The sequence below is a fragment of the Serratia plymuthica NBRC 102599 genome, assembly GCF_001590925.1.
GTDB lineage: Bacteria > Pseudomonadota > Gammaproteobacteria > Enterobacterales > Enterobacteriaceae > Serratia > Serratia plymuthica.
This window is the reverse complement of sequence record NZ_BCTU01000013.1, coordinates 55,903-111,381: the sequence shown is the minus strand read 5'-3', so window position 1 is coordinate 111,381 and position 55,479 is coordinate 55,903. Positions and strand designations below refer to the sequence as shown.

At 54.9% G+C, this 55,479-nt stretch carries 56 protein-coding genes and 4 tRNA genes (2 of these 60 cut by a window edge); 25 read left to right on the top strand and 35 right to left on the bottom strand.

Going from position 1 to position 55,479, the window contains the following annotated elements:
• On the bottom strand, positions 1-1,136 hold the 5' portion of the coding sequence (gene pigA / locus SPL01S_RS10030) for a prodigiosin MBC biosynthesis dehydrogenase PigA (protein WP_013812356.1). It extends 25 nt beyond the left edge of the window; the window shows 1,136 of its 1,161 coding nt (coding positions 1-1,136); it begins with the start codon at positions 1,134-1,136; its stop codon lies off the left edge, out of view.
• A gap of 827 nt (positions 1,137-1,963) precedes the next feature.
• Here pigA and SPL01S_RS10025 point away from each other — a divergent pair.
• Entirely contained in the window at positions 1,964-2,179 is a 216-nt protein-coding gene (locus SPL01S_RS10025) for a hypothetical protein (protein WP_004942827.1), read from the top strand.
• A gap of 65 nt (positions 2,180-2,244) precedes the next feature.
• On the opposite strand, the gene SPL01S_RS10020 is transcribed toward SPL01S_RS10025, so the two are convergent.
• From SPL01S_RS10020 to SPL01S_RS10000, 5 genes are all read right to left on the bottom strand, one after another.
• Positions 2,245-3,042, bottom strand: a complete 798-nt coding sequence (locus SPL01S_RS10020; protein ID WP_004942831.1) for a DNA/RNA non-specific endonuclease — start codon at positions 3,040-3,042, stop codon at positions 2,245-2,247.
• Positions 3,043-3,205: 163 nt separating this feature from the next.
• Complete coding sequence (locus SPL01S_RS10015) at positions 3,206-4,666, bottom strand: TrkH family potassium uptake protein (RefSeq protein WP_063199323.1); 1,461 nt, start codon at positions 4,664-4,666, stop codon at positions 3,206-3,208.
• A gap of 134 nt (positions 4,667-4,800) precedes the next feature.
• On the bottom strand, positions 4,801-5,145 hold the full coding sequence (locus SPL01S_RS10010; RefSeq protein WP_006324592.1) for a hypothetical protein: 345 nt from the start codon (positions 5,143-5,145) through the stop codon (positions 4,801-4,803).
• A gap of 206 nt (positions 5,146-5,351) precedes the next feature.
• Positions 5,352-5,951, bottom strand: coding sequence for an NAD(P)H:quinone oxidoreductase (gene wrbA / locus SPL01S_RS10005; RefSeq protein WP_013812359.1), 600 nt, complete (start codon positions 5,949-5,951; stop codon positions 5,352-5,354).
• A 75-nt stretch (positions 5,952-6,026) separates the two neighbouring features.
• Complete coding sequence (locus SPL01S_RS10000; RefSeq protein ID WP_063199320.1) at positions 6,027-6,647, bottom strand: LysE family transporter; 621 nt, start codon at positions 6,645-6,647, stop codon at positions 6,027-6,029.
• Between the two features lie 68 nt (positions 6,648-6,715).
• Here SPL01S_RS10000 and SPL01S_RS09995 point away from each other — a divergent pair, with 68 nt between their 5' ends.
• Positions 6,716-7,639: a LysR family transcriptional regulator gene (locus tag SPL01S_RS09995; protein WP_063199317.1), complete on the top strand. Its 924-nt coding sequence runs from the start codon at positions 6,716-6,718 to the stop codon at positions 7,637-7,639.
• Here the strand turns inward: SPL01S_RS09995 and SPL01S_RS09990 are convergent.
• Positions 7,623-8,087 carry a helix-turn-helix domain-containing protein gene (locus SPL01S_RS09990; RefSeq protein ID WP_063199314.1) on the bottom strand — a complete coding sequence of 155 codons (465 nt, stop codon included), beginning with the start codon at positions 8,085-8,087 and terminating at the stop codon, positions 7,623-7,625. The two genes, SPL01S_RS09995 and SPL01S_RS09990, sit on opposite strands and share 17 nt — an antisense overlap.
• Before the next feature lie 162 nt (positions 8,088-8,249).
• Here SPL01S_RS09990 and SPL01S_RS25465 point away from each other — a divergent pair, with 162 nt between their 5' ends.
• Complete coding sequence (locus SPL01S_RS25465) at positions 8,250-8,423, top strand: hypothetical protein (protein WP_004942853.1); 174 nt, start codon at positions 8,250-8,252, stop codon at positions 8,421-8,423.
• Here the strand turns inward: SPL01S_RS25465 and SPL01S_RS09985 are convergent.
• Positions 8,420-8,995 carry a helix-turn-helix domain-containing protein gene (locus SPL01S_RS09985; RefSeq protein ID WP_041416864.1) on the bottom strand — a complete coding sequence of 192 codons (576 nt, stop codon included), beginning with the start codon at positions 8,993-8,995 and terminating at the stop codon, positions 8,420-8,422. The two genes, SPL01S_RS25465 and SPL01S_RS09985, sit on opposite strands and share 4 nt — an antisense overlap.
• 67 nt (positions 8,996-9,062) lie before the next feature.
• Between SPL01S_RS09985 and SPL01S_RS09980 the strand changes: the two genes are divergently transcribed.
• Positions 9,063-9,980, top strand: a complete 918-nt coding sequence (locus tag SPL01S_RS09980; RefSeq protein WP_063199439.1) for a DMT family transporter — start codon at positions 9,063-9,065, stop codon at positions 9,978-9,980.
• A gap of 25 nt (positions 9,981-10,005) precedes the next feature.
• On the opposite strand, the gene rutG is transcribed toward SPL01S_RS09980, so the two are convergent.
• The 6 genes from rutG to rutA all read right to left on the bottom strand — a co-directional run bounded on the left by rutG (position 10,006) and on the right by rutA (position 15,112).
• Complete coding sequence (gene rutG / locus SPL01S_RS09975) at positions 10,006-11,325, bottom strand: pyrimidine utilization transport protein G (protein ID WP_063199311.1); 1,320 nt, start codon at positions 11,323-11,325, stop codon at positions 10,006-10,008.
• Between the two features lie 69 nt (positions 11,326-11,394).
• Positions 11,395-11,922 carry an NADH-dependent FMN reductase RutF gene (gene rutF, locus SPL01S_RS09970; protein ID WP_013812366.1) on the bottom strand — a complete coding sequence of 176 codons (528 nt, stop codon included), beginning with the start codon at positions 11,920-11,922 and terminating at the stop codon, positions 11,395-11,397.
• A gap of 48 nt (positions 11,923-11,970) precedes the next feature.
• The gene (rutD, locus tag SPL01S_RS09965; RefSeq protein WP_063199309.1) at positions 11,971-12,810 is read right to left on the bottom strand and encodes a pyrimidine utilization protein D; all 840 of its coding nucleotides are present in this window, start codon (positions 12,808-12,810) and stop codon (positions 11,971-11,973) included.
• A 24-nt stretch (positions 12,811-12,834) separates the two neighbouring features.
• Entirely contained in the window at positions 12,835-13,221 is a 387-nt protein-coding gene (gene rutC / locus SPL01S_RS09960; protein WP_063199305.1) for a pyrimidine utilization protein C, read from the bottom strand.
• A gap of 44 nt (positions 13,222-13,265) precedes the next feature.
• On the bottom strand, positions 13,266-14,012 hold the full coding sequence (gene rutB / locus SPL01S_RS09955; RefSeq protein WP_063199302.1) for a pyrimidine utilization protein B: 747 nt from the start codon (positions 14,010-14,012) through the stop codon (positions 13,266-13,268).
• Positions 14,012-15,112: a pyrimidine utilization protein A gene (gene rutA / locus SPL01S_RS09950; protein ID WP_004942872.1), complete on the bottom strand. Its 1,101-nt coding sequence runs from the start codon at positions 15,110-15,112 to the stop codon at positions 14,012-14,014. The genes rutB and rutA overlap by 1 nt, the downstream gene beginning before the upstream one ends.
• Before the next feature lie 333 nt (positions 15,113-15,445).
• On the opposite strand from rutA, the gene rutR reads away from it, so the two are divergent.
• Entirely contained in the window at positions 15,446-16,084 is a 639-nt protein-coding gene (gene rutR / locus SPL01S_RS09945; protein ID WP_004942877.1) for an HTH-type transcriptional regulator RutR, read from the top strand.
• A 52-nt stretch (positions 16,085-16,136) separates the two neighbouring features.
• Here rutR and cycA read toward each other — a convergent pair whose 3' ends face one another.
• A complete protein-coding gene (gene cycA, locus SPL01S_RS09940) occupies positions 16,137-17,537 on the bottom strand; it encodes a D-serine/D-alanine/glycine transporter (RefSeq protein WP_063199298.1) in 1,401 nt (466 codons plus the stop codon).
• A 349-nt stretch (positions 17,538-17,886) separates the two neighbouring features.
• On the opposite strand from cycA, the gene SPL01S_RS09935 reads away from it, so the two are divergent.
• Positions 17,887-17,962 (top strand) — tRNA-Lys (locus SPL01S_RS09935).
• A gap of 301 nt (positions 17,963-18,263) precedes the next feature.
• Here the strand turns inward: SPL01S_RS09935 and SPL01S_RS09930 are convergent.
• Both SPL01S_RS09930 and SPL01S_RS09925 read right to left on the bottom strand, forming a co-directional pair.
• Positions 18,264-18,629, bottom strand: coding sequence for a cell envelope integrity TolA C-terminal domain-containing protein (locus tag SPL01S_RS09930; RefSeq protein ID WP_063199295.1), 366 nt, complete (start codon positions 18,627-18,629; stop codon positions 18,264-18,266).
• Between the two features lie 140 nt (positions 18,630-18,769).
• Positions 18,770-19,264, bottom strand: coding sequence for a DedA family protein (locus SPL01S_RS09925; RefSeq protein ID WP_062870425.1), 495 nt, complete (start codon positions 19,262-19,264; stop codon positions 18,770-18,772).
• Positions 19,265-19,465: 201 nt separating this feature from the next.
• Here SPL01S_RS09925 and SPL01S_RS09920 point away from each other — a divergent pair, with 201 nt between their 5' ends.
• A complete protein-coding gene (locus SPL01S_RS09920) occupies positions 19,466-19,765 on the top strand; it encodes a putative quinol monooxygenase (protein ID WP_062870426.1) in 300 nt (99 codons plus the stop codon).
• Positions 19,766-19,870: 105 nt separating this feature from the next.
• Here the strand turns inward: SPL01S_RS09920 and SPL01S_RS09915 are convergent, their stop codons facing one another.
• The 5 genes from SPL01S_RS09915 to SPL01S_RS09895 are packed head-to-tail and all read right to left on the bottom strand — an operon-like array spanning position 19,871 to position 25,735.
• Complete coding sequence (locus tag SPL01S_RS09915; protein ID WP_063199292.1) at positions 19,871-20,596, bottom strand: enoyl-CoA hydratase-related protein; 726 nt, start codon at positions 20,594-20,596, stop codon at positions 19,871-19,873.
• Positions 20,589-21,761: an MFS transporter gene (locus SPL01S_RS09910; RefSeq protein ID WP_063199288.1), complete on the bottom strand. Its 1,173-nt coding sequence runs from the start codon at positions 21,759-21,761 to the stop codon at positions 20,589-20,591. Before SPL01S_RS09910 ends, SPL01S_RS09915 begins: the two co-directional genes overlap by 8 nt.
• Positions 21,758-22,969, bottom strand: coding sequence for a 5-aminolevulinate synthase (hemA, locus tag SPL01S_RS09905; protein ID WP_063199284.1), 1,212 nt, complete (start codon positions 22,967-22,969; stop codon positions 21,758-21,760). Before hemA ends, SPL01S_RS09910 begins: the two co-directional genes overlap by 4 nt.
• A 15-nt stretch (positions 22,970-22,984) precedes the next feature.
• A complete protein-coding gene (locus SPL01S_RS09900) occupies positions 22,985-24,196 on the bottom strand; it encodes an acetyl-CoA C-acyltransferase (RefSeq protein ID WP_063199281.1) in 1,212 nt (403 codons plus the stop codon).
• A gap of 9 nt (positions 24,197-24,205) precedes the next feature.
• On the bottom strand, positions 24,206-25,735 hold the full coding sequence (locus SPL01S_RS09895) for a 3-hydroxyacyl-CoA dehydrogenase NAD-binding domain-containing protein (RefSeq protein ID WP_063199278.1): 1,530 nt from the start codon (positions 25,733-25,735) through the stop codon (positions 24,206-24,208).
• Between the two features lie 348 nt (positions 25,736-26,083).
• Here SPL01S_RS09895 and SPL01S_RS09890 point away from each other — a divergent pair, with 348 nt between their 5' ends.
• Both SPL01S_RS09890 and SPL01S_RS09885 read left to right on the top strand, forming a co-directional pair.
• On the top strand, positions 26,084-26,800 hold the full coding sequence (locus SPL01S_RS09890; protein ID WP_062870432.1) for an autoinducer binding domain-containing protein: 717 nt from the start codon (positions 26,084-26,086) through the stop codon (positions 26,798-26,800).
• Between the two features lie 178 nt (positions 26,801-26,978).
• A complete protein-coding gene (locus SPL01S_RS09885; RefSeq protein ID WP_004942906.1) occupies positions 26,979-27,407 on the top strand; it encodes a universal stress protein in 429 nt (142 codons plus the stop codon).
• Positions 27,408-27,451: 44 nt separating this feature from the next.
• Here the strand turns inward: SPL01S_RS09885 and SPL01S_RS09880 are convergent, their stop codons facing one another.
• The 5 genes from SPL01S_RS09880 to SPL01S_RS09860 all read right to left on the bottom strand — a co-directional run bounded on the left by SPL01S_RS09880 (position 27,452) and on the right by SPL01S_RS09860 (position 33,735).
• Positions 27,452-28,465 carry an Ldh family oxidoreductase gene (locus SPL01S_RS09880; RefSeq protein ID WP_063199274.1) on the bottom strand — a complete coding sequence of 338 codons (1,014 nt, stop codon included), beginning with the start codon at positions 28,463-28,465 and terminating at the stop codon, positions 27,452-27,454.
• Between the two features lie 18 nt (positions 28,466-28,483).
• Complete coding sequence (locus SPL01S_RS09875; protein WP_063199271.1) at positions 28,484-30,049, bottom strand: APC family permease; 1,566 nt, start codon at positions 30,047-30,049, stop codon at positions 28,484-28,486.
• A 44-nt stretch (positions 30,050-30,093) separates the two neighbouring features.
• Positions 30,094-31,704: an aldehyde dehydrogenase (NADP(+)) gene (locus SPL01S_RS09870; RefSeq protein ID WP_063199268.1), complete on the bottom strand. Its 1,611-nt coding sequence runs from the start codon at positions 31,702-31,704 to the stop codon at positions 30,094-30,096.
• A gap of 56 nt (positions 31,705-31,760) precedes the next feature.
• Positions 31,761-32,681 carry a dihydrodipicolinate synthase family protein gene (locus SPL01S_RS09865; protein ID WP_063199264.1) on the bottom strand — a complete coding sequence of 307 codons (921 nt, stop codon included), beginning with the start codon at positions 32,679-32,681 and terminating at the stop codon, positions 31,761-31,763.
• A gap of 208 nt (positions 32,682-32,889) precedes the next feature.
• Entirely contained in the window at positions 32,890-33,735 is an 846-nt protein-coding gene (locus SPL01S_RS09860; protein WP_062870436.1) for an AraC family transcriptional regulator, read from the bottom strand.
• Positions 33,736-34,125: 390 nt separating this feature from the next.
• Here SPL01S_RS09860 and SPL01S_RS09855 point away from each other — a divergent pair, with 390 nt between their 5' ends.
• From SPL01S_RS09855 to SPL01S_RS25460, 5 genes are read left to right on the top strand one after another with little or no spacing between them, the layout of a single operon-like run.
• Complete coding sequence (locus tag SPL01S_RS09855; RefSeq protein WP_063199260.1) at positions 34,126-35,073, top strand: 4-hydroxyproline epimerase; 948 nt, start codon at positions 34,126-34,128, stop codon at positions 35,071-35,073.
• Positions 35,070-36,194, top strand: a complete 1,125-nt coding sequence (locus SPL01S_RS09850; protein WP_063199257.1) for an NAD(P)/FAD-dependent oxidoreductase — start codon at positions 35,070-35,072, stop codon at positions 36,192-36,194. Before SPL01S_RS09855 ends, SPL01S_RS09850 begins: the two co-directional genes overlap by 4 nt.
• Positions 36,191-36,451 (top strand): (2Fe-2S)-binding protein, encoded by a 261-nt coding sequence (locus tag SPL01S_RS24555; protein ID WP_004942928.1) that lies wholly within the window; start codon positions 36,191-36,193, stop codon positions 36,449-36,451. The genes SPL01S_RS09850 and SPL01S_RS24555 overlap by 4 nt, the downstream gene beginning before the upstream one ends.
• The gene (locus SPL01S_RS09845; RefSeq protein ID WP_063199254.1) at positions 36,444-37,706 is read left to right on the top strand and encodes an NAD(P)/FAD-dependent oxidoreductase; all 1,263 of its coding nucleotides are present in this window, start codon (positions 36,444-36,446) and stop codon (positions 37,704-37,706) included. The genes SPL01S_RS24555 and SPL01S_RS09845 overlap by 8 nt, the downstream gene beginning before the upstream one ends.
• Before the next feature lie 48 nt (positions 37,707-37,754).
• Complete coding sequence (locus SPL01S_RS25460; RefSeq protein ID WP_166728492.1) at positions 37,755-37,910, top strand: hypothetical protein; 156 nt, start codon at positions 37,755-37,757, stop codon at positions 37,908-37,910.
• Positions 37,911-37,967: 57 nt separating this feature from the next.
• Here the strand turns inward: SPL01S_RS25460 and SPL01S_RS09840 are convergent, their stop codons facing one another.
• Positions 37,968-38,327 (bottom strand): hypothetical protein, encoded by a 360-nt coding sequence (locus tag SPL01S_RS09840; protein ID WP_004942932.1) that lies wholly within the window; start codon positions 38,325-38,327, stop codon positions 37,968-37,970.
• A gap of 224 nt (positions 38,328-38,551) precedes the next feature.
• Between SPL01S_RS09840 and SPL01S_RS09835 the strand changes: the two genes are divergently transcribed.
• The 3 genes from SPL01S_RS09835 (at position 38,552) to SPL01S_RS09830 (ending at position 40,528) form a co-directional block, all read left to right on the top strand.
• Positions 38,552-39,250 carry an extensin-like domain-containing protein gene (locus SPL01S_RS09835; protein ID WP_063199251.1) on the top strand — a complete coding sequence of 233 codons (699 nt, stop codon included), beginning with the start codon at positions 38,552-38,554 and terminating at the stop codon, positions 39,248-39,250.
• A gap of 318 nt (positions 39,251-39,568) precedes the next feature.
• Complete coding sequence (locus SPL01S_RS24550) at positions 39,569-39,880, top strand: hypothetical protein (protein WP_174523955.1); 312 nt, start codon at positions 39,569-39,571, stop codon at positions 39,878-39,880.
• Positions 39,881-40,096: 216 nt separating this feature from the next.
• Positions 40,097-40,528 (top strand): hypothetical protein, encoded by a 432-nt coding sequence (locus tag SPL01S_RS09830; RefSeq protein ID WP_006324620.1) that lies wholly within the window; start codon positions 40,097-40,099, stop codon positions 40,526-40,528.
• Positions 40,529-40,543: 15 nt separating this feature from the next.
• Here SPL01S_RS09830 and SPL01S_RS09825 read toward each other — a convergent pair whose 3' ends face one another.
• Positions 40,544-40,885 carry a GlpM family protein gene (locus SPL01S_RS09825; protein ID WP_062870441.1) on the bottom strand — a complete coding sequence of 114 codons (342 nt, stop codon included), beginning with the start codon at positions 40,883-40,885 and terminating at the stop codon, positions 40,544-40,546.
• Between the two features lie 116 nt (positions 40,886-41,001).
• Positions 41,002-41,226: a DUF2594 family protein gene (locus SPL01S_RS09820; protein ID WP_004942939.1), complete on the bottom strand. Its 225-nt coding sequence runs from the start codon at positions 41,224-41,226 to the stop codon at positions 41,002-41,004.
• A 780-nt stretch (positions 41,227-42,006) separates the two neighbouring features.
• Between SPL01S_RS09820 and uvrY the strand changes: the two genes are divergently transcribed.
• The 6 genes from uvrY (at position 42,007) to SPL01S_RS09790 (ending at position 45,542) form a co-directional block, all read left to right on the top strand.
• Positions 42,007-42,663: a UvrY/SirA/GacA family response regulator transcription factor gene (gene uvrY, locus SPL01S_RS09815; RefSeq protein WP_004942941.1), complete on the top strand. Its 657-nt coding sequence runs from the start codon at positions 42,007-42,009 to the stop codon at positions 42,661-42,663.
• Positions 42,656-44,488, top strand: coding sequence for an excinuclease ABC subunit UvrC (gene uvrC / locus SPL01S_RS09810; protein ID WP_062870442.1), 1,833 nt, complete (start codon positions 42,656-42,658; stop codon positions 44,486-44,488). Before uvrY ends, uvrC begins: the two co-directional genes overlap by 8 nt.
• A gap of 58 nt (positions 44,489-44,546) precedes the next feature.
• Entirely contained in the window at positions 44,547-45,095 is a 549-nt protein-coding gene (pgsA, locus tag SPL01S_RS09805) for a CDP-diacylglycerol--glycerol-3-phosphate 3-phosphatidyltransferase (RefSeq protein WP_004942945.1), read from the top strand.
• Positions 45,096-45,240: 145 nt separating this feature from the next.
• A tRNA-Gly gene (locus SPL01S_RS09800) sits at positions 45,241-45,316 on the top strand.
• Positions 45,317-45,372: 56 nt separating this feature from the next.
• Positions 45,373-45,446, top strand: a tRNA-Cys gene (locus SPL01S_RS09795).
• Between the two features lie 10 nt (positions 45,447-45,456).
• A tRNA-Leu gene (locus tag SPL01S_RS09790) sits at positions 45,457-45,542 on the top strand.
• A gap of 899 nt (positions 45,543-46,441) precedes the next feature.
• Here the strand turns inward: SPL01S_RS09790 and SPL01S_RS09785 are convergent.
• Entirely contained in the window at positions 46,442-46,756 is a 315-nt protein-coding gene (locus SPL01S_RS09785; protein ID WP_232246018.1) for a hypothetical protein, read from the bottom strand.
• A gap of 459 nt (positions 46,757-47,215) precedes the next feature.
• On the opposite strand from SPL01S_RS09785, the gene eptB reads away from it, so the two are divergent.
• Positions 47,216-48,868, top strand: coding sequence for a kdo(2)-lipid A phosphoethanolamine 7''-transferase (gene eptB / locus SPL01S_RS09780; RefSeq protein ID WP_063199248.1), 1,653 nt, complete (start codon positions 47,216-47,218; stop codon positions 48,866-48,868).
• 326 nt (positions 48,869-49,194) lie between these two features.
• Complete coding sequence (locus tag SPL01S_RS09775; protein WP_063199244.1) at positions 49,195-49,752, top strand: GNAT family N-acetyltransferase; 558 nt, start codon at positions 49,195-49,197, stop codon at positions 49,750-49,752.
• A gap of 225 nt (positions 49,753-49,977) precedes the next feature.
• On the opposite strand, the gene proP is transcribed toward SPL01S_RS09775, so the two are convergent.
• The 4 genes from proP to etsA all read right to left on the bottom strand — a co-directional run.
• Positions 49,978-51,480, bottom strand: coding sequence for a glycine betaine/L-proline transporter ProP (proP, locus tag SPL01S_RS09770; RefSeq protein ID WP_004942953.1), 1,503 nt, complete (start codon positions 51,478-51,480; stop codon positions 49,978-49,980).
• Between the two features lie 416 nt (positions 51,481-51,896).
• Entirely contained in the window at positions 51,897-53,261 is a 1,365-nt protein-coding gene (etsC, locus tag SPL01S_RS09765) for a macrolide efflux RND transporter outer membrane subunit EtsC (protein ID WP_063199240.1), read from the bottom strand.
• A gap of 3 nt (positions 53,262-53,264) precedes the next feature.
• On the bottom strand, positions 53,265-55,205 hold the full coding sequence (locus SPL01S_RS09760) for a MacB family efflux pump subunit (protein WP_062870453.1): 1,941 nt from the start codon (positions 55,203-55,205) through the stop codon (positions 53,265-53,267).
• Positions 55,202-55,479, bottom strand: the end of a protein-coding gene (gene etsA, locus SPL01S_RS09755; protein ID WP_063199237.1) for a macrolide efflux RND transporter periplasmic adaptor subunit EtsA. 907 nt of this gene lie beyond the right edge of the window; the window shows 278 of its 1,185 coding nt (coding positions 908-1,185); its start codon lies beyond the right edge, outside the window; it ends in the stop codon at positions 55,202-55,204. Before etsA ends, SPL01S_RS09760 begins: the two co-directional genes overlap by 4 nt.

The window sequence follows — 55,479 nt, the reverse complement described above, 5'->3', positions numbered from 1 at the left end:
AACTTACGGGCCACAATTTCTCTTTGGATATCATTGGTGCCGGAGAAGGTCCGACTGGGGATCATATTCAACAGATGGCGAACCAGACCAAGCTCTTGATCCATGGCGGCTCCACCAAAGGTTTGGATGGCATCGAGGCCGGATTGGACCGCGTATTCAGAGATTAACAGCTTGCTCATGGCGATATCGGCTTCAGCCTCAAGACCTTGATCGTGTCGCCAGCAGGCGCGATAGAGCATTAACCGGCACTGTTCCAAGCGTAACTTCATATCAATAATGCGATTGGAAACTGACTGGAATTGGCCTATCGCCTTGCCAAATTGCCGACGTTGCTTGGCGTAGGCCAGGGTGGTTTCGAGCAGGCGCTCCATCGCGCCGATAAACAGGGCGGACAGACAACCTTTCTCCCATATCATCGAGTCATGGAAGATCGCGCCTCCCGCCCCCGGTTTGCCGATCAACTGGGATTGCGGGATAAAGAGATCTTGAAAAGTCACCTCACTCCAGGGGCAATTGGAAAGACAATCTTTTGGGCGGACTTCGCCCACGGATAATCCCGGCGTGCCTTTTTCGATCAGAAAAGCCGAAACGCCCATAAAACCGTGGTCAGGATTAGTTTTGGCGTAAGCGATAAAGAGGTCGGCGATAGGGGCGTTGGTGATAAAAACTTTATTGCCGTTAAGTATATAGCCACCGTCGCAGGGCTGTGCCGTCGATTTCATACTATAAATATCCGAACCGGCATCGGGTTCGGTTGCGGCATTGGCCGCAATTAAGCTGCCGGTGACCAGAGGTTCAAGATATTTGGCTTTTAATTCACTGGAACCAAAGCGATAGAGCGGAATAACGCAGGCACATAAGTGGGCGCAGAGTGAGAATGAAAGGCCTATATCGCGGCTTCCTCTTCCCAGGGCCTCTATCATCAATGCGGTGTCTAAAGCCCCCATTTCCAAACCACCAAAGGTGGATGAAACAGGGCCACGCACAAAACCATAAGCGGCCGCTTGTTTCCATAAATCAATGTTTACTGTCTGTTGCGATAGCCTGGAGTGTGCATTTGGATCCAGAACATTAAAGGCAAAACGATAGGCTGACTCATACAGTTCCACTTGATTATTTGAGAATTTAAAATCCATGCAGCACTCCGCAACTTATAGAATTAATTAATTTCGCTAATACATATAGTCGCGAGAAAAAGAAATCTCAAACGCACGCAATGCTATCAAATGTAAATAAATGTTTGTTTTTATGGTCATATATTGCAGTTTTATTAAAATAATATCCTATCTAATTGTTTTTTATTGTTTTTATGAAATGTCGTCTTTGAAATAATAAATTACAAACATCAATGTGTTTAATATAAATAAAACTACATATATTAAATTATAAATTATTAATGTGTTAATTAATTTATACGGAGGAAGTCTTTTAGGGTTGATTTTTAAGATTGATTATTAAGGCGTTTAAATCTGACCGCGTATCCGTTAATTCGAAAATAAATTCAATGATTAATGATATTATTACCATCTTAATTATATGCTGCCTTACATTCTGTCATCAGGGTGATCATGTAGGTGTATATCACCCAGCGGTATTAGATAGGGGAAGTGCGTTGTTCCAATGTGCAAAATCACTGCTTGTCATGCCCGTCATTTTTCGAGCCGACCACCGACCGATATGAACCTGATGAGCGACTTCTTTAACGGTGGGCATCACGATTCTTTGGGTTTTGGTCTTCTCGGATTCTAGTGGGTCAATCGCCGTTGGTGAGTTGTCCGCACATCGTGAGCGAATGTTTATTCGCTTCCCCGTTACTGAACTCCCCCTGTAAACTGTCACATCATTTTTTTCCCAATCTGTTCGATGCCATCCCCGGCAGATGGGTCGCCAACGCTTGATCAGGGCAATGCAAAGGTTAAAATAGAGCGATGCGATTGCGCTTAACTCTTTCATGGAGATAGAGATGAACTGGTATCAAGTGGCGTTATGGACCATGATTTTTCTGAAGTCCGGGGCGTTCCTGGTGTTCGTTTGGTGGTGGATGTTCAAGCGTGCAACCAAGCCTTATGTTCGCCCGGAAAACGTCGTTATTGACGAAACGCCAGAGGATGAAAATCTGACCATGGAAGACGTTATGAAGAAACACGGAATTACGCGCGTGGAAAATCAGACTCAATAACTCAGTCCCGGTATAGACAGCACCCGGTGATAACCCCGCCCCCTTCGAGCGCGGGGTTGTTGGTTTTAGCTCTTGCAGCCCATCAGCTCCGGCAGCACCCCTGGCTTACTCTTCAGCGAAGCCTGTACATCCTCCGGCAGACCTGCCCAGATAATCAGCCCGGTACGCTTTTCGATCTCGCTGACCGTTACGCGGTACTGGCAGAAATCGGCACTTTTCGGGGTGTTTTGATCAAACAGAAACGCGGCGTAGTGGTTCACTTCCGGGCTGCTGTTGATAAAAATCACCTTCCAGTAGGCGCTGGGGATGGTGTGCGCTTTTTGAGTCCCCGGCAGTTTGCCCATATCACGTTCATACAACGGGCCGGTGACGGTATACACTGAGCTGATATCCGCCCGGTCAATCAGTTTGCGTTCCTGATCTTCCAGCCGCGCCCAGGATCCCTGGTTCAAATCGGCCTTCTGCGGCGTGATGTTGGAAAGATAGTTCAGCGACTCCCAGTCAGACACCCCCGCCAGCGAGGCCAGCGGCGCCTGATGCCCACGGTCAACTTTCAACGCCGCATTGGCACCGGTGTAATCCGCCGGTACCAGCGTATCCGCCGGGTTCAGCGCTGGGTCGGTTTTCCAGTTGCGATCTTTGCCGCTGGCCGGCGTGTCCTTGGTGATGTGGTAAGCCACCCAGTTGGCGAACTTGGTGCTGCTGTTATTGTTCAGCGTATAAGCATGGCGAACGATAGATACGTTGCTACTGCCACCGGTCGGGCAACCCACCGCGCAGTTGTCGATGGACTCGAGCGTTTCGGCTGAAACCTGAGTGGCAAACAGCAGGGCGGCCAGGACTAACATCTTGTTAAAGCGCATATTCATATCCTCAATAAGTTAAAATATACTGTATTTATTTACAGTTGTTTTAACTTATATCAGTGAAATGAATACAACAATGCAACACATTCAGGTTATGAATGTGCTACAGGTGATACAGCGAAACTCGCTAAAAAAGGCCTGTCCCTCACTGGCTAATGGCTTAGAAACGCCAAAAGGCTCGCGAACAAAGAATCAGCATGGGGTAGATCTCAAGGCGGCCCAGCAGCATAGCGAAGCACATTAACCATTTGGCCGGGTCGCTGAGTGTGCCGAATCCGGCAGTGGTTTCACCGTACCCCAGCCCCATATTGTTGATGCAGGCGGCGACGGTGGCAAAAGACGTGACCATGTCGTAGCCCATAAGGTTAAGCAGCCAGATGAAAAAGCAACTGAAGAAGACGTAAAGAAAGAAGAAGCTCCATACCGAACGCAGTACCCGATCCTGGATCGGCGCATTACCGACCTTGATGGTAAAAATAGCATTGGGATGAATTAGTTGGTTGATCTCGTGCCTGCTTTGTTTATACATAATCAGAAAACGCAGCGCTTTGATGCCGCCGCAGGTCGAACCAACGCAACCGCCGAAAAAACTCATCGCCAGCAATAGCATGATGGTATGAGAGGGTACCCGGGCATAATCAGCGATGGCCAGGCCGTTATCGGTCATCATTGAGCTGGTGAGGAAAAACCCGTGCACAAAGGCATCTTTGGCACCATACATATCTGAGCTGTATAGCTCGATACAAACGATCGCCACGATAATCGACAGGATCAGCAGGAAGAAACGCAGTTCAGGATTGTGATACAGCGGTTTCAGACTACGGCGCCCAAGGACAACAAAATACAGAGTGAAGTTTACCGCCGCCAGAATGGAGAAAATGCCTCCGACCATTTCCACTGCCGAGCTGTCGTAATACCCCAGGCTCTCGTTGCGCGTGGAAAATCCCCCGAGTGAAACGGTGGCGAGCCCGTGACATAGCGCATCGAACCACGGCATACCGGCAAGGTGGAACGCGACCGTACAGGCCAGCCCTAAACCGAGATAGATTAACCACAGGTTTTTCGATGTATCAGCCAGACGCGGGGTCAGGCGTTCCTCTTTGAACGGGCCGGGCATTTCCGACTGATAGAGTTTTGCGCCACCGATCCCCAACAGAGGTAGCACAGCCACCGCCAACACAATGACGCCGAGGCCGCCAATAAAATTGAGTTGAGAGCGGTAGTAAAGAACGGATTTTGGCACACCTGAGACATCGTTGAGCACCGAAGCGCCAGTGGTGGTGATGCCGGAAACACCTTCAAACATGGCGTCAACCAAGCGGATGTTCAGGGTATCATCCATCCATAGCGGCAGAGCGCTGATGACTGAGAACAACAACCAGAACATTACGATAATCAGAAAACCGTCCTGTGTCCGCAGTTGTACTTTGGACTGACGAGTGCTGAACCAACCTATGCCGCCGAGCATGGCGGCGAGCGCCAGCGTATAGAAAAAAGAAAAAAAGTTTTTTTCTTTATACAACAAAGCCACAAGCAAGGGTGGGATCATCGAAAGGCTATAAAGGAGAACCAAGAAACTGCAAAGATGAATAACGACCAGAATTTGTTTGGTTTTGACCATGCTTTTGCCCGGATTGCCTGCCGACAATGAGTCAATTTAATCTTAAGTGGGTAAAGAATAAGGCAAGCGATATAAAAAAAACGTAAAAATTCATATCGCCTGAGAGAGTTGGCACGTTTTTAACCGTCGCGCGGCTATTCCAACAGGTTATTTACGGTGCGGCGCACATACTGCGTCATTTGGGCCAGATCTTCAGGCGATACTGGCCCTCCGCCGGCACGTACTACCTGCTGTTCTATCTGAGCGATCTCCTGCTCGACCTTATTGGCAATCTGCACCTTGACGATTTTATCCACCGACGAGAGCAGGACTTTCAATACCACTTTCAGCGCAACGTTCTCGCAGAACGAGTCGTAGTGGTGGACTGCCGGCGGCGCAACGGGTGGCTCGGGCGCGCGCGGGGCCATAGCCTTGAAACTGTCTACATTTTCAATAATAAGATCCATGTCTCTTATTAGTTCATCAAAATCTTTAGACACTGACTTATTTCCCTTCGCTATGCGCAAAAACAGAACGCCCGCCATCAGGGCCAATGCCGGTGATAGACGGGCAGAACGAATTTCGACCGTGACGTTCAGGTAGTGAATGGCAGGCTGAGCGGCATTTTAACCTTGCTGCGGGTTGGCAACAAGATGGGGCCGAGCGAATCCGCGGCCCCACCGGGTAGATAACGGAAGGTTATTGCTTAGCTTTTCAGCTTGGCAGTGATTTTCGCCACGTGTTCGCCCTGATAACGGGCAATGGTCAGTTCTTCCTGGCTGGGCTGACGCGAGCCGTCACCGCCGGCGATAGTGGTCGCGCCATAGGGTGTGCCGCCACGGGTGTGGGAGACGTCAAACAGTTCGGGCGTGGCGTAACCGATCGGAACGATAATAAAACCGTGGTGCGCCAGCGTGGTCCAGGTGGAGGTGATAGTGTGCTCCTGGCCGCCGCCGGTACCGGTGGACGAAAATACGCTGCCGACCTTGCCATACAGCGCGCCGGAAGCCCACAGCCCCCCGGTTTGATCGAGGAAGGTGCGCATCTGCCCGGCCATGTTGCCAAAGCGGGTAGGGGTACCGAAGATAATGCCATCGTAATCGGCCAACTCCTGTGGCGTGGCGACAGGCGCTTTTTGATCGCTTTTGCCGCCGGCTTTGGCGAAGGCGTCCGCCGGTATGGTTTCCGGCACCCGTTTCACGGTGACTTCAACGCCGCTGACCCTGCGCGCACCTTCCGCTACCGCTTCTGCCAGGGTTTCGATATGCCCGTACATTGAGTAATAAAGGACCAAAACTTTTGCCATGTTGCGTTCCCCGCTCGGTGATTGAAAGAAATGCCCCATAAGCATAGAAGTGAATGCTGAACTTATCCTTGAACCTCATTTGATGCCGGCGACCGCCAGCAGCGCACCGAAGACGATCAGCAGGCCGCCAAAGGCTCTGTCGATGCCTTTGCGCAGGCGCAGCAGGCGCGCATTGACGCCCGGCGCGGAAAACAGCAACGCCACGGCGGCAAACCAGAGAATATGGGCAACCGCAATAAACAGCCCATAGCCGATTTGTACGCTGAGCGGCGTCTGCGGATTGACCACCTGCATAAACAGACTGACGATAAAAATAGTGGTTTTGGGGTTCAGTACATTGGTCAAAAAACCGATCTTCAGCGCGGCGAAGTCACTGGTGGCGGCTGTGTCTTCGTGGGAAGGGGCAGCGGCGGCAGCTCCGGCGTGGCGCAGCATGCCGACACCCAGATAAATCAAATAGGCGGCGCCGATCGCCTTCAGCAGAGTAAACAACCACAACGACTGTTGGATCAATACGCCAACACCGACCAGGGTATAGCTCACGTGGATCACCACACCAGCGCCGATACCGCAGGCGGTCAGCACCCCGGCGCGGCGGGAAAGGAGCAGGCTGTTGCGCGACACCATGGCAAAGTCCGGCCCGGGGCTGATAACGGCCAGTAAAGTGATGGTGACGACGGCGAGGAGTTCAGTCATAGTTATCCTGTCAAAAAATCAGAAGAGAGTGGCTGATTTATAAGAGGAATAGCCGGCGGTGACAAACGATGAAAACTGACAGTATCAGTGAGAAAAACTCACGCAAAATTAATCGGCCGCTGTCGCTGGGCGGGCTGCGCTGTTTTGAGGCCGCTGCGCGACTGGAAAGCTTTACGCAGGCGGCGAGCAGCCTGAACCTGACGCACGGGGCCGTCAGCCGTGCGGTCAGAGCGCTGGAAGATGAGCTGGGGATTGCGCTGTTCGAGCGTCGTCACCGGCGGGTATATCTTACGCCAGCCGGGCACACGCTGTTTCAGGCGTCTCAGCAAGCATTCGGCATTCTGGATCATACTGCGCAAACGCTGCGTCAGCAGGCGCAGGACGCGCCGCTGGTGTTGTCGTGCGAGCCAACGTTATTGATGCGCTGGTTGATACCGCGTCTGCCGGCGTTTCAGCAGGCGCACCCGGAAATCAACCTGCAACTGGTGGCCGGTGGCGGGCCATTTTCGTTTCATGACGGCATTACCGCCGCTATCCGGCGCAACGATTTTGACTGGGGGGATAAGCTGCACAGCCTGGCGTTGTTCAGCGAGCGGGTCGGGCCGGTGTGCAAACCTGAAACGCTGCGGCGCTGGGTAACCCTTGGCGACGGCCCTCCGCAGTTGAGTCACGACGCGGTACTGCTGCATTCCGCCACCCGCCCCGACGCCTGGCGGCAATGGGCGCAGGGGCAAGGCGTGGCGCTGACTGGCCGGCCGGAGCAGCGTTTTGATCATTTCTACTTCAGCCTGCAGGCGGCGGTGGCGGGGATGGGGATTGCCATCGGCCCGTGGCAGCAGGTACGCGATGATGTGGCCGCCGGCTTGCTGAGCGCGCCTTTTGGCTTTATGCCGGACGGCAGCGGTTACTGCTTATTGTCGCCACAGGAAATCAGGCCGGGCAGCGCACTCGCCCGGCTGGCGGACTGGCTGAAACTCAGTGCAGACGCCTGAGCTTTTGCTCCAACCGCTGCCGTTGCCAACGGTTGAAAACGTCCGGCAGCAGCAGGGTGCGTGCGGCCCGCATCATCACCGCCAGGCTCATGCCGCCAATCGCCCACAGCGACCAGAGATAGTGCGGATGGGTAAACCAGTTAACGGCGAACAAAAACAGGTCGACGATCGCAAAACGCACCGCCATGCGCAGCAGCTTGCCTTCCGCTTCAACCTGTCGGCGAATAGCCTGTTCGCTCTGACTGTCGTTATCCGGCTGTGCCGGCTGGCTGAGATCGTTCACCTGCAACCCCAACGCCGCGGCAATCGCGGTGAGGGTCTCCAGGCTGGCCTGTTCGCCATTTTCAATGCGCTGAACGGTGCGGGTGCTGAGGCCGGCAATGGTGGCCAACTGCTCCTGCGACCAGCCTTTTTCCAGCCTTAATTGCCTGATGCGGTATGTTTGCATTGCGTTCTCCAAAATGAACCATCACTGAGGCCAAGTGTAGGGGCTGGCCGCGCCAACTGCCACGACAGCGGCACGACATTCGCGCGACAGACGGGTGACACCCGCGGCCGACGAGGGCTAAACTACACTTGCAGTGTGTCCGGCCCACTAACGGAGGAAACAATGACATCATATCGTGGCATCAAACGGGTATTGCTGAGCGACGGCGCCATCAAACATGTGATCGTGGAAGACGACGTGGGCGATGAATGCACCTTCGCCGCCAAAGACTATATTTCCGAGGGGATCCAGCCGCCGTTGGAAGAGCTGCCAGAAGTGGCGGCGCTGGATGATTAAAAGGCGACGTTGCGGATAAAACGCAGCGGCCGCTCGGTGCGGTTGACGTAGGCATAGTGCTGATCGCTGTTGAACACCTGGGTTTCACCGGCATCCAGCGTCAGGGTCTGTTGTTCCAGCTCCAGCGTCAGGCTGCCGGTGATCACATAGATAATCTCGTTCCAGCCTGCGGCATCCGGCAGCGAGTCGTAGCGTTCGCCCGGCATCAGCGCCCATTCCCACAGCTCCACCCGCTGAAGTGCGGGCACGCTGGCGACCAACACCGCCTGGCTTGCCGGCTCGCGCCCCTGCCAGGCCAGTTCACCCACCAGATGATTGCCGCGTGCTTCCGGTGCCTGGATCAGATCGGTGAAGGCGATATTCAGCGCCTCGGCGAGCTTGTCCAGCACCACCAGGCTGACGTTGCGGTCACCGGCTTCAATCCCGGCAAGCATGCGACGGCTGACGCCGGATTTTTCCGCCAGCGCCATCTGGCTCAGCCCGGCCTGCTGGCGGTATCCGCGCAGGTTGCTGCTTAGATATTGCAGCACTTTGAGCGCGTCATGTTTTTCATTGTGCACTATATTGCTCATCCGCAGGCATTCCCTCATACTGGTGCGATCTGTGCATTATATTGCACCCGGCATTAAGGGCAAGTCAGTGTCTGCAGTAAAAAAATCCTTGATTTCCACGCTTATCTCCAAAATCAAACTTCAGGAAGCGGTGCTGATTTTCATTACCATGATCTGGGGCGGCACCTTTTTGGCGGTGCATCACGCCATGCAGGTCAGCGGGCCGTTCTTTTTCGTCGGGCTGCGTTTCGCCGCCGCCACGTTGGTGCTGACGCTGTTCTCCCTGCGCACCCTGCGCGGGTTGACCTGGTATGAATTGAAAGCGGGCGTGTTTATCGGCATTGCCATCATGTTTGGCTACGGCCTGCAAACTGTTGGGTTGCAAACGATCAGCAGCAGCCAGTCGGCATTCATCACCGCCATGTATGTGCCGATGGTGCCGTTGTTACAGTGGCTGGTACTGGGGCGTTTTCCCGGCGTGATGTCGTGGGTCGGCGTTCTGCTGGCGTTCACCGGCCTGATGCTGCTGGCCGCGCCGAGCAGTGCGGATATGACGCTCAGCGCGGGTGAGATACTGACATTGATCGGCACGCTGGGCATGGCGGCCGAGATCATTCTGATTGGCGCCTATGCCGGTAAGGTGAATATCAAACGGGTGACGGTGGTGCAACTGGCCACGGCATCGCTGGCCTCGTTCCTGATGATGGTACCGACTGGCGAGGCGGTGCCGCCGTACACCAGTTATCTGCTGTACAGCGCGATAGGGCTGGGCATCGCCAGCGCCCTGATTCAACTGACGATGAACTGGGCGCAGCGCAGCATGTCACCGACGCGCGCTACGGTCATTTATGCCGGCGAACCGGTCTGGGCGGGGATCGTCGGGCGTATCGCCGGCGAACGTTTGCCGGGGGTCGCCCTGTTGGGCTGCGGGCTGATTGTACTGGGTGTGCTGGTCAGCGAACTGCGCATTCGCCGCAAAGGCAAAGCCGCGGCGCTGGTTGAATAAGGCCCGGCAGGCCGGGCCCTCGGAATCAACGTGCGGCGTTGTCCGCCAGCGGCAGGATTTTACGATTGCGCAGCAGCGCATTCAGAATAATGGCGCCGAAGGTGGCGGTACCTATGCCTCCCATGGTGAAGTTGCCGATGGTCAGTGCAAAATCGCCGGCACCCAGCACCAGCGTTACGGCCACCATAATCAGGTTGCCGTTATCGCCCAAGTCGACCTTGTTTTGCACCCAGATGCGCGCGCCGGCGACGGCAATCAAACCGAACACCACCACCGAGGCGCCGCCCAGCACCGGGCCTGGAATGGTGTGGATCAGCGCGCCGAACTTCGGTGAAAAGCCCAGAACAATCGCCACGGCCGCCGCGGCGACAAACACCAGGGTGGAGTAAATTTTGGTTACCGCCATCACGCCGATATTTTCAGCGTAGGTCGTGACCCCGGTGCCGCCTACCGAGCCAGACAGCAGGGTCGCCAGCCCGTCGCCGACAAAGGCGCGGCCGATATAGGGATCGAGGTTCTGGCCGGTCATCCCTGCCACCGCCTTCACATGCCCGAGGTTTTCCGCCACCAGAATGATCGCCACCGGGGCAATCAACAGCATGGCGTGCAGGTTAAACACCGGCGCGGTGAACTGCGGCAGACCAAACCAGGCCGCCTGGCTCAGCGCGCTGTAATCCACCGGCTTGCCGAGCCCAAAACCGTTGGTCACGACCACATAGATCAGGTAGGCGGCGATCAGCCCGAGCAGGATCAGCAACCGCTGCATCAACCCACGGGTGAATACCGCCACCGAACCGATACACAAAATGGTGACCACCGCCATCCAGCTGTCAAAATTGGAAGCCGAGACGCTGCGTACGGCGATAGGCGCCAGGTTCAGGCCGATCGCCATCACCACCGCACCGGTCACCACCGGCGGCATCAGGCGTTCGATCCAACGGGTGCCGACGCTCATCACCACAAACCCAATCAGCAGATACACCAGCCCGCAGGCGATGATTCCGCCCAGTGCCAGCGCAATGTTGGGGTTCGCGCCCTGGCCGCTGTAACCGGTGAGGGTGATCACCAGCCCGACAAACGCCGCGCTGGAACCGAGGTAACTCGGCACCCGGCCGCCGACCACCAGGAAGAACAGCAGCGTGCCGATGCCAGACATCAATATGGCCAGGTTGGCGTCAAAGCCCATCAGCAGCGGCATCAGCACCGTGGCGCCAAACATGGCCACCGCGTGTTGCAAGCCCATAACCAGCGTTGGCACCAGCGGCAGCCTTTCATCGGGTGCGACCACCGCACCGTCCAGATTGCCTTGCTTCATGCGCCATTGGGGAAACCAGGTATTCGCCATCGTCATCTCCAAAAACAGGGGGGCAGGTTAGGGGCGCAGGTGAGTGCGCGTTACGGCATCATCGGTAAATCATTGCTTCAATAACGGGTGATAGCGACGATCGAAGTAAGCCAGACCGTGGCTTTCATCATTACGCGCCAGCGCCACCGCCTGACAGAACAGAATGTCATGGGTGCCGACGCTGACAATTTGGCTAATCCGGCAATCGAAAGAGACCACTGCGCCATGCAGAATGGGGGAGCCGGTTGCCAGCGTGGACCAACGGGCGGCGGAAAAACGCATGTCCATCGGCGTTTTTCCGCCAAACAGATTCGACAGCGACTCGTGTTCCGCCGCCAGCGTATTGACGCACAGCGTCTGGTTTTGCTTGAACACCGAATACACCGATGCGGAGCGGTTCAGGCATACCAGCAGCGTCGGGGGCGTATCGGTAACGCTGCATACCGCAGAGGCGGTAAACCCGGCGCGGCCGGCCGGGCCGTCGGTGGTAATGATATTCACGGCCGAACCCAGGCGCGCCATCGCGTCGCGAAAGTCCTGTTTTTCTACGCCCTGTGGCACAAGTGGCGCGCTGGCGAGAAGGGTTTGGGTTTGCATACTTTTTCTCCTGTGGCTGGCCCATAGCGAAGGGCCTGGCGATTGAACTCAGTGTTTCAGTCCTGTGGGCTCATGCTGGGCGTCCGCAGGGCTGCAAGCAGACGACTGGCCGTGGGTTTTCAGCAACCAACCGAGCAGAATGCGGTTAAAGTTGTCGGCATCCGTCACGCTCATGGCATGGCCGCCGTACGCCATCTGCGCCAGTTCACCGAACGGCAGGCTCTCCGCCAACTGATGCGAGCAGTGATAGGGCACCAGCAAATCGTCGCGGGAGCACAACGCCAGCGTCGGGGTGGTAATGTCCGCCAGGTACGGGCGGAAATCGGTGTTCATTAGCGCACTCAGGCGGCGCAACAGGTTTTCTGTCCCCTGGAAATGCGCCACCTGATGCGCCAGCTCCTCATCCAGCAGCGCTTCGTGCCGCGACAGCCAGTCGGCGGGGAACAAGAACAGCGGCTGGGCGCGCACATAGGCTTCCACGCCGCTGTTGAGCAGCAGGTCCTGGCGCACTTTGAAGCAGCGCCAGGTCTGGCTGTCCAGCGTCGGCCAGCCATTAACCACCACCAGTTTTGCGACCAACTGCGGGTGCGAGAGCGCCAACTGCAGGCCAATCATGCCGCCAAGCGCGTGGCCGACGAAATAACAGTGTTCAACGCCAATCGAGCGCAGCAACTGCGCCACCTCATCCGCCATATCGGCCATGCTGTAGCCGGCCGGCACCTCGCCCTTGCTGCGGGCGGTGCCCTGATGATCATAAACCACCACCCGGAAATGCTCGCTCAGCGCTTCAATCTGCGGTTGCCAGAAACTGCCTGCGCCGCCCAGACCGGCAGAGAGCACCACCGTGGGGGCGAGCGGGGTGTCTTTTCCCAAAATCTCAAAGTACATTCTCGATCCTCTGTAGATAAGGATTCAGCGGCCGATATGGGCCACGGTGGCGATCTCAATCAGTGCGTCCGGTTTCACCAGCCCGCACTGAATGCAGTAGCGCGCCGGTTTGTCGCCAGGAAAATACTCCGCATAGACCTGATTGATGGCGGCATAGTTTTGCCAGTCGGTGAGGAAGATCGAGTTAAAGGTCACGTCATCCATGCTGCCGCCTGCGGTTTCGATCACGCTTTTAATGATTTCCAGCACGTGGCGGGTTTGCGCTGCCGCATCGCCGACGTGCACCACGTTATTGTCTTTATCGAACGCCAGCGTACCCGAGACGTAAACCACGCCGTCGGCCAGCGTGCCGGGGACGAAGGGTGCCAGCGGTTTGCCGGTGCCCGGCGGCGTAATGATGGTTTTTGGCATAGTCTTGCTCCTGATGAATGATTAAAGGGTAAAGCAGGCAAAACTCATGCCGTTTGGCTGAGCGGGGCGATGAGCGCATCGCAGAAACTGTCGACGTCCGACACCCAACCAAAGAAGGTTTCGATGTTGTACAGCGCCGCCTGCTGGGCAAACTGCGGCCCAGCCTGGTGAGTGGCGTCCGCCAGCACCACGCCGAAATATTCGAGGAAGAAGCCGTCGCGCAATGTGGATTCCACGCAGACGTTGGTGGCGATGCCGGTAAACACCAAATGGTGAATGCCGTAGGAGCGCAGCAGGCTGTCGAGTTGGGTATTGAAGAAGCCGCTGTAGCGCGGTTTCGGGATCACGATATCGCCCGGCTGCGGCTGCAGTTCGTCCACCAGATCGTAGTCCCAGTCGCCCTTGGCCAGCAGCTTGCCCATCAACTCCGGGCGCTTGCGCATGGTTTTCAGCGCGTTGGATTTATGCCAGTTGGGCGAACCCTGGCCGCCGGCTTCGACATACTGATTGTCCCAACCGTTCTGGAAAAAGATCACCCGGATACCGGCGGCGCGCGCGGCGCTGATGGCGCGTTTGATATTGGCGATCACCGGGGCGGTGGCCGAGACGTCAAAACCGGCGAGATCAAGGTAGCCGCCTTGCGAAGCATAGGCATTTTGCATATCGACCACGATCAGCACAGTTTCCTGCGGCGCAAAGGCGATGGCCTCCGGGCGCGCGGGCAGAGTGACGGTGGCACCGGTTTCCGGCGACTGGCGGCGCACCACCGGCTGGTTTTCAACAATTTTCATCAGGCTACCTCACGGCTTTCAGCGGTTTTTGGGCAAACGTCGGCGCGGCTTTTCATCAGCGGCTGGATGCGCTCGCCGAAGTCTTCCACCCCTTTCACGAAGTCATCGAAGGTCAGCAGCACGCCTTCGGTACCGGGCACGGTAGCGATCTCATCCATCATGCGCGCCACGTTGGCGTAAGAACCGACCAGCGTACCCATATTGATGTTGACCGCCGAGGTCGGGTCCGCCATCTGGCGTACGTTGGTGTCGGCGCCGGATTTAGTGTCTTTGCCGCTTTGCTCGGTCAGCCAGGCCAGCGCTTCGGTGTCGGCACCGGCTTTATAGCTTTCCCATTTGGCGCGTGCGGCCTCGTCGGTCTCATCGGCAATGATCATGAACAGCACATAGCAGGCGACGCTGCGGCCTTCGGTATCGGCGGCGGTTTTCAGCCGTGCTGCCGTCGGTGCGAAGGCGGTCGGGGTGTTGACGCCCTTGCCGAAGCAGAAGTTGTAATCGGCGTATTTAGCCGAGAAGGCCATGCCGGCGTCACTCTGCCCGGCGCAGATGACCTTGATGTCCGCCTGCGGCTGCGGGCTGACGCGGCAGTCGTCCATCTGGAAGAACTCGCCTTTGAAATCGGACTTGCCGGTGCCCCACAGATCGCGCAGCACCTTCACGTATTCCGCCAGGTAGTCGTAACGGCGGCCGAAGTAATCGTCGCCCGGCCACATGCCCATCTGCTCGTATTCCGGTTTTTGCCAGCCGGTCACCACGTTCAGGCCAAAACGCCCGTTGGAAATTGAGTCGATGGTGGAGGCCATCCGCGCGACGATCGCCGGCGGCATGGTCAGGGTCGCGGCGGTGGCGTAGATCTTGATGCGCGAGGTGACTGCGGCCAGCCCGGCCATCAGGGTGAAGGACTCCAGGTTGTGATCCCAGAACTCGGTTTTGCCGCCGAAGCCGCGCAGTTTGATCATCGACAGAGCGAAATCGAAATTGTAATGCTCGGCCTTCTGCACGATGGTTTTGTTGAGTTCAAACGTCGGTTTGTATTGCGGAGCATTGCTGGAAATCAGCCAGCCGTTGTTGCCGATCGGGATAAATACGCCAATTTTCATTTGAACACCTCGGGTCTGCGAATGGGACGGTTCACGCGCTGCTTGAATGCTTCCTGCGGGTTCCAAATTGCGCGGCGCTGGTCAGGGTATTGCAAACACAGTGCCAGTTTTTGAAAGGGTCTATTTATCAATTGATTGGATTCGATGTGTAATCGGGTTGTTGAGCGAATGGTCCAAAATAGACCATTTGGTAAAAAATATGTGCACAAAAATCAGGCGCAGTTGCCCGTAAAAGGTGCAAAAAACCCCCCGAAAGGAGTAGGTAAATGCGTGGGTTTCACTCAGTGGCTTTGTTATGCTGATGACCGAATCAGGTGACGCCAAGGAGCTGCAGTGAAGCAACAACCCGTTAAACCGCCTACGCGCCGCTCGCGCGCGGTGGCCGCAAAACGCAGCACTATCATGGATGCGGCACTGGAGTTTTTCTCGCTGTACGGTATTCACGGCACCAGTCTGGATCAGGTGGCAGAGCGCGCTGACGTGTCCAAAACCAATTTGCTTTATTACTTCCCTTCGAAAGAAGAGCTGTACGTTGCGGTGCTTAAAGGCATCCTCGACGTGTGGCTGGCGCCGCTAAAAGCGTTGCGTGCCGATCAGGAACCCTTGCAGGCCATTCGCGAATATATCCGCCTTAAATTGGACGTGTCCCGCCATCACCCGCAGGCTTCGCGGCTGTTTTGTCTGGAGATGATCCAGGGCGCTCCGTTACTGAAACTGGAGTTGCAGGGCGGGCTGAAGGCGTTGGTGGACGAGAAATCCGCGATGATCGAGCGCTGGATCGCCGAAGGCCATATCGCGGCGGTGGAGCCGCATCATCTGATCTTTATGCTGTGGGCGACCACTCAGCACTATGCGGATTTTTGGGTGCAGGTAGAGGCGGTGACCGGCAAGACGTTGGACGATGAGGCGTTCTTTCAGCAGACGGTGGACAACGTGCAGCGGGTGATTATCGACGGGATACGCCCGCGTTAATCGTCTAAAGAGGGGGAATACAGGGGGATAAGCGATTATCCCCCTGTTGCTTTTAGGCGGTTTTTTTCTTGCGCAGGAACACGTAAGACAAACCGAGCACCACAAACCACAGCGGCGTGACGATCAGCGCCTGGCGGGTGTCATCGCGCAGCGACAGCAGCACCAGCACAAACACGAAGAACGCCATGCATACCCAGCACATCAGCTTGCCGGCCGGCATCTTGTAGATCGATTTCTGGTGCAGCGCCGGGCGCTGTTTACGGTAAACCAGGTAAGAACACAGGATAATGGTCCAGACAAACATAAACAGAATGGCGGAGACGGTGGTCACCAGCGTAAACACCGTCATTACGTTCGGGATCAGATAAATCAGGACCACGCCGCCCAGCAGGCAGATACAGGAGAAGGTCAGGCCGTTAGCCGGCACCGCGCGCTTGGACAGATTGGCGAACGACTTCGGCGCATCGCCTTCCTGCGCCAGGCCGAACAGCATGCGGCTGGTGGAGAACACCCCACTATTGGCGGAAGAGGCGGCGGAGGTCAGCACCACAAAATTGATCACGCTGGCGGCAGCCGGCAGGCCGATCAGCACGAACAGCTCAACGAACGGGCTTTTATCGGCAACTACCGAGTTCCACGGCGTGACCGACATAATCACGATCAGCGCAAACACGTAGAACATGATGATGCGGATCGGAATGGAGTTGATGGCGCGCGGCAGCACTTTTTCCGGATCTTTGGTTTCAGCCGCGGTGGTGCCTACCAGCTCGATGCCGACAAAGGCGAACACCGCGATCTGGAAGCCGGCGAAGAAGCCGCTGATGCCTTTCGGGAACATGCCGCCGTCATTCCACAGGTGTGAGAACGACGCTACGGTGCCGGTAGGGGACTGGAACTGCATGGCGATCATCACCAGCCCGGCGACGATCAACCCGACAATGGCGACGATTTTAATCATCGCAAACCAGAATTCCATCTCGCCAAACATCTTCACCGTCGCCAGGTTCAGGCCCAGCAGCAGTAACACGCACAGCAGCGAGGCGACCCACTGTGACAGCCCGGGGAACCAGAACTGGGCGTAGGCGGTGATCGCCACCACGTCGGCGATGCCGGTGACAACCCAACAGAACCAGTAGGTCCAGCCGGTAAAGAAACCGGCCCAGGGGCCGAGCAGATCGGCGGCGAAATCGCTGAAGGATTTATATTCCAGGTTGGAGAGCAGCAGCTCGCCCATGGCGCGCATCACGAAAAACAGCATAAAGCCGATGATCATGTACACGAAGATGATGGAAGGACCGGCCAGGCTGATGGTTTTGCCGGACCCCATAAACAAACCCGTGCCGATAGCGCCGCCGATGGCGATCAGTTGAATATGTCGGTTAGTTAGGTTTCGCCGTAGATGATCTTCTGACGCAGGCGTCGCGTCCGTGGCTATTTTGGAGTGATCTACCATCTGATGATGTCCTGTTTTACCTGTCATGGGTGAAATAGTGAGCTCTGAAGTGGCTCTTTTTTATACGATTATCCGGTTAGCCCGGCTTTAGTAAGGTAGTGCAATAACGCCACCTTTGTGCAACATGTTTACAACATTTATGCGAGGGATAAAAGTCGATTATTCTTTACACCGAGGAGGCAAATCGGACGTCTTGGGGGCGGAAGATTACTCCTCGTGGTAGCAGATTAATAGCCCTAAGCAGCCTTATCTTGTTGATAAAACAGAGGGTTGAAAATATCGCATGAGAAAAAGTAATGGATGTAAGCGTTTGACATTGATAGCGGAGAGGCGAATAATTTAACCCGTTGGGTCGTTAGCTCAGTTGGTAGAGCAGTTGACTCTTAATCAATTGGTCACAGGTTCGAACCCTGTACGACCCACCAACAAATCATGTGGTTACAACACATTCTTGATTCCTTGTTCTCTCTGTCGTGTCATATTTGTGTCGCGATACGTAAAAATCGCGCGGATTTGCCATGTATGTTCAGAAAGGTGATCTGACGCAAGATAAGCCTGACTTCGTACCCTTCTATCGACCCCCAATCCCCCACAATCCAGCAAAATTGATAATGAAAGTCTTGCCAGAATCCACCCTATAGGCGGTGTGTTCAGGTTTTGAAAACGGAGGTTGCCACCTCTGCGTAGCTGTGGCTCCTTGTCTGAGGGGATTTGCTTCGCCGAACCCTAGGTTCGCTGCGGCTGAAAGACGATCACGAGTTTTTTGAAGGTTGCGTAGGTTTTTTCATCCGGCGGTGCCGGGATCTCTGCTGAGAAGACGGCAGTCATGCCCGCTTCGCACAGCGGCGTAAAACCCTTAACATTATTGATGTCGGTGACCTTACCCTGGCGGTTCAGGGATATGGACATACTGCATTCTTGCCCGTAATAGCTGTCCTTTATGATCGTTTCCGTAAGTATTGCGTTGGTCACATCGTGGTAATAGTCCGTTATTGCGACGCCGGTGCGTTTTGGCTCAGGGGAATTGCTGTGGCATGCGGTTAAGCTGAGCGCAGCCAGGAGGGCGGTGGTGGCGTTTCGCAGGAGAGGCATTTTATTCCCTTAAGTGCTGAGCAGCTTCATCTGAAGCTCGTATCCCATCTGAAGATAAACATCATTATACTCCCATCATTCACCCTCTTAGAGCTTATCGCAGCGGTCTTTTGGGGCGTGGTAGAAAGGTGCTCGCTGTTTTACAGTAGTTTGCCAACAGACATCAACGCCACCGCCCAAATCCCGGCGGAGAGTGCGCAGGCACAGTAGACCTGTTTGCGCGGCAGCGAAATCATGCCGGCGACCAAAGGCACGGTGTAGCGCATCACGGCCAAAAAACGCGAGATAAACAACAGTGCCACGCCTTTTTGCTGCAAGGCTGACTTAGCCTTGTGCAACGCGCTGCGGTACCTGGCTGGCAACCACTTCCCGTGTTCACGGCCCTGGAGCAATGCACCGCAATGGAAAGATAAAACGGAACCGAGCATCGCACCCAGAGCAATCGCCCCCCAGACGTAACCGTCGGCCAGCACCGGTTTGCCGGCGACAACGCCCAGCATCAGCGTAATCGATGCCGGCGGCAGCAGCGAAGAAATAAAAATAACCGACTTGCCGAACGAAAACAGAAAGATGAACAGCAGCAGAAAGCCGGGTTCCGGGCTGTATTTGGCGATAATAAGTGTCCATTCCGCCATTAAAAATCCTCATAAAATATGTCTGAGAACCAGTGTCCCATTGCCCGCTTCAATAAAGGTTAAATATTGGGCAAGGAGCGACGTTTTACTCGGTAACTTGCGTTATCTACGGTTCTGACGCGGTGCAGTTCGGGTGCATAAGGATAAGGATTCAGGGTAGAGTGGGTTCACATGATAGATAGCTGAAAGGGAAAAGGCGCCATGCTGAAGGTGATTGCTGAGGATTTTATCAAGATCGATTGTGTTGAAACGGTGATGCCGCTGTATCGGGAACTGGTGGAGAAAACCCGGCAGGAGCCGCTTTGCCTCTCCTATGAACTGTTTATCGATCACCAAGACCCTGGGCATTTTATTTTTGTCGAGGAGTGGCCCGATCGGGCTGCATTGGACGTACATTGCCAAACCGAACATTTCACGCGGCTGGTACCCTTGATCAATCAGCACCAAAGCAAACCCTGTACCTTTCTGTTTATGAAGCCTTTTTCTTCCACGAAAGATTAAAAGGGCAAAAAAATCCCCGCAGAGCGGGGTCAATGGCTTCTCAAACACGGTCTTGTAGTGCTTAAACGTTAGACTGCGAATGATTACCATTCACTAAGAATGTTCTCAAAAGGAGGGAGCTGCCGCTTGCCGCACCTGTTCAACCCAGCTCTGCTGGTAGCCAAACGTCGGCGTCTCATACTGCGTTAATCCATAACGGACGATGGCCTTCACCGCCCGGCTGGCGAGCGGATTTTTTTGCGCGATTTGCCGGGCGATGCTCAGCGCTTCATCCTGTGCCGAACCTTCGCTGATACGAGATATAGCGCCGTGCTGCCAGGCCTCCTCCGCGCTTATTGTTCGGCCGGTCAACAACCAGTCGAGGGCGATATAAGGAGAGATCCGCGCCGGTAGCCGCGAACAACCGCCTTGCGCCGCAATCAACCCCAGCCCGGTTTCCGGGAAACTGAATCGTGCGTTGCGGTTGGCGACGATCAGGTCGCAGGCCAATGCAATCTCGAAACCGCCGCCGTAGGCAATGCCATCGACGGCGGCTATGAGGATCTTGGCGAGTTGGGCATGCACGATGCCGCCAAACCCCTCAGGCTCGACCACTGGCAACTCCCCCTGGCGGAACGCCTTCACGTCCATCCCGGCGGAAAACACCTCCGGATGACCGGTCAGCACAATCGCCCGAATCGCGTCATCCTGCTCGGCCCGTTGCAGATAAGTTTGAATCAGGCGCGCCATGTCCAGATTGATGGCGTTCTTTTTCTCCGGTCGATTCAGGGTAATAACGGCAACGCCGTCATCGTGGCGCTCGTAGAGCACCGGAGGCAGCGGGTCATTCATGGGCTTTCTCTCCCTGGAAGAAGAACAGCGTCAGCAGCAGGGCGATGGCCCCCAGCGGCAGTGAAAACAGCGGCAGATAATAGGCCGGCAGCGTATACAGCGTCAGGCCGCCGAGCATGCCGCCGGCGGCGATGCCGGCATAGAGTACGGAGCTGTTCAGTGAGACGGTCAGTGCGCCAAAGCGTTTCGATAGCGACAGCAAGTGGTGTTGGATCGGCACCAGATACATCCAGCCGGTAATGCCCCACACCAGAAAGATCGTCAGCACCCACCAGGGGGAGGTGACGTAAAAGGTGAGCAGAAACAGCGAAACCGTCTGAATAGTCACCGAAAACAGCAGCACAAACTTGCTGCCGAGGGTATCGGTCAACACGCCGGAAACGAAATTGCCGATAACGGCCCCAACGCCGAATACCAGCAGTGCGATCGGTAAAATAGCCTCCGCGCCCAACTGGGTATGTTTCAGCAGTACGCTGACATAGCTATAAACAATATGCTCGGAACAGACGGCAAAGAAAGTGATCAGCAGCGTGGTCAACACCGCCTTTTGTCGCAGCGGGGCAAGCCGCTCCTTCAGCGTGTGTTTACCCGGTGCGGCAATGGCACGCAGCGCCAGTGAAAGCCCCAGTAGTGAAACGGTGCCCAGCAAGGCAATCAGCAGAAAAATCTCCCGCCAACCGATCAACTTGGCCAGGAAGGTGCCAAAAGGAATGCCAAGGGCGATTGCCAGCGTCATGCCACCGTAAACGATGGAGATGGCCAGCCCGCGCCGCTTTTCCGACACCAGCCCGACCGCTGCCGCGGCGGCTTGCGGCGTGTAGGCCGCAGCCCCCAGTGCCGCCAGCACGCGACCGGCAGAGATTTGCAAAAAGCTGTCGGCAAATGCGCAAGCCAGATTACCGGCAATAAATAATACCAGAGCGATCTGTAAAATATGCTTGCGGTTGAGGTTACCAAACAGCCAGGCGGTCAGCGGGGCAAACAGCATATAGGCGAGGGCAAACACCGAGATTAACTGCCCCGCCTGAGCGGGGCTGACAGTAAAGGTGTCGGAAATCTCGGTAAGCACGCCGGCGACGATAAACGCATCGGTGCCAATGGCAAAGGTGCCGGTCGCCATCAGACAAAGCGTGAGAAAATGGCCGTTATAATCCGTCAACTTCATCCTGCTCTCCGTAATTCATTGGCGGCCCAGACTTTGCTCAATGCCGCCAGGAAATAGTCCACATCCTCATGAGTATGGGCAGAGGTCGGCGTGACGCGCAAACGCTCGCTGCCTGCCGGTACCGTCGGGGCATTTACCGGCTGCACATAAATATCGTACTCATCGAGCAGCACCTTGCTGATGTGTTTGTTCCGGTGCGGATCGCCGACCAGCACCGGCAGAATGTGGCTGTCTTCCGAAACCAGCGGGATACCGGCGGCGCGCAGGCCGGACTTAAGATGATCGATAATCGCCAGCAGGTGTTTGCGTTGATTGTCATGCTCAAGGTTGTATTTAAAGCTGGCCAACGCGGCAGCCACCACCGGCGCAGGGGACGACGTACTGAAGACAAACGCCGGCGACCAACTGCGTACCGCCTCAACCACCACGCGTGGTGCGGCGATATAGCCCCCGGCGGCACCGTAAGATTTGCCGAAGCCGCCCTGGATAATAGTGATCTTATCCAACAGGCCCAGTTGCTCGGCATAACCCAGGCCGCGATGGCCGTAAACGCCGGCGGAGTGGATCTCGTCCAGGTAGGTCAGCGCTTGATATTTCTCCGCCAGTTCCACTATCTGCGCCAGCGGTGCGAAGTCGCCGTCCATCGAATAGAGCGACTCGAAGGCGATCAATTTGGGGCGGTCGGGATCGGCCGCCTGCAGGAGCTCTTCAAGGTGCGCCACATCATTGTGGCGGAAGATTTTTTTCTCCGCCTTACTGTAGCGAATACCGTAGATCATCGAGGCGTGGTTAAGCTCATCGGAAAATACGATCAGATTGGGAATGGCGTCGCAAAGGGTGGACAACGTGGCGTCATTGGCTCCGAAGCCGGTGGTGAACAGCAACGCGGACTCTTTGCCGTAGGCGCTGGCCAGCAGCGTTTCCAGTTCGCTGTGGTAGACCGAGGTGCCGGAAATGCTGCGGGCGCCGCAGGTGCCGAGGCCGACGCGATTCACCGCCTCGGTGGTAGCCAGGATGACTTTGGGGTGATGGCTCATCGCCAGATAATCGTTCGAGCACCAGACGTTCAGGCGGCGCTCTCCGTCCTGCCCGTGGCTGGTGGCCCAGGGTTTATCCACCACGCTGCGTTCGAGGTTGAGGAACTCGCGGAACCGTCCCTGTTTTTTGGTTTCGGCCAGTTTTTCTTCAAGAATGTTTAATACGCTCATACGGAATTCCTTGCATTAGAGGGCTTTAATAACCAATGAAACGCCTTGGCCGACACCGACACACATCGTCACCAGCGCGTTGTTTACCTGCCGGGCGTTGAGTTCCAGCGCGGCGGAAAGCACCAGTCGCGCGCCTGACATCCCGAGCGGATGACCGAGGGCGATGGCGCCGCCGTTTGGGTTGACCCGTGTATCGTTGAAATCGATACGCCAGTTTTTCAGCGCGGCCAACACCTGTGCGGCAAATGCCTCATTAATTTCAATCACGTCAAAATCGTTCAGGGTAAAGCCGGTTCGCGCCAGCAACCGGTCGGTGGCGGCGATCGGCCCGATACCCATCACCGACGGGGCAACGCCCGCACTGGCGCTGTCGCCAATCTCCGCCAGCGGTTGCAGTGACTTGCGTTTTACATAACGGCCGGAAGCCAGCAGCAGTACGGCCGCTCCGTCGTTGATGCCGGAGGCGTTGCCGGCGGTGACCGAGCCGTCGGTAATAAAGGCCGGTTTCAGCGCGTGGAGCTTTTGCAACGTGGTCTGGCGTGGAAATTCATCCTGTTCGAAGGTTTTGCGGGTTTTACGATCCACCTGCACCTCGAGTGGCGTGATTTCCCTGGCCAATCGACCATTTTCAATGGCACGCCAGGCTTTTTGCTGTGAGTTCAGGGCAAAAATATCCTGATCCTCACGGGATATTTGGTGTTGCTGAGCCACGTTCTCCGCCGTAATGCCCAGCGGATCGCAACCATAGCGCTCCGCCAACTGTGGATTGACAAAACGCCAGCCCAAGGTGGTGTCGTACAGCTTGACGCTCTTGTCGAAAGGCGTTTCGCTTTTGCCCATCACATAGGGCACCCGGCTCATGCTTTCTACGCCACCGGCCAGCACCAGTTCGCTGAGGCCGCTTTTTATTTTTGCGCTGGCGTAGATCACGGCATCCAGCCCGGATGCGCATAGCCGGTTCAAGGTTATGGCCGGTACGCTCTGATCCAGGCCAGATAACAGCGCCGCCATGCGGGCGACGTTGCGGTTGTCCTCACCGGCTTGATTGGCGCAACCCAGGATCACTTCATCGATATCCGGCTCCACATCAGGGTGCCGTTGCAGCAGTGCCCGAATAATGGCCGCCGCCATATCATCCGGACGCGTCAGCGCCAGACTGCCACCGTAAGCGCCGATAGCCGTGCGCGTGCCGTCGATCAGATAGACCCCATCGTCTTTAATCGTCATCATTTTTCCTTAGGGCGCTACAGCCAGCTCAGGCCGGGCCGCGTTCAGCAATGAGTAATGCGGGTAATAGCGCGTGGAGTGCAGCAATTGCGCCATGTTATCCAGCGTCGATTTCACGTTTTTCTGCCCGAGCTGCGCCAACCAGGCAAAAATGCCGTCGGCATAGTTCACGCCGGCCACGGCGGCGATATCGATATCTGCCCGGCTGCAAACGCCGCTCTCCACCATGATCACCGATTCATTGATCAGGCTGCTCAGTACGCGGGCAACGATCAGGGCAGGGGAATCTTTAATAAACTCCACCTGAGCGATGAGGGTTTGCAGCAGCGTCAGAAACAGCGCTTTATTCGTCTCTGTGGCATGTTGATTGTGGGCGGCCACCAGATAGGCGGTGTCGGCGTAGTTCAGCGCGGCGTCAATCACGAAGGTGTCGAGAGCGGTTAAGCCGGCGAGCAGGTTCGCCGTTCTGCCATCAGTGATTTTGATCGCCAGCCTGTTATTCACCAGGATAAAACGCCCCAGTTCCGGCCGTTCCGGCAACCGCTGAACGCGCAGCGCAGGCCAGGTGGCCAAAGCGCGCTGTTGCAGGTGATCGAATAAAGCGTGTTCACCATAAAAATGCAGTGAAGTTGGCGTGTCGCCCTCTGTGGTTGGGTTGGGTGGTGTAGCAGGTTGGGAAGCAAAAAAAGAGCGCCCGTTTTTCCTCCCCAGCAGCCCGGCATCCACCAGCGAGCGTTGCAAATGGCCGGGGGTATAGCGGGGATCGAACTGCATATCCTGCCAAATCTGCTTGCTGACCTGATAGTTGATATCCTGGCCGATAAAATCAGTCAGTTCTAAAGGCCCCATGCGAAAATGCCCGCCGGCCTTGAGGGCGCGGTCGATCTGTGGCGCCAGCGCCACGTTTTCCTCCAGCAGCCGGAACCCTTCCAGATAGAAAGGCCGCGCCATGCGGTTAACAATAAAGCCCGGCGTGGCTTTGCAGACCACAAACTGTTTACCCAACGCTGTTACCAACTGCTGGCAGCGTAGACTGGTGGCGCGAGAGGTGAAATAAGAGGGAATAATTTCGATCAACTTCATCAGCGGCGCCGGATTGAAAAAATGCAGGCCGATAAAGCGCGGGTTGTTTTCCACCCCCGCCGCCAGTTTGTTCAGCGACAGAGAGGAAGTATTGGTCGCAATGATCGCCTCCGGTTTTACCGTCGCCGCAATGGCTGCCAGGATTTCATGCTTGGTTTGCTCATCTTCCGCAATGGTTTCAATCACCAGATCGCTGTCGGTTATGGCGTCAAAGACGTCCGAGAAAATAATATTGGCTAATATCTGGCCTTTTTTCTGCAGGGTTATTTTTCCGTTATCTATTTTTCTGTCCAGGTCGCTGACAATATAGTCACGGGCCTGATTGAGATTATTACCATTGCGATTATAAAGTACGGTTCGTATGCCGTTCAGCGCCAGGAGATAGGCGATGCCTCTGCCCATGGTCCCCGCACCAATAACGGCGGCTGAACGGATTGCCGAATTATTCTCTGCCATAGAAAATCCCCGTGAGTATTTTTCTGCATTGCCAAATTCGCAAATGCTTATAATTTATTTGGATTTGGAGCGACACTGGGTGCCTATGGCGAAGGTAATGGGTGGCGAGATGACTGTCTAACGGTAAAAGTGACAGGTTTACAATAATAGGCGGTTATGGTATTCGCGTAATTTTCATCAGGGGGTAGGTTTTAACGCGTTATTTATTAGCTATAGAGGTGATGATAGCTTTTTTTGTTATAGCCATTGTATTTTTTATACTATGAAACGGCTGTTGTAGCCAGGGAGCCACACTATAGTTAATGTTACTTATCGATTGCCGGCCCAGCTTTCTGGAGAACGTGTTTTATGGATAACCGCATTCAGCCTTTTATGGACGCTTTACTCGACAGTGTGCACGACCGTGAGCTTTTTTTACGTCGTCTGGAACCCTGCGCCCAGGCACTGGGCTTTGAGTACTATTCCTACATTGTGTTTTCCTGCTACCCGGCCAGCCGGCCAAAAATGCTGATAGAGGGAAATTATCCTGCAGAATACCTGGAGGACTACCGCAAGCTGCGGGTGTATTTGCAGGACCCGGTTATCGATCAGGCCCATCATTCCACGCTGCAGTTTCATTGGGACGAAGAGTTCTATCAAGATAAACCGGAACTGTGGTGGCGTATGGCACAGTTCGGTATCCGTGAAGGTTGGTCACAGTCAATCAAGGACTGCTACGGTCGGTTGGGCATTCTCACCTTTGCCGGCAAAAAAATCCCTGAGCAGTCGCCGGAGGCCGGCGCGCGTAACGAAACCTTTTTCCTGTGGTTAGCGCAGATTACTCATAAAACGTTGCGCGAAGCATTAATATCGGTGAACGACGAGGCGATCAAAGACGTGTTGACGTTGCGTGAAAAGGATATTTTACGCTGGTGCAGCGAAGGCAAAACCTCAGAGGAAATTGCCATGCTTATGGGGTTGAGTGAAAGAACGGTGAATTTTCACATCGGTAATTCGATTAAAAAATTGTCGGTTGCCAATAAAACTGCCGCCACGGCGAAAGCGGTGTATTTGCAACTCATTTAACTGATATTGCAATAATTAATCGACTAGCTGTTAACCTCGCTATGTTTATATTTTGTTAAATAACCAATTATCCCGGCCAGGAGTTACCGGCGATCACAAAAGCACGAGAAAGCGGTTCACGCACCATTCTCCCGGCAGTACCCTATAGGCACCAAGGTTTACATAGAAGGGATGTAATATGTACAAGACCATACTAGTGCCGATAGATATTGAAGAAGATCTGCTGACAGAGCATGCGTTGAAGAATGTCGAGTACCTGGCGAAAATTTCCGGAGCCAAAGTGCATTTCTTCCACGCGTTGCCGGATGCCTCGGCGTTCGTTACCGCCTATTCGTTTGGCATCAAGGAGTTTGAGAATCAGGCAGAAGTAAAAGCGGTCGATAAGCTCAAGAAAATCATGTCGGAAATTGATATTCCACTGGAGCGTCTGGATTACACCATCAGCTTTGGCTCCCCGCGCGATCAGGTGCTGGAATTGGCTGAGGAAATCAAAGCGGATTTGATCATAATCGGTTCGCGTCGCCCGAGCGTGAAAACCTACTTGCTGGGATCTAACGCTGCGGCGATTGTGCGCCACGCCAATATCTCGGTCATGGTTGTCAGATAATTCGTTAAATCAGGCCCGCAGTTCAGTTTGCGGGCCTGTATCATTTAGCGGCAGAGGGCCACAATTTCTTCATACAGCGCCAGCGGCAAGGTCACGCCGTGTTGTTCGCTGTATTGCCGCATCTGAAAACGCCGCTCCCCTGGAATACGTGCCCCTTGCCCGGACATATCGGCGAACAAGGCTTCCGCTCTGGCAAAGTGAACCGCGTTGTCGGCCCCCATAAAACGTTCGGGATCCATGGCGATAATCAGTTCGCCGCCATAAGGGGAGGAGCCGGTCTGCCGATCGTAGGCCAGCGATTCCTTACTGGTCATATCGCCAATCAATGGCCCGGCAAGCAGTTCAACCATCGCTGCCAGCGCAGATCCCTTATGGCCGCCAAAGGTCAGCATCGCGCCCTGTAACACGCTGGCCGGATCGGTTGAGGGTTGCCCCTGTTCATCAATACCCCATCCTTCCGGCAGCGGCGTGCCGGCGCGGCGGTGCAGCTCGATTTCGCCACGTGCCGCGGCGCTGGTGGCCATATCAAAGATAAACGGCTGGCGCTGCGGGCGCGGCCAGCCAAAGGCGATAGGGTTGGTGCCGAATAACGGGCGTGTTCCCCCGGCGGGAGTAACCCAGGCATGGCTGGGCGTGCATGCCAGCGCCACCAGCCCTTGCTCGGTTAAGGGTTCAATATCGGCCCACAGGGCGGAAAAATGCACACAGTGGTTAATGGCCAACGCCGCTATGCCGTTAGTGCGCACTTTGTCGACAAAAGCTGGGAGTGCGCGGCGATAAGCCAGCAGTGAAAAGCCGTCGTTGGCGTTCACCCGCAGGATCGCCGGAGCGCTGTCGATAAGCACTGGAACGGCGCTGGCGGACACCTTGCCGGCCAGTAGCGAGCGTACGCAGCCAAGCACTCGGTACAAGCCGTGCGAGGCGCAGCCATCACGTTCGCCGGCGGTCACATTCTGTGCGACGGCATCGGCATGTTCAACGCTGAAACCGTTGCTGCGCAGTGCTCGCAGCGCGAGATGATAGGCCTCGCTCAGCGATAGCGTCTGGGTTTGCGTCATGAGATTTCTCCTTTGCGGTTACTCTTCTTCATCACCGTCGAAATTCGCCTTGGGCAAACAGGTATAGGCACCCCAGTAGTAAATCACCAGCGCAATGACTGCCACCGTCAGGGTATCCCACGGGTGACCGATGGTGTTGATACCGCCAAAGCTACCGAGATAAGACGCCACAATAATCAGCGCGTAGAAGCCGATCAGCCACAGTGAGGACCAAATCTGCTGGCGGAGGCTGACGGCATGGGTGGGCACCTTGTTTTTGAACAGGATATAAACCACGAACATCAGGATCTGCAGGCCCAGCAGCCAGGAAACGGTGTCCCAGCCGGACCAGTAGACGATGAGTGCCGATATGATGAATGACACCGGGCCGAGCACGCAAAAGCCCCTCACGAAGAACGGGCGATGCAGGTCCGGCGCATTACGCCGCAGGCCGGCGGCGGTGACGGGCGCAATGGCGTAACTCAGTACCAGCGCGGCGGATACTACGCCGATCAGCTTCTCCCAAGAGGGGAAGGGCAGCGTCCAGAAGATCGACAGACCAAAGGTCAGCCACAGCGCGGGGCGTGGAATGCCGGACGCCCCGTCGACGCGGGTAAAGATTTTAAAGAAGGTCCCGGCGCGTGCCCAACCGTAGATCACCCGTGGCGTGGCATTCATATAGATATTGCCGGTGCCGCTCGGCGAGATAATCGCATCGCTCACTACCAGGAACGCCAGCCAACCCATGCCCAGCGTGATGGCGATATCGCGATAAGGCAGTGAGAATTGCTGGCTGATACCGGCCCAACCCCCGTTAAGCATCTCGCTGGGAATGCTGCCGAGGAAAGCCACCTGCAACAGCACATAGATGATGGTGGACAGTATCACCGACAGGATCAGCGCGATGGGAATCGTACGCTGAGGGTTTTGCACCTCGCTGGCGACCGAGATAATCGGCGTCAGGCCGAGATACGCGAAGATAATCCCGCCCGCCGAAATGGCTGCTTCCACCCCGGCGGAACCAAAGGGGGCAAAGCCCTGACTGTACAAATTTTCGGGTTTGAAGAAGTTGAACAGCACCACGATCACCAACAGCGGCACCATGAATTTAATCACGCTGATCAGGTTATTGGATTTGGCAAAGGTTTTGACGCTGTAGTAGTTAAGGGCGAAGAAGAAGCACAGCAGCACTAACTGCACCCCCCAGCCGAATAGCGTCGGGTCGCCGGAGCCAGGTTGACTCAGAAAGGGAAACCAGGCGGCGGCGTATTGGCGGGCGGCGACGATCTCAATCGATATCAGGCTGGAGAAGGCGATCAGGGTGATAAATCCCAACAGATAGCCCATCAGCTCGCCGTGGGAAAATACCGGATAACGGATGATGCCGCCGGCGCGCGGCAGTGCCGCACCCAGTTCACAATAGACGATACCGAGCAGTAAAACGGCCAGGCCGCCGATAAGCCAGGAATAGATGCCCGCCGGGCCGGCAATGGAAGAGACGTGGCTGGCGGCGAACAGCCAGCCGGAACCAAATATAGCGCCCAGACCGATAAACGTCAGATCGGTGAGCGTAAGCTGCTTCTTGAATTTGCCTTGGGTTGTCATAGGGTTACCCTTTTGTTATTTGATGGCATGCAGATACGGCCTGGCTAGTCATTGGCAGATAAAGTAATGGGATCCCGGGTATAAATGCCGTTAACCAGCCGTAACAGGCCAAGTGGGTTGCTGTCTTGCAACGGCGGAGGCAGTAACGCCGCCGGGTAATTCTGCAAGCAGACCGGGCGCAGGAAACGTTCGATGGCCAGCGTGCCTACCGACGTGCCGCGTACATCGCTGGTTGCCGGATAAGGACCACCGTGCACCATGGCGTCACAGACCTCTACCCCGGTGGGATACCCGTTGAACAGCACTCGCCCGGCCTTGTGCACCAGCCGTTGAGCCAACGGCGCCGCATCGGCGTGATCATCTTCGTCTGCCAGCAGGGTGGCGGTCAGTTGCCCTTGCAGGCTCTCCAGCGCGGCAGCCAGTTGACGGTTGTCTTCCACTGCCACCAGGATCGCCACCGGGCCAAAGACTTCCTCCTGAAGCAGAGGGTTGCCGCTCAGCAACAGGTTGACGTCGGCCTGATACAGTTGCGGTGCGGCCAGATGCGGTTGCTGCTCGCGGTTGCCGGCCAGATGGCGGATACCCGGCGTCTCTTCGAGCGCTTTTAATCCATTGCGGTAATGCGTCAGCGTGTCGGCATTCAGCATAGGCTGGGGTGTGGCAGCATTTATCTGGGTGTTTAACTCGTGAATCAGCTGACGGAATGCTGCACCCTGTAGGCCGAGAATCAACCCTGGCTTGGTACAGAACTGGCCGCACCCCAGGGTGAATGAGGCAACCAGTTCCTGTGCAATTTTCTGCCCACGCCGGGCCAGAGCCTGGGGCATCACGATCAGCGGGTTAATGCTCGACATTTCGGCGAACACCGGAATAGGCTGCGGACGGCGCATGGCCAGATCGAACAAGGCTCTGCCACCCCGCAGCGAACCGGTAAAGCCCACCGCCTGAATGGCCGGGTGCTGCACCAGCTCTGCGCCGATGCGATCGCCGTAAATCATGTTGAACACCCCTGCCGGGATTTGCAGTTGCTCCCGGGCCCGTTCAATCGCCTGCGCGGTCAGTTCTGCGGTGATCATATGGCCGCCGTGCGCCTTGAACACTACCGGGCAACCCGCAGCCAATGCGGCCGCCGTGTCACCGCCAGCGGTGGAGAACGCCAGCGGAAAGTTGCTGGCGCCGAACACCGCTACCGGGCCGATAGCGGTGCGATATTGCCGCAGGTCCGGGCGAGGTAATGGCGTTCGCTGCGGCAGGGCGCAGTCTATGCGTGCGCCATGCATATCGCCGCGACGCAACAGAGTGGCGAATAACCGCATCTGACCGCTGGTTCTGGCGCGCTCACCGCTCAGGCGAACCAATGGCAGGGCGGTTTCCTGCATGGCGAACGCGAAGAAATCCTCCTCCAGCGCGTCCAACTGATCGGCAATGGCATCAAGAAACGCCGCCCGGTGCTCGGCGCCGATTTGCGAATATGCGGTGAAGGCCTGCGCGGCGGCCTCGGCTGCGGCTGCGGCCTCAGCGGCGGTGGCCTGATGGAAGCGATGGCCGGTTGGCTGGCCGTTATCGGCACGCAGGCTGACCAGCATAGCTTCTCCGCTGGCACGGCGTTCGCCGCCGATAAATTGTTGGCCGCTGATGGTATAGATGTTGGGCATGTATCCCCCGTCAGGAAAATGAGAGTGCCCGGCAGACGGCCGGGCGAAGGTGGCGATTACAGGCCGACGTCCGGCAGTTCGGGGCGGTTTGCCAGCGCTTTTTTGATCACTGCCGTGACTTCCGCCAAGGTATCGCCTTGCAGCGCCAGGCGCGGGGGACGGGTAACAGCGCTGCCGCGGCCCACCAGTTCTTCACACAGCTTGATGCACTGCACCAGATCCGGCCGCGCATCGAGGTGCAGCAGCGGCATGAACCAGCGGTATAGCGACAATGCTTCTTCAAAGCGCTTTTGCTTCGCCAGGCGGAACAGCGTTTCTCCCTCACGTGGGAAGGCGTTGGACATCCCGGATATCCAACCTTCGGCCCCGACGGCGATGCTTTCCAGCACCACGTCATCCAGCCCGGCGAACAGGACAAAACGATCGCCAACCTCGTTGCGTAGATCGATAAAGCGGCGGGTGTCGCCAGAAGAGTCTTTGAAACACACGATATTTTCGCAGTCGACTAGTGAGGTCAGGATGTCGGGCGTTACGTCGTTTTTGTAAATGGGTGGGTTGTTGTAGACCATGATCGGCAGATCGGTGGCGGTGGCGACGCTGCGAAAGTGTGCGGCAGTTTCGTGGGGTTTGGCGGAGTAAACCAGTGCAGGCATCACCATAATGCCGTCGACACCGGCTTTTTGCGCTTCGCGTGCCATATTGCGCGCAAAGGCGGTGGTGAATTCGGCTATGCCGGCGATCACCGGCACCTGGCCCTGGGCCGCATCCCGCGCTACCTCAATGACCGACAACTTTTCCTGTACCGTCAATGACGTGTTTTCGCCGACGGTGCCGCACACCACCAGACCTGAAACGCCGTCCTTGACCAGATTTTTGATTACCGTATGAGTGGCGTCGAGATCCAGAGAGAAATCACTGCGAAACTGGGTGCTGACCGCCGGGAACACGCCGCTCCATTTAATGGCTTTATGACTCATAGTGTTTATCCTGTCGTCCAAGTTTGTTAATCGATGGTGAACTCTTGGTGAAATCCAACCACAGATTGACCTGTATTGTTCGCAGGGGCTTGACGGTTTTCGCCGAATGCCACGACGAAATTGGCACAGTAACGCAGATCATCGGGCGGCAAAAAACCTGAGGGTTCTTCCGCCGAGAAAAGAGAGCAGGGGGAGTAATATCAGCCGGTTAAGGGATTATCGTTAGCCGGAAATCGCGAGGGGTCAAGCCGGTCATCGACTTGAACTGACGGCTGAAAGCGCTGTGATCGGTATAGCCGCACTGCAGGGCAATGTCGGTGATGGGTAAATCACCGGCCAGCAATTCGGTCGCTTTTTCCAGCCGAACCTTGTGGATCATCTGGCGTGGCGTGAGGTGAAAAATGCGTTTGCAGTAGCGTTCGATTTGCGCCACGGAAAGTGCGGTGAGCGTTGTTAGCTCCTCGAGGGCGATCGGCCGGGCGTAATGCTGGCGAATATAGACGTCGATGGCCGCCAGCCGTTGATAGGCCGGGTGATTGGCTTTGGCCTCCTGCAGGTCATGCGAGATGCCCGCCATGCCAATGATTTTGCCCTGCGCGTCATACAGCGCCAGTTTTTGCGTCAGGCACCAGCCGGTTTCCCGACCGTTATACAGATGCATTTCCAACTGATCCTGAATCAGCACCCCGTGGCGCAACACCCGGAGATCCTGCTCGGTGTAACCTGAGCCAAGCTGGGCGGGAAAGACGTCCGCTGAGGTTTTTCCCAGCAATGGCATGACGGTTTTGAAACCACAGCGCTTGGCCAGCGTCAGGTTGGCCAACAGGTAACGCGCCTGCGCGTCCTTGATAAAGAACACCACGTTGGGGATGGCGTTGAGCAGCGGGGCGATCAGCGCCAGCGAATTCAGCAATTCGTGCAGGTTGTTGGGGCGCTGTTGCGCCAGGCCATCGCACAGGCGGGACAGCTGTTCTACGGCGAATACGTCATCTTCCTGCTCATCAATAGCGGGCTGGGGAGGAGTAACAACCTGATGGTCATGGGCTAATCGCATAGCAATACCTTTTCCCGCTGTTTGCCACCGAACCTGAGGCGGTTCGGGCAGGCCATTCTTGGCGCCGTTAATCAATATTAACTTTCTGATAACTTTTCAAGCGCAGCTGCCAAATATGCGCATTGCCGCATACTTTTTCTTTTTGCAGATCAGTTTTTAGCAAATAAAACGGCTGCCACCTCGCAGTTTTAGAAATAACACATCAATAACACAATGATAAATAAGTCATTCTTATGGTGTTCAAAACGGAGCTGTGCGACGTCGGTTAAACGCCGCTGCGGGCATTGTGCTGATTTCTGCATTTGCCGCGCCGAAATGCATCAAGCCGCCGTCGGCGTATTCGGTCAGGCTAAGGCTATCGGTAACATGTCATTAACCCAGGAGGCTCCGATGGCACTTTCTTCGCATTTCACCGGACTGCGGGCAATCGATTCCCACACCGGCGGGGAACCCACCCGATTGATTATCGAGGGATTCCCCGATCTGGGCAGCGGCAGTATGGCGGAACGCAAAGCATTGTTTGCACAGCAGTATGACGACTGGCGCTGCGCCGTCATTCTGGAGCCTCGCGGCAATGATGTGCTGGTTGGGGCATTGCTGTGCCAGCCTTGTTCACCGCAGGCCACCGCCGGGGTGATTTTCTTCAACAATGCCGGCTATCTGGGTATGTGTGGCCACGGCACTATCGGGCTGGTCGCCTCGTTGGCCTATCTGGGGCGGATCAGCGCCGGGGAGCATTTGATTGAAACCCCTGTTGGTACGGTCAATGCCACGCTGCACCAGGACGGCAGCGTCACGGTGGAAAACGTGCCCGCCTACCGTTATCGCCGACAGGTGGCGGTCGACGTGAAGGACTATGGCGTAGTGACGGGCGATATTGCCTGGGGGGGGAACTGGTTTTTCCTGGTTGCCGAACATCCTCTTGCCATTACTACGCAAAATCTGGAGGCGCTTACCGCCTTCTGCTGGGCGGTACGGCAGGCGTTGGAACTAGCGGGCGTTTATGGGGAAGACGGCGGTGTTATCGATCATATTGAACTGTTCGCCGCCGACCCGCAGGCTGACAGCCGCAACTTCGTGCTATGCCCCGGCAAGGCCTATGATCGTTCGCCCTGCGGTACCGGCACCAGCGCCAAGTTGGCTTGCCTGGCGGCCGACGGCAAATTGCCGCCGGATGAAGTCTGGCGCCAGGCGAGCGTGATTGGCAGCGAGTTCAGCGGCTATTACCGGCGCAATGGCGATCGCGTAATCCCTTTTATTCGCGGGCAAGCTTACATTTGCGCCGACAGCCGGTTGCTGCTGGATGAGCGTGACCCCTTCGTCTGGGGAATACGGTGAAGGCCGTCGGCAGGTGCGCAGAGGCGATAGTGGTAGGCGCCGGCATTATCGGTGCAGCCTGTGCCTGGCGGCTGGCACAGGAAGGGCATCAGGTGTTACTGGTGGATAATCAGCGCCCCGGTGCGACAGCAGCAGGCATGGGGCACCTGGTCTGTATGGACGATAATCCCGCTGAATTGGCCTTGAGCGCTTATTCGCTACAACTGTGGCGCGGGGTGCTGGAGCGCCTGCCGGAGAGTTGTGCCTGGCGCGGTTGCGGCACGCTATGGCTGGCAGAGCGGGAAGACGAGATGGCTATTGCCGAACGGAAGCAGCGGCGAATGGCGGAATATGGCGTGCTTAGCGAGACGCTCAGTGCTGCGCAGATTGCTCGTCTTGAGCCCATGCTGCGGCCCGGTCTGGCGGGTGGGTTGCAGGTGCCGGGCGACGGCATTGTCTATGCGCCCAACGTCGCCCGATGGTTACAGGTTGATGCCGGGTCGGCAATCAGGGTGATTGCTGATGAGGTGGTCATGCTGGAGGAACAAGCGGTGGTGCTGGCCAGCGGTAAGCGCCTGACGGCCCCTGTAGTGGTGCTTGCCTGCGGCCTGCAGGCCGATAGGTTGTTGGCGCAGCCGTTGCTGAAAGCCAAAAAAGGGCACTTGGCGATCACCGATCGTTACCCGCAGAGGGTGCGCCACCAATTGGTTGAATTAGGTTATGGTGCCAGCGCACATGCCAGCGGCGGCACTTCAGTGGCATTTAACGTTCAGGCGCGCCCAACAGGCCAACTGCTGATTGGTTCTTCGCGACAATTTGATTCACCCGACGCCGATATCGACTTGCCGCTGCTGGCGGCAATGCTGATGCGCGCGGAGGCATTTTTACCCGCGCTGGCGCAACTGAATATTATCCGTTGCTGGACAGGTCTGCGCGCCGCTTCGGCCGATGGTTTACCGCTATTGGGGCCGCACCCGCAACATCGCTGGTTATGGTTGGCATTGGGACATGAGGGGTTGGGGGTGACGACCGCGTTAGGCAGCGCCGCACTGATTGCGGCGCAGATCCAGCATCACCGGCCGGCGATTGACGATACTCCCTATCTTGCTGCACGGGTGTTTAGCGAGGTGTTGTCGGTATGAGCGAAGAACTGAGTTTGCTGATGCTAACAATTGATGGTGAAAGCCTGCACGTGCCTGAGGGTTGCAGCGTGGCAGCAGCACTTAGCCTGAGCGGGCAGGATCGCTGCCGTTACTCGGTCTGTCGGCTACCGCGAGCGCCGTTTTGCGGCATGGGTATTTGCCAGGAGTGTCGTGTCACGGTGAATGGTCTGCGGCGGTTGGCGTGCCAGACCCTGTGTCAGCCTGGGATGCATATTGAGAGGATCAATGATGAGTAACCTCACGTGCGACGTGCTGATTATCGGCGCAGGGCCAGCCGGGTTAGCCGCAGCTTGCACCGCTGCACAAAGCGGCCAGTCGGTGTTGATGCTTGACGATAACCCTAACCCAGGTGGACAAATTTGGCGCGATGGGCCGGGAGTCATGTTGCCGGTACTTGCGCAGCAGTATCGGCAGGCGGTTGGGGCGCTGAATAACGTGACGTTGCTTAACGCCGTCAAAATCGTGGCTCATTGCGGGCGGCAGCAAATCCTCTATGAGGGTGCTGTGGGTAGTGGGCTCGTCGATTATCAACGCTTGATCTTGTGCTGCGGTGCGCGGGAGCTTCTGTTGCCGTTTCCCGGCTGGACGTTGCCTGGGGTGACCGGTGCCGGTGGGTTGCAGGCTCAGATAAAACAGGGGCTGCAAATTAAAGGGGAACGGGTGGCCATTGCCGGCAGCGGGCCGTTGCTGCTGGCGGTGGCCGATAGCGTTACCAAAGCCGGTGGTGACGTGGTGTTGCTGGCGGAACAAACGTCCGCTCGGCGGTTGGCGGGGTTCGCCAGTGGGCTGTGGCGCTGGCCGACAAAGCTACACCAGTCATTGACTCTGCTGCATCGTCGTTATCGCCCTGACAGCTATGTGCTGGCGGCGTTGGGGGGGCAACGGCTGGAAGCGGTGAGGGTTCAGCAAGGCAGGAGAGTGGCGATGCTGCCTTGTGATCGGTTGGCCTGCGGTTTTGGACTGGTGGCAAATATTGAGCTGGCGATGCATTTGGGGTGCCGCATTTCCAATCACAGGGTCGCTGTGGACGAGTGGCAGCAAACCAGTGTGCCGCAGATTTATGCCGCCGGAGACTGTACCGGCGTTGGCGGCAGTGAGTTGGCGCTAGCCGAGGGAGCCATCGCCGGTTATGCCGCAACCGGCAATATGGAACAGGCGCAGGCATTAATGGGACAGCGTGATAAGTGGCGGCATTTCGCTGGAGCGGTAGAGCGCGCTTTTATGCTAAACCCTGCGCTGAAAGCACTGGCGATGTCTGACACGCTGCTGTGCCGCTGCGAGGATGTGCCGTTGGGGCAGGTCTGTGAGTTCTCTGGCTGGTCGGCGGCCAAGCTGGGCAGCCGCTGCGGCATGGGAGCCTGTCAGGGCAAGATTTGCGCGACGGCGGCACGTCACCTTTTTGGTTGGCCGTTGGTGGCCCCACGGATCCCATTGACGCCGGCCAGAACAGAAACGCTGGCCCGACTGGGCCGCACCGAGAGCGACGGATAAGCATGCTACACTCAGGCATAATAACCAGAGAGTTCGGGTGGGCAAAGGATGACAAATGCACTGATTACGCTGGCACTATGTCTGTTGCTGATGCCGTTGTTGTTATGGCTGATTGGTCGTGCTCTGTCGGCCACAAAGGATAAAAAACCAGAGAAAAATAAGTCTAAACCTAAGGCTGGTATGCCGCACGGTGATGATCAATAACTTCCGGTTACAAGCAGGGTGACAGGGTTCGGCATGCCGAACCCGTTGCCTGCTTTGTTAGTATTGTGGCCAGTAATAGGTTTTCTCATGCCAGCCTTTGCCATACATGCAGGCTTCGATGGTCGCCGAGCGGGCGGCCTCATTGCGATCATTCTGCACTGTTTTGAATGAGGGCTGTTTTTCGTAACGGTAGCCTTCTGGACAATCCTTCTTGTCTTTTTTACAACTCTTGTATTGGTTTTCGTAGGCAAACTCAAAATCTCTCACCATATCTGGTGGAAAACGTTCATACCCCTTGCCTTTGCATTCGGCATATTCCGCATCGCGAGTGGCGTTGCCAGCACCGGGTTTTTCCCATTGTGTGCAAGCGGTCAATGTCAAGAATGGCAAAATAATCAAAAAATTATACGTCTTCATGGTATCCCTAACTCTTTCTGTCGTCCTAAATACACGTGCTAAGAATCATCCTAGACAACGCAAGGCAGGAGTGTAATAAAATGATGTTAAAATTGGAAATGATAATAATTATTGTTTATGTGAGATTGAGGTTACGCTGGCGAAGCCTATATATGTGGCTTTAAAGTCGCAGCCGATAATGCTGTGGGTAAGTGCTGAGGTTTTGGGTTTAGGGGGAGAATGGCATGCGACGTACGCTCGTTTTACTTTCGGTATTACTGGCGCTGGCTATGCTGCTGCCCTGGGCAAGCCGTTATTTACCCCCAGGCTATCATCCTTTCTCTCCTTTAACGCTGGACGATCCCCCAACCCTGGTCACTCGCCATAAACTGCGGTTGTTGGCCAATGATCCTGTGGCTTGCATGGCCATTTTGACTCAGGCAAGGGACGCGGGGCGTATCGCTTTTAGCCTGCCTGGCGACAGCCAGGGCAAATGTCCGCTGGTTGCGCCGGTGCGGGTGCAAAATTTTGGTGAGGTACGCCTCAGTTCCAGTTTTCTTGCCAGTTGCCCGCTGGCGCTGAGCAGCGCAATGTTCGTTGGGCAAATCGCCGCGCCGCAGGCACAACGGCAGTTTGGTGTGAGGCTGGCGCGTATTGACCATCTTGGCAGCTACGCTTGTCGCAATATCTATCATCGACCAGTGGGAAGGCTCAGTGAGCATGCTACTGCGGAGGCTTGGGATATTGCCGGTTTTCGTCTGGCGAATGGTCAACGGCTGACAATATTGCGCGACTGGCCGGAGCAAAGCACTGCGGGAAGCTATCTGAAAGCGCTGTTCGAAGAGGGATGTGGCTTTTTCGGCAGTGCGCTGGGCCCGGAATATAATGCCGCTCATGCAAATCATTTTCATTTTGGCATGCAGGGGTATGGGTTGTGCAGGTAAATGGTAATGGCGAAAACGAGTAATAAAGCAATAATATTTTTTGGTTATAGTGTCGATACTAAGTTTTTTCTGATTTTATGCCCGGTATATTTATAGGATTTTTACCTAAGAGGTATGGTTTATTTTTAGCTGCGGTAGGGGTTGGGAAAAAAGGTCACTTGATTTGTGCAGGTTTATCCAACTTTTAAATCCATGCAGAATTAAAACTATTATTCGAATGGCCAGTAATGCGATTGCAATTCACCTATAAATTTTTTAGATTCAGGAGCGATAAATGATTTCATGATGATGAAGGCGTGAATAAGGGAGTCTTATTTGTTGAATAAACCTGAAATACCTAAAGATAACGATAATTTACCTTTATTATCAGTTGATTATGATCGATTTAGAAACCTCTCCGAGGTTGGTGATGCCTTTGGTTATGGCCGTACTCGTTTTTATCAATGGTGTCGGGGGCGAGGTTTTCTTACTTTGATGAATGCACCTTCCCCAGAGATGATAAGCCGAGGATACATGCTGACTGGACTGTCGGAAACCGGCTACCCGCGAGTTTATGTCACAGAGGATGGATTTAACTATGTGGGTGGAATTTTTCAAGATGATATCAAGAAGCGTATGGTTAAATTTTAAATAGATTACAAAAATCCTTATCTATTTCAATATAATAACAAAGAATTTTCCTAGTGTGACGGAAGGTTCTCTGATCATCATCGCGATGGGCAGTGAAAACTCGTTTGACGTCGGACTTCCCCCAGCCCACTGGAAGTTATCCTATTTTTCTATTGATGGCGCGCTGCCACCTATTCTCTTGCTACTATGAAGATTGGTTTTTTCTAGGAGCTCAGGATGAAGCATTACGCCGCGTTATTTATTACAACCTTACTGTTGTCTGGCTGCGCCACGCAGGCGGTTCCGCCGCAACAGGCTGAGTTGCCGCCGCCCAGCCGATTGATGCTTTATCAGAATGTGCCGCAAACGCCTTATGCCACGGTGGTGGTGGTGCGTGACAGCGGGATGTTGGCGGGGAGTTGCCGCACCGGGGTTTATATCAACGGGGAGTTTGCGGCATCGCTGGCGGCAAAAGAAAAGGCCGAGTTTCGAGTGCCGGTGGGGAATAACGAAGTTAGCATCGGGCAGGATATGATCGAAAATAGTCTGTGCATCTGGCGCGATACCAGCGGCCGGTTACCGATGACGCTGCGCGCCGGTGAGAGCCGTTACTTCCGCATTGCGGGCGATATGCAACGCGGTTTTGTGCTGCAGGCCGGTAAACCGTAATCAGGCGGGGCGCAGTCAGCGCCCTTGCCACCATCCCCACAGAGTGATCAATAGCCACGCTGCAGCAACCCAGCACAACACCGCCGCACCCAACGCCCAAGACAATCTCATGCTGTTGATAAACAAATACAACGAGATCAGATACACCAGATAGGGCAGAACCGCCCACATGCCGAAAATCAGCGTGGTTCTCAGCGCTTCGATCGAGCGTTCGCTGCCGACAATGTAATGCGCAATCAGTGCAAAGGTGGGAAATAGCGGCACCAGGCCGGCAATATAGTAGCTGCGACTTTTGGCCAGCAGGCCGATTAAGACTACGACCAAAGCGCCGATCAACGCTTTAACGAGGATGCCCATAGGTTTCTCTGGCGTAAATAAAAATACACTGCCCGAAATAATGTGGGAGATCAATTACTCATGAAAATTGTGAGGGAAACGGGCCTGCGGAAATGGCAGGCCGGATGGACGGCAGCTTACTGACGGTAAGCGTGCTTAATTTGTTGGATACTGTTTTTAAAGATTTCGGCCTGAGCCGGGTCTTCAATCTGTGCGATAAAGCGTTCCATTTTGATAATGACTTTCCCGGCATCCGCCTGGCCGATCGATTTCAGGATCAGCGTCAGCGTTGCTTTAAGACAGGCGACTTCTGTCGCCAGCGTTTCCGGGTTTGCAGACGTAGTGAAGTCAACGTTGCTCATTTTCTCTCCTGATTTTTGGGCCGTAGCCTGAAACAATATGCATTTTGATGCGCATCAGCACCGACTTCATTCACTCTGGCATGCAGATGCGTATTTATCTGGGCGCGGAGTATAGCATAGCATCCGATATCCATCTGCACAGATAGCGCTGGAACTGCTCCATTCAGTGGTTATCGGTGTGTTAACGCGGCGGTTATCGTTTGTGGGCTATAGCGCAGGCGCGCAGTGGATTAATGAATACCCCGGCATCCGTTCGGCAACGGCAAGAGGACAGAATAAGTGACAGTTATTTCGTTGGGGTTAATAAGTATTTGCCCGGTATGTTATTATCAACTTATGGGGGCCATTCTAATTATCAACGTGGCTGCCTTGCTCTTTGGCACCTAATTTTCTGCTGAATAATTTTCTTTCGGGACGTTTTTTCCTGAGAAGCCGAACGGTAGTTATCGTCTTGTTTTATTTCAATGAATTACAACGCCATTGCATTCGTGTTAATATTATCTATGTTGCTATTGCTTACATTGATTTTACCCGCGCTTTATGACTGGCGCGGTATCATAGACAGGAATCACACCCACTAATATTTCCGCTGTGGGGGGGGGCCGCAGAGAACGGCTTTATCGGGCTGGGCGGATGACTAAAATTCAAAAATCAGCGCCGTTTCGCAAAGTTAATCGGGAGTTAGTATTAATCTGTGTTCATTCTTGGCCGAAAAACAAGTAATATCTCAGGCTATAACAGAGGCTGATTGCGTTACTCCCTTTTTTTGGAGATTTTTCCTTGATTAGCGTTCTTCTTGTTGATGACCACGAACTGGTGCGCGCAGGGATACGACGCATTCTTGAAGATATCAAAGGTATAAAAGTTGTCGGGGAGGCCCAGTGCGGTGAAGACGCCGTGAAATGGTGCCGTGGCAATGCTGTAGATATCGTTCTTATGGATATGAATATGCCGGGCATTGGCGGGCTGGAAGCTACGCGCAAGATTGTACGTTATGCGCCCGACGTTAAAGTCATCATGTTGACTATTCATACTGAAAACCCATTGCCTGCCAAGGTGATGCAGGCGGGTGCTGCAGGCTACCTGAGTAAGGGGGCTGCGCCGCAGGATGTGGTTAACGCCATCCGGTCGGTGCAGGCAGGCCAGCGCTACATCGCATCGGACATTGCCCAGCAGATGGCATTGAGCCAACTGGAGCCGCAGACGGAAACCCCGTTCAGTTGCCTGTCTGAACGTGAGCTGCAGATTATGCTGATGATCACCAAAGGCAAAAAGGTGAATGAGATCTCGGAACAACTGAACCTCAGTCCTAAAACGGTGAACAGCTACCGTTATCGTATGTTCAGTAAACTGAATATCAGCGGTGACGTAGAATTGACACACCTGGCTATCCGACACGGATTGTTCAATGCGGAGACGTTGTTAAGCAGTGAGTGACCGTTTTGATGCCAAAGCTTTTTTAAGCACCGTAACCAGCCAGCCCGGCGTCTACCGTATGTATGACGCTACTGGTACGGTTATCTACGTCGGTAAAGCCAAAGATCTGAAAAAGCGCCTCGTCAGTTATTTCCGCCAGCAGGTGGGAAGCCGAAAAACCGAGGCGCTGGTTAAAAATATCGCACAAATAGATGTAACTGTTACGCATACCGAGACAGAAGCGCTATTACTGGAACATAACTACATAAAGCTATACCAGCCGCGATATAATGTTCTTTTGCGAGACGATAAATCTTATCCGCTGATCTTCCTTAGCGCAGACAGTCATCCGCGGTTGGCGGTTCATCGTGGCGCTAAACATGCCAAGGGTGAATACTTCGGCCCGTTTCCCAACTCTTATGCCGTGCGCGAGACATTAGCGCTGTTGCAGAAGCTATTCCCGATACGCCAGTGTGAGAACAGCGTGTACCGCAACCGCTCGCGCCCTTGCTTGCAGTATCAGATCGGGCGTTGCCTGGGGCCTTGCGTCGCCGGACTGGTGAGTGAGGAAGAATATCAACAGCAGGTAGACTATGTGCGCCTGTTCCTGTCAGGCAAGGATCAGCAGGTGTTGCATCAGTTGATCGAACGGATGGAAAACGCCAGTAAGGCATTGAATTTCGAAGATGCAGCGCGTATCCGCGATCAAATCCAGGCGGTGCGGCGTGTGACGGAGCGCCAGTTCGTTTCGGGCAATAGCGACGATCTGGACGTGATAGGCGTGGCGTTTGAAGCAGGCATGGCCTGCTTGCACGTATTGTTTATCCGCCAAGGCAAAGTGTTGGGCAGTCGCAGCTACTTCCCGAAGGTGCCGGGGGGGACCGAGATGAGCGAAGTGGTGCAGACCTTTGTCGGGCAGTTCTATTTACAGGGCAGCCAGGCTCGCACTCTGCCAGCGGAAATCCTGCTGGATTTCAATCTGCCCGAAAAAGACCTGTTGGCGGAGTCGCTCTCCGAGTTGGCTGGTCGCAAGATTCAAATCCAAAGCAAACCGCGTGGCGATCGTGCACGTTACCTTAAACTTGCGCGTACCAACGCCGCGACCGCGTTGACAACCAAGCTTTCGCAACAGTCGACGATTCATCAGCGGTTGGCAGAACTGACGAAGATCTTGAATCTTTCCGAGATTAACCGCATGGAATGCTTTGACATCAGCCACACCATGGGTGAGCAGACCGTCGCTTCCTGCGTGGTGTTCGACGGCAACGGACCGCTGCGTTCGGAATATCGGCGCTATAATATCACCGGCATTACGCCAGGGGATGACTATGCCGCCATGGCGCAAGTGCTGAAACGACGCTATGGTAAAGCTCTGGAAGAGAACAAAATCCCAGACGTTATTTTTATCGATGGCGGTAAGGGCCAGCTTGGCATGGCGATCGACGTGTTCAACTCACTGAACGTCACCTGGGATAAAAACAAACCTTTGCTGATTGGTATCGCCAAAGGCGCCGATCGCAAAGCCGGCCTGGAAACATTGTTCTTTGTACCGGAAGGTGAGGGGATTTCTCTGCCTTCGGATTCGCCGGCGCTGCATGTGATCCAGCATATCCGCGATGATTCGCATAACCATGCGATCACTGGGCACCGACAGAAAAGGGCAAAAGTTAGAAATACCAGCGCGTTGGAACTGATCGACGGCGTTGGGCCAAAACGGCGACAGGTGCTGTTGAAGTATATGGGTGGACTTCAACCATTATTGAACGCCAGCGTTGAGGAAATTGCAAAAGTGCCGGGTATTTCACAAGCATTGGCAGAAAAGATCTACAATGCATTGAAACACTGAGGGCAATGTAGCAACATACTCTTAATTCCCACTCCAGCCAGATAGTTACCGTAGCATTATGCAATTGAATATACCGACTTGGCTTACTTTGTTTCGCGTAGTTCTGATCCCATTCTTTGTTCTGGCATTTTACCTGCCGTTCACCTGGGCTCCGATGGTTTGCGCCGTCATCTTTGTATTTGCTGCCATAACCGACTGGTTTGATGGATTCCTGGCCCGTCGCTGGAAGCAAACTACCCGTTTCGGGGCGTTCCTAGACCCGGTAGCGGACAAAGTGATGGTGGCGGTGGCGCTGGTGCTGGTAGCCGAGCACTATCATACCTGGTGGATCACCTTGCCTGCGGCGACCATGATTGCCCGTGAAATTATCATCTCGTCGCTGCGTGAGTGGATGGCGGAGATCGGTAAGCGCAGCAGCGTGGCGGTATCGTGGATTGGTAAAGTCAAAACCATGGCGCAAATGATGTCGCTGGTGGGGCTGCTGTGGCGCCCGGAACGTACCGTTGAGTATGCGTCCTTCGGCCTGTTGTACATCGCGGCGGTGCTGACTTTCTGGTCAATGTTCCAATATTTGAACGCGGCCCGGAAAGATTTGCTTGAACCCTGATCAAAGCGCTGCAAAAATCGTCAAACAAACGTAATGAGACAACAATTTTATTGACTCATTACGTCAGGTAAGTAGAATGCATCGCATCAGACGGCAGCGGTGAATCGCCGAAAGATAGCAAAAAAATCAGTAAGTTCTGATTGATGCGGGAATAGCTCAGTTGGTAGAGCACGACCTTGCCAAGGTCGGGGTCGCGAGTTCGAGTCTCGTTTCCCGCTCCAAATTAAACAAAGCTGGTGTTTCACGAGCTTTGGCCTGATGAAGGCAGCAGAATTAAGGCGCGTTAACAAAGCGGTTATGTAGCGGATTGCAAATCCGTCTAGTCCGGTTCGACTCCGGAACGCGCCTCCAATTTTCCCGAGCCCGGGTGGTGAAATCGGTAGACACAAGGGATTTAAAATCCCTCGGCTTATGGCTGTGCGGGTTCAAGTCCCGCCCCGGGTACCAGGGAAAATAATTCCAGAATAATCAAAGCAATATGCAGTAATGTCGTGACCGCCGGAAGGCGGTTTTTTTGTGCCTGAAATTCCCTTTCCTAACATCATTCCTAACATCGTTTTTATTCTATGCCTGAACGTTGAATAATTACTGTCTGCCGACCACAGGTACTATCTGGATGCTGTTCATACCTTGTTTCAACGTTAACGCTCCAGTTTCGCTGATGGCCGCTCCCAATCGTCTAAGCTTATGAACATTCCAGACGACCGCTGGATTGCGCTTCGGCTCGAAACGCGGATGCCATCCGCAAGCGAGCCGTAAGGCTAAATGCTGGGGGCACCTGCGTTTTGCATAAAATCTGGCAGTTTTTTAAGACGGTTAGCGATAAGTGATATATAACCGGAGAGTAAAAAGAGAAGGAGCGTTGTATGAGAGGGGGATTATTTTTATTAATTATTGTAATGCTATCTGGGTGTTCAGGGTCTTTTGGATCGATATTGGGCGTTATTCCGCAAAGTTCCGATGTTTGTCCGCAGGGGAAAAATGCGATCTCTGGTGAATGCCGCTAGTGATAGCTAGTTGAAAAATTGAGCTCAATATCTTTCTTCGGCGCTGGCCTATAGCGTGTCGTCAGGTTGAATATCGGTCTGGCTAGCAACGCTGTCGACATGTGGCATCCGGGTATATCGCTTAACCTGACACCCGCTACGTCACGCAATATAAGACGATATCCGGCTATTTGAAGGCGTTCCGGTAGCCGGATATTGTTTTCCCCACAACTAAACCTCCCATCAGCGCCCTCCAGGAAACGGCACTTTATCTGCGTTTACATTGGCTACCGACATCGAAGTTAAAACAACCAGAATAGTGAAGAGGGTGCGCTGGTCCGATTTCTGCAGATATCCCGGCTAACGACCGTTAACCCCAATGACCTCGATAGCGGCTCTGTGCAACTTTTGGCAATATTCCTCGGGCTGTCTTTCGACCTCTTTGATTAAGTGGGCGAGAATGCTTTGCTTGGTGATGGGCCTGTTGGACAAGAGCACCTGGACTACGCTCTTGCCGACAAGGTTGTATATTTGTTCACGGTACAACTCGACGTCTTTATCGTCGAGACCGTAAAGAGAGTAATCAATCATAGTGTTTTTACCGCTGATGAAATTTAAAGCGCCGCCCGAAGCGGGCTGAGAAGCCATTAAAAAATAAAATACTGCAAATTCCACTTAGGTACATGCCTTCGCGGTAAGTTAACGATAACGTAATAAGAATATTCCTATCAATAGGCGACGGCAATCCAGATGGCTAATTAGGAATAACCTCATGTAACAGCTTGGGGATCTGAACTTGCTAAGATGAATTATGGGAAGGGGTTAGGGGGCTGATTAACATCAGGCTTTGCATCAAAACTCTTGAGCGGCGGTTCCAAAGGTGGCAAGCACGCTGAGCGCGAACCTTTTATTCGCAACCCTAACCGCAGGCTAGCCCGACTCGGTTTTTGATGGGCAATCCCCTTTACACACGGTTTGTTACAGTATAACAGCGATAAATTTTCTCGCGGGAGCAACGTCGGTTCAAATTATCTGTCAGATTACCATTCAATAGCAGGATGAGCGCGTTGCTCTCAACAACAACCTGTGTCAGTAAGCAGTTATGAATTCACTTTGGCGAGAATGGTATCAATAATGCAGAAGTTCCGACGTTGGACCCAGTTGCAGGTCTCTTTCTTTATCGCGTTTTATCTCGGTGTATTGCTCAATATCCCCATATTTTATCGCCGTTATCAGCAACTCAATTACGACAATTTACTGTCGATCGGCATTGAGGTCGTCGCGGCCTTTAGTCTGGTGTGCTTTATCACTCTGCTAATCTCGTTTTTGGGGCGTCGACTGTTCCGCGTTCTGGCATCGTTTCTGGTTCTGAGCTCGGTGGCTGCCAGCTATTATATGGTGTTGTTCCACGTCGATATCGGCTACGGCATCCTGGCGGCGGTGATGACTACCGATGTTGATCTGTCCAAAGAGTCGGTTGGTTGGCATTTTGGCGTGTGGATGGTGCTGGTAAGTTTGTTGCCGCTGCTGTTCATCTGGCTGGCGCCGATGCACGAAGCTGTACTGAAGCGCAGTAACTGGACTACGTTGTTTAAAAAGGGTGGCATCATGCTGGCTGCCGGGGTGTGCTGCTGGTTGCCGCTCACGCTGATGGGGCAGGTGCAGGACCGCCACGATCGCGAAAATAATCAGCTGATGGCCAGCTATGGCGGCGTAGTCGCCGGTAGCTATTCACCGTCGAACTGGCTTTCGGCGTTGGGGCTGCTGACCTACAGCTCTTACAGCCAGGCGGAAGACAGCCGTAATCTGTTCGATCCGGCTGCGCATTTTACCTATCAGCCGCCGAAAGACGTGAATGATCTCTATGTGGTGTTTGTGATTGGTGAAAGCGCCAGACGTGATCACATGGGCGTTTACGGCTACCAGCGCGACAACACGCCTTACCTTGATAAGGAAACCAACCTGGCGGTGTTACAGGGTTATTCCTGCGACACCTCGACCAAACTCTCTTTGCGTTGCATGTTCGTGCGGGAAGGGGGGGCTGCTGAAGAACCTGAGCGGACGCTGAAGGAAATGAACGTCTTTTCGGTGCTGAAAAAACAGGGCTTTTCCTCGGAGTTGTTTTCGATGCAAAGCGAAGCCTGGTTTTATAACAAAACTCAGGCGGACGATTATGCGCTGAGAGAAAGCATCCAGGCGGAAAAACGCAACGTCGGCAAACCGGTGAACGACATGGCGTTGATTGACGAGCTGCAGGATTCATTGGGCCGTCACCCGCAGGGTAAGCATTTGGTCATTCTGCATACCAAAGGTTCGCACTATATGTATACCGAACGCTATCCTCGCGCTTTCGCCCGTTACAAGCCGGAGTGCCAAGGCATTGATGACGCCTGCTCTACGGAGGAGATGATCAACTCTTACGACAACAGCCTGCTGTACACCGATTATTTCCTTGAGCAAGTGTTCAATCAGTTACGTAACCGTAACGCCATCGTGTTTTACGCTTCGGATCACGGAGAGTCTATCTCGGAAAATATGCATTTCCACGGTACGCCGCGTGACCGCGCACCGAAGGAACAGCGCACGATTCCCATCATGGTCTGGGCATCCGACAAGTTCCTCAGCCAGCCCGACCACCAGGCAGCGTTTAATCAGTTGAAGGCGCTGCAACAGGCCAAAACGCCGGTGTTCCATGAGAAGCTGTTCGACAGCGTACTGGGCTGCATCGGCTACACCTCACCGGACGGCGGTATCGTGAAATCGCATAACTGGTGTCAGGTGAACTGAGCCATTGGAAGAAATATTCAAACCGCCGCAAGGCGGTTTTTTTGGAGAATTATGCGGTAGGAGGGCGTTAGCGCTGGTTTTCAATCCAGTGGAAGAAGCGTGAAAAGCGGGTGGCGAGATCCCCGAGGTTAAACATCGTACCTATCCAGAGAGCGGTCATCAGCTCACTCCAATGATAATCAGCACGTCAATTTTGCTCATTGGTTATATTCTTCAATGGGTTAAAATTTGTTCAAGCTTGGCATCAATCGCTTCAGGGATAAAATATCGACGTAATAATGCCGGAGTTACCCAGGCTACCGGTTGGATAAACATGGAGGATGACAATGAAAATCTTGAGCATGGCAGGAAATGACCTGCGTCTGAAGATCCTGACAGACAGCGATACTGAAATTGCTCATCTTTATTTTCGGGAGAATCAACAGCATCTTTTGCCGTGGGAGCCGAGCCGGCCAGATGACTTTTACAACGCTGAAGTTATTCAGCAGCGGCTTTGGCAAGCGGGGAAAGATGCAGAACAGGGGCGTGCCTATCAATTTGGTATCGTCAATGGCGCAGGCACCGAAATGCTGGGCACCTGCAATTTTACCCAGGTTGCTCGCGGCCCATTCCAGGCCTGCCATCTGGGCTACTCGATCGCCGCCCGGCACGAAGGCAAAGGCATAATGACCCAGGCGCTAACCGCCGCCATCGGTCACCTGTTTGGTGAGTTGGGTCTGCACCGCATTATGGCGGCCTATATCCCGACGAACGGCCGCAGTGAAAAGCTGTTGCTGCGCCTTGGCTTCGAGAAAGAAGGCTATGCAAAGTCTTATCTGAAGATTGCCGGCCGCTGGCAGGACCACGTATTGACATCATTGATTAATCCGCAGCACACAGAGTAACAAGCCGGTGGGAATGACGGCATTAGCGGCTGGCGCTGCGTCGACTCGGTCCCGTTGCTTTTGAAACCGGTATTAAGGTTTCTTGTCCGGGTTTGCTTTGACAAAGTCAGGGGACATAAAAAAATCCGTAATCTGCAGTGAGATTACGGATTTTTACCGACCAATGGGATCGTTCAATCGATCATGTAGTGCCTAACCGAGCGGCATCAACCCCGAGGGAGGGCTTTAGTCCAGTTTCGGATGCTGGTCGACAAGCGTCTGCTTTTTCCTCTCCAGCTCGGCAATCTGCTCGTTGATATCCTCAACCTTCTGTTCGATGTTGTCGTAGGTTTCCTGCAACAGCTCTTTGGCTTCCGTACGATCCGAAGCGGCCGGGGTAGCACCCCGTAGCGGTTTGTTGGCGGTTTCCTTCATATACAGTCCGGTGATCAGGCCAATCACCGCCACCACCATCAGGTAGTACGCCGGCATGTACAGGTTACCGGTCGACTCGACCAACCAGGCGGCCACCGTCGGCGTAGCGCCGGCGACCAGAACCGAAATGTTGAACGAAATCGCCAGTGCGCTGTAACGAATATGCGTCGGGAACATCGCCGGCAGAGTAGAGGCCATCACGCCGGTGAAGGAGTTCAGCAACACGGCCAACACCAGCAGGCCGACAAAGATCAGGCCAATCACGTTGCTGTTGATCAGGATAAAGCAGGGTATCGACAGCAACAGCAGCCCGATGCTGCCGCCAATGATAAACGGCTTGCGGCCAATGCGGTCGCTGGCCAGGCCGATCACCGGTTGCACAAACAGCATGCCGATCATGATGGCGATGATGATCAGTACGCCGTGATCTTCCGAGTAGTGCAGGTTATGCGACAGGTAGCTCGGCATGTAGGTCAGCAGCATATAGTAGGTTACGTTGGTGGAAATCACGATACCGACACACACCAGCAGGCTTCGCCAATGCTTGGCCGCGATCTCTTTAAACGAGGTCTTCGGCGGGTTGCCGATGGCATCGCGGTCTTCTTTCTCCATCTTCTCCACGTGCTGCTGGAACGCCGGGGTTTCTTCCAGCGCATGACGCAGATACAGGCCGATCAGGCCCAGCGGTGCTGCGATAAAGAACGGAATACGCCAACCCCAGTCGAGGAAGTTGCTTTCGCCGACGATACTGGAGATCAGCACCACTACGCCTGCGCCGAGCACGAAGCCGGCAATAGAGCCGAAATCAAGCCAACTGCCCATAAAGCCGCGCTTTCTGTCGGGCGAGTATTCAGCGACGAAGATCGCCGCGCCCGAGTATTCGCCGCCCACCGAGAAGCCCTGCGCCAGTTTGGCCAGCAGCAGCAGCACCGGTGCCCAGATGCCGATCGAAGCATATGAAGGGATCAGGCCAATACAGAATGTGCTTACCGCCATGATGATAATGGTGATGGAAAGGACCTTCTGGCGGCCGAATTTATCACCCATCGCGCCAAAGAACAGGCCGCCTAACGGGCGTACCAGGAAGGGAACGGAAAACGTTGCCAGTGCGGCAATCATCTGCACGCCGGGGGTGGCGCCAGGGAAAAACACTTGCCCCAAGGCGTAGGCTACGAAGCCATAGACACCGAAGTCAAACCATTCCATCGCGTTGCCTAATGCCGCCGCGGTAATCGCTTTCTTCAGCTTGCTGTCGTCGATGATGGTGATGTCATTAATATGCATCGGCTTATGTCGTTTTTTTCTTAACTTCATATAATCATCCCTTAATCAATTTTAGTCGTACGTGAATTCGCAATCCTTGTTCACTTTCTTCTGCCCAGTTATCAGTGTGGCTAATCTGACCTCTATGTGGAGAGATCCCATGCTGCCATTTTTGTGTGACGCGAATCACGTAATTTGCCTGCTTTTAGCAGGAATATGTCATTTAGGTGACTAATTATTTTGCATCTATAGCTTAACGTTATATCTTGCGACGATCAAATTTAGCAGTTTATCTTATGGTTTTTCACCAGAATAGTGCCAAAACAGGTTAATTATTGTGCGCATTGATGGTTTTTTTATCAGGAAGGGGATCGCTAAAGTATAGGGGGAACCGGAAAGGATACGGGTAAAATTAATGCGTTTTGCTGCTGTGGAGCAAAGCCTGGCGTAAACGCCAGGCCGGTGAATTATTGGGGTGAACCACCAAACTCCAGGTAGATTTGCGCCAGATTCTGGTACTGGTCAAAGCGGTTTTCATCCAGGGCCAGTTCTGCCAACCGACGGCGATTCTGCGCATCCAGCCAGAAGGTGATAGAGACGGCGCCCTGGCGATAGCGAATTTCATTCAACCGTTCAGATTTACGCGCCAGAGCCAAGGCCGTCTGTAAGTGTTGCTCCTGCGCCATCAACTGGGTACGCAACGATAAAGCATTGTCTACATCGGCCATGGCTTTATACAACGCCTGTTTGAACTCCAACACCCGCAGTTCGTAATCGCTACGGGCGATTTTGATGTCAACGCTCATCTGCCGCCACTCGAGGAAAGGCAGCGACAGCCCAGCGCCGACCGATGCCATCGGATTGCGAAGAAATTCCAGCAGCGCGGTGCTGCTGGCGCCCAATGAACCGGTCAGGCTGAAGGCCGGATAATATTGGGTGCGTTTCACGTCAACGTTAGCCAACGCTTCGCGAAGCCGCAGCTCTTTGGCGTGGATATCCGGGCGATGGCGCAGCACGTTGACCGGGATACCGGCATTGATCTGCGGCAGCCGGCCCATTGGCAACCTGGCGGGAGCAATCACCGCATTGCCCGGCGGCGCACCCAGCAGCAGCGTTTGTTCGTTCAACGCCAGTTGGCGCTCGCGCCGTTGCGCCAACTGGGTATTTTCCTGATTAATCAGGTTCTGTTCGGCATCCACCACGTCGAGTGAAGAGACGCTGCCCGCGCGGTAACGGGCATTAACCAGTCGCAAAGTCTCCCGGGCATAGGCGATGCTCTGCTGGTTGACCTCGATCCGCTGATTGATAAAGCCTACCCGCCAGTAATTCTTGCTGGCGCTGGCGAGCAAGGCCAGGCGAGCGCTTTGCAAATCTTGCTGCGTGGCCTGCCGGCTCCATTCTGCAGCGTCACGCTGACGCGCAAGCTTACCCCACAGGTCGACTTCATAGCTGACGCCAAGGTTGGCGCTACTGCTTTTGTTCCAGGGTGAGGAGTCAGAAAGAGCGGTGTTGGCACCGCTATTGAGTGCCGCGGTCACGCCCGGTGCGGTGCTGATGCCGACCCGTTGCGCCTCTAACTGAGCCCGGTAGACCCGCAGTGCGGCGGCGGCCAAATCGTTATTGCCGGCCATGACCTGCTGTAACCAGCGGTCAAGTTGAGGATCGTGGAAGTCGCGCCAGTCAAAGGGAACCGGGCCTGCGGCATCGGCGCTCTCCTGCCAGTGGGCCGGGTAGTTAACCTGGGGTGTTTGATAATCGCTTTTCAATGCGTTGCCGCAGCCGGTGCTGAGCAGGGCTGCGAGGCATAACGCTATTGGTGTCAAAATTTTCATAAGTTACTCGCTGGCCAGTGAAATGACCGGATCCATCCGCGCCGCTTTACGGGCTGGGAGATAACCGAAGATCATGCCGATTAGGGTGGAACAGCAAAAGGCCACTGCGGCGGCCTGCCAGGAATAGATGGCTGTGAGCATTCCGCCCGCCAGCGCGGTAAACAGCGAACCGGCGGCGAACGACAACGCAATGCCCAACACGCCGCCGATCAGGCAGACCAGCACGGCTTCGATCATAAATTGTTGCATGATGTCACTGCGCCTGGCGCCCACCGCCATGCGCACGCCAATCTCGTGCGTTCGCTCGGTGACGGAAACCAGCATGATGTTCATTACGCCGAGGCTGCCGATGATCAGGGAGATCGAAGCCACCATCAGGATCAACAGGCTCAGGGTCATCGAAGCATGTTCGATCGATTTACGAAACTTGTCGCGGTTGAACAGCATAAAGTCTTTAACGCCATGGCGTTGGGTCAGCAATTGGCTGATGGCGCCGACGGCGGCTTCGTTATCGACGTCATCCTTCAATCGCACGCCGATGCTGCTTAGCGTCGGCTTGCCCACCATGCGATACATCACCGTGGTATAGGGCATCCACACGCTGATGCGGTTCGGTGCGGAATCCTGGTTGCTTTTGACCACACCGACCACCCGGGCCGGCACTGCGCCGAGAAACACGATTTGGCCGAGCGGCGCTATGCCGAAATCGCCGAACAGCGAGTTGCGTGCATTCTCGTCAATGATCACTTCCTGCAATGCGCTGCGATCGTCACGGAAAGTCGTGCCCTGTAACAAGGTGAGGCCGTTAACGCGGAAATAGTCGCGCCCGACGCCGGTGATTGAGGCTGTCGCTGATTTGCTGCGAAAACGAATGGAGTCCGAGGCGCTGACTTCAGGGCTGACGCTGTCGACAAAGCTCTGGCTGGCCAGCGCATCGGCGTCTGCAGGCACCAGCGTGCGAATGCTGTCGATGGCGTCATCAAAGAAATCGCGGCCGGGGTAAATGCTGACGACATTGGTGCCGAGACCTTTGATGTTGGCCAGCGTGCGCTGTTTGGCTCCTTCGCCCAGAGCGACTACCGTTACTACCGCAGCGATGCCGAAAATGATGCCGGTCATGGTCAGGGCGGTGCGCAGACGGTGGGCATTCATCGCCTTCAGAGCCATTTGCAACGACTCGCGGGTGCGATCGAGCAGGCTTTGCCAGTAGCCTTGTCTTACGCGGACGGCTGTTGGTTGTGCCATTGGCAGGGCGGGGGATTTGCAACCGCTGTCGGCGATGACCTCCCCGTCCTGCAGCTCAATGATGCGCTGTGCGTGTTGGGCCACCTTCATATCGTGGGTGACGATGACCACGGTATGGCCGCGCTGGTTAAGCTCGCTGAGGATTGCGAGCACCTCTTGCCCGGATTTGGAGTCCAGTGCGCCGGTCGGTTCATCCGCCAGAATAATTTCGCCGCCGTTGATTAAGGAGCGTGCGATGCTGACGCGCTGTTGCTGGCCGCCGGAGAGTTGGCCGGGTTTATGGTTTTCACGGCCTTCCAGCCCCAGGCGCGCCAGCAACTGCGCTGCTCGCAGGCGGCGTTGATCGCGCTTGTCGTTGGCGTAAATTGCCGGGATCTCGACATTGCCCAGCGCGCTGATGTCCGGCATTAAATGATAGCGTTGGAAGATAAAACCGATGTGTTCGCGGCGCAGCCTGGCCAGTTCGTCCGGTGACAAATGTGCGGCGTTCTGGCCGCCGATGTAATAGTCGCCCTGATCCGGTACGTCCAGACACCCCATGATGTTCATCAGCGTTGATTTGCCGGAGCCGGAGGCGCCTATGATGGCGACCAGTTCCCCCGCGGCGATCGTCAGGTTGATGTTTTTGAGCACCGTCAGCGGTTGGGCGCTGTTGGTATAGGTGCGGCTTATGCCTTTCAGCTCAATAATGTTGTTCACAGTAAGATGCCATCCCCGCCCGAATTGGCGCTTTCCTGCATCAGCACGACGGTTTCACCGGCCTTCAACCCGGAAAGGATCTGGATATCGACGTTGTTGGTAATACCTGTCTTTACCTCGCGCATTTCCAACCGATCATTAGCGGTCAGCACTTGCACTTGCTGTTTTTTATCTTCGGTTTTACGCACCGCCTGAATGGGGACCAGCAGCGTGTTTTTCGCTTCACCGAGCAGCAGTGAAACCTGTGCGGTCATGGCGATGCGTAGCCGGTTAT

What these genes read in the sequence shown, in the direction of transcription:
- SPL01S_RS10025 (WP_004942827.1), top strand. Translation starts at nt 1,964, where the DNA reads ATGAACTGGTATCAAGTGGCGTTATGGACCATGATTTTTCTGAAGTCC.
- SPL01S_RS10020 (WP_004942831.1), bottom strand. Translation starts at nt 3,042, where the DNA reads ATGCGCTTTAACAAGATGTTAGTCCTGGCCGCCCTGCTGTTTGCCACT.
- SPL01S_RS10015 (WP_063199323.1), bottom strand. Translation starts at nt 4,666, where the DNA reads ATGGTCAAAACCAAACAAATTCTGGTCGTTATTCATCTTTGCAGTTTC.
- wrbA (WP_013812359.1), bottom strand. Translation starts at nt 5,951, where the DNA reads ATGGCAAAAGTTTTGGTCCTTTATTACTCAATGTACGGGCATATCGAA.
- SPL01S_RS10000 (WP_063199320.1), bottom strand. Translation starts at nt 6,647, where the DNA reads ATGACTGAACTCCTCGCCGTCGTCACCATCACTTTACTGGCCGTTATC.
- SPL01S_RS09995 (WP_063199317.1), top strand. Translation starts at nt 6,716, where the DNA reads ATGAAAACTGACAGTATCAGTGAGAAAAACTCACGCAAAATTAATCGG.
- SPL01S_RS09990 (WP_063199314.1), bottom strand. Translation starts at nt 8,087, where the DNA reads ATGCAAACATACCGCATCAGGCAATTAAGGCTGGAAAAAGGCTGGTCG.
- SPL01S_RS25465 (WP_004942853.1), top strand. Translation starts at nt 8,250, where the DNA reads ATGACATCATATCGTGGCATCAAACGGGTATTGCTGAGCGACGGCGCC.
- SPL01S_RS09985 (WP_041416864.1), bottom strand. Translation starts at nt 8,995, where the DNA reads ATGAGCAATATAGTGCACAATGAAAAACATGACGCGCTCAAAGTGCTG.
- rutG (WP_063199311.1), bottom strand. Translation starts at nt 11,325, where the DNA reads ATGGCGAATACCTGGTTTCCCCAATGGCGCATGAAGCAAGGCAATCTG.
- rutF (WP_013812366.1), bottom strand. Translation starts at nt 11,922, where the DNA reads ATGCAAACCCAAACCCTTCTCGCCAGCGCGCCACTTGTGCCACAGGGC.
- rutD (WP_063199309.1), bottom strand. Translation starts at nt 12,810, where the DNA reads ATGTACTTTGAGATTTTGGGAAAAGACACCCCGCTCGCCCCCACGGTG.
- rutC (WP_063199305.1), bottom strand. Translation starts at nt 13,221, where the DNA reads ATGCCAAAAACCATCATTACGCCGCCGGGCACCGGCAAACCGCTGGCA.
- rutB (WP_063199302.1), bottom strand. Translation starts at nt 14,012, where the DNA reads ATGAAAATTGTTGAAAACCAGCCGGTGGTGCGCCGCCAGTCGCCGGAA.
- rutA (WP_004942872.1), bottom strand. Translation starts at nt 15,112, where the DNA reads ATGAAAATTGGCGTATTTATCCCGATCGGCAACAACGGCTGGCTGATT.
- cycA (WP_063199298.1), bottom strand. Translation starts at nt 17,537, where the DNA reads ATGGTAGATCACTCCAAAATAGCCACGGACGCGACGCCTGCGTCAGAA.
- SPL01S_RS09930 (WP_063199295.1), bottom strand. Translation starts at nt 18,629, where the DNA reads ATGCCTCTCCTGCGAAACGCCACCACCGCCCTCCTGGCTGCGCTCAGC.
- SPL01S_RS09925 (WP_062870425.1), bottom strand. Translation starts at nt 19,264, where the DNA reads ATGGCGGAATGGACACTTATTATCGCCAAATACAGCCCGGAACCCGGC.
- SPL01S_RS09920 (WP_062870426.1), top strand. Translation starts at nt 19,466, where the DNA reads ATGCTGAAGGTGATTGCTGAGGATTTTATCAAGATCGATTGTGTTGAA.
- SPL01S_RS09915 (WP_063199292.1), bottom strand. Translation starts at nt 20,596, where the DNA reads ATGAATGACCCGCTGCCTCCGGTGCTCTACGAGCGCCACGATGACGGC.
- SPL01S_RS09910 (WP_063199288.1), bottom strand. Translation starts at nt 21,761, where the DNA reads ATGAAGTTGACGGATTATAACGGCCATTTTCTCACGCTTTGTCTGATG.
- hemA (WP_063199284.1), bottom strand. Translation starts at nt 22,969, where the DNA reads ATGAGCGTATTAAACATTCTTGAAGAAAAACTGGCCGAAACCAAAAAA.
- SPL01S_RS09900 (WP_063199281.1), bottom strand. Translation starts at nt 24,196, where the DNA reads ATGACGATTAAAGACGATGGGGTCTATCTGATCGACGGCACGCGCACG.
- SPL01S_RS09895 (WP_063199278.1), bottom strand. Translation starts at nt 25,735, where the DNA reads ATGGCAGAGAATAATTCGGCAATCCGTTCAGCCGCCGTTATTGGTGCG.
- SPL01S_RS09890 (WP_062870432.1), top strand. Translation starts at nt 26,084, where the DNA reads ATGGATAACCGCATTCAGCCTTTTATGGACGCTTTACTCGACAGTGTG.
- SPL01S_RS09885 (WP_004942906.1), top strand. Translation starts at nt 26,979, where the DNA reads ATGTACAAGACCATACTAGTGCCGATAGATATTGAAGAAGATCTGCTG.
- SPL01S_RS09880 (WP_063199274.1), bottom strand. Translation starts at nt 28,465, where the DNA reads ATGACGCAAACCCAGACGCTATCGCTGAGCGAGGCCTATCATCTCGCG.
- SPL01S_RS09875 (WP_063199271.1), bottom strand. Translation starts at nt 30,049, where the DNA reads ATGACAACCCAAGGCAAATTCAAGAAGCAGCTTACGCTCACCGATCTG.
- SPL01S_RS09870 (WP_063199268.1), bottom strand. Translation starts at nt 31,704, where the DNA reads ATGCCCAACATCTATACCATCAGCGGCCAACAATTTATCGGCGGCGAA.
- SPL01S_RS09865 (WP_063199264.1), bottom strand. Translation starts at nt 32,681, where the DNA reads ATGAGTCATAAAGCCATTAAATGGAGCGGCGTGTTCCCGGCGGTCAGC.
- SPL01S_RS09860 (WP_062870436.1), bottom strand. Translation starts at nt 33,735, where the DNA reads ATGCGATTAGCCCATGACCATCAGGTTGTTACTCCTCCCCAGCCCGCT.
- SPL01S_RS09855 (WP_063199260.1), top strand. Translation starts at nt 34,126, where the DNA reads ATGGCACTTTCTTCGCATTTCACCGGACTGCGGGCAATCGATTCCCAC.
- SPL01S_RS24555 (WP_004942928.1), top strand. Translation starts at nt 36,191, where the DNA reads ATGAGCGAAGAACTGAGTTTGCTGATGCTAACAATTGATGGTGAAAGC.
- SPL01S_RS09845 (WP_063199254.1), top strand. Translation starts at nt 36,444, where the DNA reads ATGAGTAACCTCACGTGCGACGTGCTGATTATCGGCGCAGGGCCAGCC.
- SPL01S_RS25460 (WP_166728492.1), top strand. Translation starts at nt 37,755, where the DNA reads ATGACAAATGCACTGATTACGCTGGCACTATGTCTGTTGCTGATGCCG.
- SPL01S_RS09840 (WP_004942932.1), bottom strand. Translation starts at nt 38,327, where the DNA reads ATGAAGACGTATAATTTTTTGATTATTTTGCCATTCTTGACATTGACC.
- SPL01S_RS09835 (WP_063199251.1), top strand. Translation starts at nt 38,552, where the DNA reads ATGCGACGTACGCTCGTTTTACTTTCGGTATTACTGGCGCTGGCTATG.
- SPL01S_RS09830 (WP_006324620.1), top strand. Translation starts at nt 40,097, where the DNA reads ATGAAGCATTACGCCGCGTTATTTATTACAACCTTACTGTTGTCTGGC.
- SPL01S_RS09825 (WP_062870441.1), bottom strand. Translation starts at nt 40,885, where the DNA reads ATGGGCATCCTCGTTAAAGCGTTGATCGGCGCTTTGGTCGTAGTCTTA.
- SPL01S_RS09820 (WP_004942939.1), bottom strand. Translation starts at nt 41,226, where the DNA reads ATGAGCAACGTTGACTTCACTACGTCTGCAAACCCGGAAACGCTGGCG.
- pgsA (WP_004942945.1), top strand. Translation starts at nt 44,547, where the DNA reads ATGCAATTGAATATACCGACTTGGCTTACTTTGTTTCGCGTAGTTCTG.
- eptB (WP_063199248.1), top strand. Translation starts at nt 47,216, where the DNA reads ATGCAGAAGTTCCGACGTTGGACCCAGTTGCAGGTCTCTTTCTTTATC.
- SPL01S_RS09775 (WP_063199244.1), top strand. Translation starts at nt 49,195, where the DNA reads ATGAAAATCTTGAGCATGGCAGGAAATGACCTGCGTCTGAAGATCCTG.
- proP (WP_004942953.1), bottom strand. Translation starts at nt 51,480, where the DNA reads ATGAAGTTAAGAAAAAAACGACATAAGCCGATGCATATTAATGACATC.
- etsC (WP_063199240.1), bottom strand. Translation starts at nt 53,261, where the DNA reads ATGAAAATTTTGACACCAATAGCGTTATGCCTCGCAGCCCTGCTCAGC.